Origin of the sequence: Actinoplanes sp. NPDC051513 (genome assembly GCF_044454685.1) — a bacterium.
Classification (GTDB): Bacteria; Actinomycetota; Actinomycetes; order Mycobacteriales; family Micromonosporaceae; genus Actinoplanes.
In genome coordinates this window covers 644,516-699,835 of record NZ_JBITDW010000001.1, presented here as the reverse complement: position 1 = coordinate 699,835, position 55,320 = coordinate 644,516, and the positions used below count along the sequence as shown (strand labels likewise).

Genomic DNA, 55,320 nt, shown 5'->3' with positions numbered 1-55,320 from the left:
CAACCGGGCGGTCGTGGAGATCAGCGACACCGGGCCGGGTCTTTCCGCCGAGCAGAAGGCGCACGTGTTCGAGCGGTTCTACCGCGTCGACGAGGCGCGGACCAGGCGGACCGACCGGACGGCGACGGGCACCGGTCTGGGGCTCGCCATCGTCGCGGCGATCGTCCGATCGCACCAAGGGACCGTCGAGGTGATCAGCGAACGGGGCAGGGGAGCCACCTTCCGCGTCACGTTGCCCACCCTAAATCCCGACAAAAGCTTCACAGAAAACATCCAGGCGTAACACAGTCTGATACGAGCAGGGCGGGGCAAGGTGGGTGGCATGAACGAGAACGAGACCGACCCGCGACCCGCGGACGCCTCCTTTGAGAGCAGCAGCGCCTCCTCGGAGAGCGGCAGCCCGGAGCGGGGCGCGTCTGAGCAGCCGACCGTCGCCGTGCAGCCGCACGCCGGCCAGCCGGGCGAAGCCACGCAACAGCAGTGGAGCGCCCCGGTGTCGGGTGCGCCTCAATCCGGCACGCCGTGGCAGCAGCCGCCGGCGCCCCAGCCCCCGCAGGCGCCGCAGTCCCCGTGGCAGCAGCCGGGCTACCAGCAGCCGTACGGCCAGCAGCACGCCTACCCGCAGCAGGCCGGCTACCAGCAGTACGCCCAGCAGTCCGCCTACGCCAACGCGTGGAACAACGGCACGCAGACCCAGACCCAGACCCCGGCGCAGCCGGCGGTCGAGGGCCAGCCGATCTGGCAGCCCACCGAGGGGCAGCCGGCCTGGGCCGCGCCCGTCGGCGGCGACCAGCGCCCGCCGTCCAACGGTCGGGGCCGCAAGATCTTCGTGGCCGGCGCCGCCGCCGTGCTGATCGCGCTCGCCGCGGGTGGTGTGGGCGCCGCGACGGCCCTGGCCTTCGACAACGACGGCTCGAACCCGACCGCGCAGACCAGCAACTCCTCGGTCACCCGCGTGGTCGACCGCTCGTCGCTCTCCCAGATCGCCTCGTCGGTGCAAGACAGCGTCGTGTCGATCACCACCGATTCGGGCGAGGGCTCCGGCGTGATCCTCACCGCCGACGGCTACATCGTCACCAACAACCACGTGGTGGCGACCGCCCAGGGCGACACCGTGACGGTGATCTTCGCCGACGGCAAGAAGGTGCAGGCCACGATCGTCGGCACCGACCCGCGCACCGACCTGGCCGTGGTCAAGGCGGGCGGCGTCTCGGGCCTGCACGCCGCCAAGTTCGGCAGCAGCGCCAACATGCAGGTCGGCGACACCGTGCTGGCGATCGGCAGCCCGCTCGGCCTCGAGGGCTCGGTCACCGCCGGCATCATCAGCGCCAAGGACCGCACCATCCAGTCCTCCAGCGACGACGACCAGCAGCAGAGCCCGTTCGGTGGCAACCAGCAACAGCAGCAGCAATCGGCCAGCACCACGATGTCCGGCCTGCTACAGACCGACGCGCCGATCAACCCGGGCAACTCCGGTGGCGCCCTGGTCAACGTCAACGGCGAGGTCATCGGCATCAACTCGGCGATCGCCACCCAGGGGCAGAGCTCCGGCAACATCGGCCTCGGCTTCGCGATCCCCAGTGACAAGGCGAGCAAGGTCGCCAACGACCTGATGGCCGGCAAGAAGGTCAGCCACCCGGCGCTCGGCGTCAGCGTGGCCGACGCCGAGAACGGCGGCGCCCTGGTCTCCAACGTCACGGCCAACAGCGCGGCCGCCAAGGCCGGCCTTCAGCAGGGCGACGTCGTCACCGCGGTCGACGGCAAGGCGATCGACGACTCCAACGACCTGGTCGCCGCGGTGCAGGCCGGCACGGTTGGTCAGAAGATGACCATCGACTTCACCCGGGACGGTGCGAAGAAGCAGGTCACGGTCACCCTGTCCGAGGCCGAGTAAGACCATCTCCCTCCCCGCTGCGGCGGGCGATGTGACAAGGGGGTTGTCACATCGCCCGCCGCACGCATGTGTATGCCGTTAATCAGGGACTTTTGAGGCTCAACCACCGCGTTTCGCCGCCGGGGACTCGCCTTTGAGCTGGCCGACCGCCTACTCTCCATTCCGCCATCGGCGGCGACCAGAGAGGCCCCCTCAGGTGACCTACGTCGAGACCCGGATGAACGTCTGGGAAGCCCTGGCCGGCCGGGCCCCGGGCGAGCCCGGCGGGCCCGTGGACCCCGGTCTGTGGGGCGCCGTCGTCGATCGGCTCAATCCGGCCCGGGCCCGGCCCGTGCTGCGCGCCGGCATCGAGGCGGTACAACTGACCTCCGCCCGCGGCGACGCGTACATCATGCTGCGCTCGCCCGACGACGGCGCCCGCGCCGGATATCTGCGGCTCACCCCCGAGGAATGGCAGCTCGCCCTGCTGATGGACGGGCAGAGCACGGTCGCCCGGCTGGTCGCCGAGTTCGCGCGCATCGCCGGCCGGCTCGCCCCCGACGAGGTCCGCCGCGTGGTGGCCGACCTGGCCGGCAACCGCATGCTCGACGAACTGCCCACCGACGCGTTCCGCCCGGTGCAGGAAGCCCGGCGCAAGGCGCTGCCCGAGCGGGTCGGCAACTCGATGCTCGCCGCCGCGCGCGGCCGCCGGATGCTCGTCTTCGACGTCGACAGCCTGATGACCGGGCTCTACCGGGCCGGCGGCCGGTTCTTCTTCGGCACCGGCGCGTTCGTGGCCACCGCCGTGCTCGCCGTTCTCGGCGTCGGCCTGTTCGCCGCCACCTGGGCGCGGGGCAGCCGGTCGATCTTCCTGACCGGCGACTCGTACCTGCTCGGCGCGGTCGTGCTGGTCGTGCTGAACGCGATCGTGCTGATCGCCCACGAGCTCGCCCGCGGGCTCGCCACCAAGGCCGCCGGGCGCGAGGTGCCCGCCGCCGGCCTGCTCGTCTACTTCGGCATCCCGTCGTTCTTCGTCGACACCACCGATGTCTGGATGGCCGGCCGCCGTGCCCGCATGCTGGTGGCCGCCGCCGGACCGGGGAGCGCGCTGTTGCTGGCCGGGCTCGTCCAGCTCGGCGGCCTCGCCATCCCGGCGCTCTCCGGACTCGCGTTCAAGCTCGCCTTCCTCTGGTACCTGAACGCGTTCTTCCAGCTCAGCCCGTTCCTCCCGCTCGACGGGCACTACCTGCTGATGGACTGGCTGGAGATTCCGCAGCTGCGCGCCCGCGCCCTCGCCTGGGTCGGCGGCCGGCTGCGCGGGCGCCCGCCGCGCTGGTCGGCGCTCGACCGCGAGGGCCGGCTCATCGCCATGTACGGCAGCCTCTCCATGGCCTGGCTCGCGCTCGCCGCCGTGCTCACCTACCGGGTCTTCGACGACCGCATCTCGGGCCTGGCCACCGGCCTCTGGCACGCCGGGCTGCTCGGCGTCCTGCTGCTGATCCTGATCGTCCTCGGGCTCGGCGCGCCCGCCGTCTTCTTCATGCTGGCCCGCCTCACCCGCTGGTGGCGCCGCTCGCGCCGGCAGCGCGCCGAGAACGACCGGGAGGCCGACAGCCCGCGCCGGCTCGCCGCGCTGCGCGCCTCCGACCTGGGCGGCCTGCCCGAGCCGGCGCTGGCCGGCCTGGCCGCCCGTGCCCGGTGGGTGCACCCGCCGACCGGCCGCCAGGTGGTGCAGGCCGGCGGCTCGCAGTCGGCCGTCTACGTAGTCGTCGAGGGCGCGCTGCAGGGCCGCAAGCCCGGCGACCCGCCCGGCACGGTCCGCCATCACGTCGGCCCCGGCGGCGTGGTCGGGCTGGTCAACGCCATCACCGGCCGTTCCACCCAGCTCGACTGGCACACGGCCGGCACCGCGCTGCTCTACATCCCGAGCGCCACGGTGGCGAGCGTGGTCGGGCCGCTGCCCGGGCCGCCGCCGCAGGACCGGGCCGAGGCCGAGGCGCTGTTCGCGGACACCCCGGCGCTGGCCGGGCTCGCCGTCGACCAGCGGCTCGCGCTGATCGCCTCGGCCCACCCGGTCGACCTCGAGCCGGGCGCGCCGGTGGTCCTGCCGGGACCGACCCACGCGGTCGTCGTCGAGTCGGGCGTGATCGCCATGCCCGACGGCGTGGAGCTGCGGCGGGGCACGCTGGTCGGCCCGGTCGGCGACGGCGAGCCGGGCATGGTGGCGCAGAGCCTCACCCCCGTACGCCTCTGGGTCCTGCCCGACGCCTCCGACCTCCCGCCGCTGGTCGGCGCCGCCCACCGCCCCGGATCGCCGATGCCGGTCGGCGCCCTGCGCCCCGGATCGCCGGCGCCCGACGCCTACCCGCCGCTCAAGGTGCCGCCGGGCCCGCCCGAGGGCATCGACGACCAGTCGGTCGACCGCCGGTTCGAGGGCCGGCTGTGGTGGCTCACGGTGATCCTGCTGGTGGTGGCGCTGGTGCTGGTCGGGCTGAGCTTCCGGCCCGGGCCGGCGTGGGCCGAGATGCCGCGCGACCAGGTGCTGCTCACCGTCGACCGGGGACGGGCGAACGCGACCGTGGACGGATCGGTGGACGCGTTCGGGCCCGGCTCGTCGCGCTACGTCGGCCAGGGTGTGCAGGTCGAGGTGCCGACCGGGTCGACGGCGCGGCTGACGTTCCCGGGCGGCGGGGTGGCCGTGCTCTGCGCGGGCTCGCGACTCCAGCTCGGCGGCCTGGCGGTCGAGGGCGGGCGGCACCAGTCGCCGACGGGCGCGCTGACGCTGCAGGCCGGGCGGGTGCTCGCCGACACCGCCGGCACCAGCGGGGCCTTCAACCCGCTGCGGCTCACGATCGCCCGTGCGCAGGGCGACGTGGTCAACTCCGGGGCCGCCTGGTATTCGGTCGAGGCCGACGCGGTGACCGTGTCGACCGGCAAGGTCTCGGCGGGCGGGACCGCCGGCCAGGCGACCGGGGACGACCTGACCTGTGGTGACGGGGTGGCGGTGACGCCGCCGTCCGAGGGGGCCACGCCGTCGGAGGAGCCGACGCCCTCCGAGGAGGCGACGACGTCGGAGGAGCCGAGCGCCGAGCCGTCGGTGAGCGCCACCACCGAGCCGGCCGAGACGACCGAGCCGACCGAGGAGGCGACCACGACGGAGCCGACGCAGGAGGCCACCACCACGCGGCCGCCCACGACCCGGCCGACGACGACCAGGCCGACGACGGCGCCCACCACGACCAACCCGACGACGGCGCCCACGACCGCCCCGACGACCGCCCCGACAACCGCTCCGACCTCGGAGCCGGCAACGCCCGCCCAATCGTCTGTGGGGGCGAGCGTTACACCGTAGGTAACGTCGGGGGCGTGCTCTGCTGGTTCTGTGTCGAGTCCGCCCGGGCCACCTGCCGCTTCTGCGGGCGGGGGGTCTGCCCCGATCACGCCCGGTTCGGGCCCTACATCCTCCAGGTGAGCCACTCCGACTCCCGGCAGCGGGTCGAGGCGCTCGTCGTCGAGGACGCCGTGCAATGTGGCACATGCCGGCCACGTCCATCCCCCGTGGCGATGCCGGAACTGGACTGACGGCCCTATCGTCTAGGGATGACCCAACAGGACGGCGATGACCTCGGTGTCTGGTCGGAATTCGGCACCGCGGCGGGCATGACGATGCGCGGGCTGGCCGGTGGCGGCGACGCGCCCGGCGAGCCGCACGTGGGCCTGGGCGATCGGCCCGATCTGGACGGTTTGCCGCCCGTGTCGGCCAAGTCCGGCTTGGGCGACGCGCCGGCGAACCTCGGCGAGGCGGTCCGCGACGTCAGCGAGCGCGTGCAGGCGGCGGCCCCGCCCAAGGGCTATCACAACCGGGTGGACGCCGACGGCGACAGCCACCTCGACAAGGCGAGCTACCGCGGCGACGGCCACGGCGGCGCCGAGATCGTGGTCGACCTCGACCGCGACGGCCACGCCGACTTCATCGGCCACGACACCGACCTCGACAACCGGGTCGACTTCGCCGACTACGACAAAGATCACGACGGCCTCTTCGAGAAGCGCATGTACGACGACAACAACGACGGCATCCTCGACCGCGCCGAGTGGACGCACGACAGCTGATCAGAGTTCATCTATTTACATTTACAGTTAACAGTCCTAATAATCAGCCATGCCCCGATCGATGACCTTCGCCATGGTCGTATCCCTCGCTGCCGCCGGCACTACCGTCTACCTCGCCTCCTCGGCCAGCGCCGCGACCGCCTGCGCCCCCGCGTGGAGCGCCACCGCCGTCTACGTCGGTGGCAACTCCGCTTCGCAGAACGGCCACAACTACACCGCCAAGTGGTGGACCCAGAACGAATCCCCCGCAACCCACTCCGGCCAGTGGGACGTCTGGGCCGACAGCGGCGTCTGCGGCGGCACCACGCCGCCGACGACCCCACCCACGACGTCGCCCACCACGACACCGCCCACCACGCCACCCACCACACCCCCGACGACGCCACCCACGTCGCAACCTCCGGTGATCGGCCTCCCCAAGCACGCCCTGATCGGCTACCTGCACGCGAGCTTCGCCAACGGCTCCGGCTACGTGCGCATGGCCGACGTGCCGAACGACTGGGACATCATCAACCTGGCCTTCGGCGAGCCCACCTCGGCCACCTCGGGCACCATCCGCTTCACCCTGTGCCCCGCGACCGAGTGCCCCGGCGTCGAGACCGAAGCCGCCTTCATCGCCGCCATCAAGGCCAAGCGGACGGCCGGCAAGAAGGTCCTGCTCTCCATCGGCGGCGCGAACGGCCAGGTCCAGCTCACCACCACCGCCGCGCGGGACGCCTTCGTCAGCTCGGTGAGCGCCATCATCGACAAGTACGGCCTGGACGGGGTCGACATCGACTTCGAGGGGCACTCGCTGTCGCTGAACACCGGCGACACCGACTTCAAGAACCCCACCACGCCGGTGATCGTCAACCTGATCAGCGCCCTCAAGACGCTGAAGGCCCGCTACGGCGCCGGCTTCGTGCTGACCATGGCCCCCGAGACGTTCTTCGTCCAGCTCGGCTACCAGTACTACGGCTCCGGCCCGTGGGGCGGCCAGGACCCGCGCGCCGGCTCCTACCTGCCGGTCATCTACGCCGTCCGCGACTTCCTGACCATCCTGCACGTCCAGGACTACAACTCCGGCTCCATCATGGGCCTGGACAACCAGTACCACTCCATGGGCGGCGCCGACTTCCACATCTCCATGACTGACATGTTGATGGCCGGCTTCCCGGTGGCGGGCAACACCGCGAATGCCTTCCCCGCCCTGCGCGAGGACCAGGTGGCGTTCGGCGCTCCCAGCTCGGTCAGCGCCGGCAACGGCTACGTGGCCCCCGCCGCCGTCCAGCAGGCGGTGGGCTGCCTGGTCAGCGGCTCGAACTGCGGCGGCTACTCCCTGCGAAGCGGCACCAACCCCAACTTCCGGGGCCTGATGACCTGGAGCATCAACTGGGACAAGTTCTACGGCTGGGAGTTCCAGAACCAGAACGGCAAGTACATCAAGGCCCTTCCCTGACCAGAGGCTGACGCCACGGGCCGGTGCCCCGTCGACCTGGTGAACCCGGGCCGGCGGGGCGCCGATTCTCGCTGAGCAGGTCAATTGACGCATGCTAGGCCGCTCCCTCCCTACCTAGGGTCAGGTGACCCACACTCAGGGAGGTTGACGTGGCCAAGAACGTCTTGGTGAGCGGCGCGTCCAGCGGGTTCGGTCTGATGACCGCGCATGCGCTGGCCGACGCCGGTCACACCGTGTTCGCCGGCCTGCGGGACATCGGTGGCCACAACGCGGCCGCGGCGGCGGCCGCCACCGACTACGCCAAGCAGAACAATGTGGATCTGCGCGTGGTCGAGATCGACGTGACCGACGAGGAGTCGGTGCGGCGGGCCGCCGGGGACGTGCTCGGCCAGGCGACGGCGCTGGACGTGCTGGTGCACAACGTCGGGCACATGGTGGTCGGTCCGGCCGAGGCGTTCACGCCGGAACAGCTCGCCGGCCTGTACGACACGAACGTGCTCGGTGCGCATCGGCTCAACCGGGCGTTCCTGCCCGCGATGCGCGAGCGCCGGGACGGTCTCCTCGTGTGGATCGGCAGCACGAGCACACGCGGCGGGACACCGCCCTACCTCGGTCCCTACTTCGCCGCGAAGGCGGGCATGGACGGCCTCGCCGCGACGATGGCCTACGAGGTGGCGCGATTCGGGATCGAGACCACGATCGTCGTCCCGGGGTCGTTCACCCACGGCACCAACCACTACGCGCACGCCGGCAGCCCGGCGGACACCGCGGTCGCGGCCGAGTACGACCGGCTGTACCCGCTGCTGATGGAGCAGATCGGGCAGCGGATGGCGGCGCTGGAGCCCGCCGACGCCGACCCCTCGCGAATCGCCCGGATGGTCGTCGACGTCGTCGCGACCGAGCGCGGCAAGCGGCCGTTCCGGGTCCACTACGACCCGGCCGACGACGGCGCCGCGGTGGTCAACGCGGTCGCCGACCGGATCCGCGCCGAGTTCATCGGCCGCCTCGGCCTCGCCGAGCTGCTGCACCCCACGATCCACCGAGAAGGGACACGGACATGACCGGGAAACTCGCCGGCAAGACCGCCATCGTCGGCGGCGGCACCGACAACATCGGCAAGCTGTTCGGCCAGGCGCTCGCCGAGGACGGCGCGAACGTCATGCTGCACTACCACAGCGCAAGACGGGCTCAGGAGGCCGAGAACGCGGTCAAGGACCTGGAGGCGCTCGGCGTCAAGGCGGCGTCCTTCCAGGGCGATCTGACCGACACCGCAAACATTCCGCGCCTCGTCGACGCCACGATCGAGCAGTTCGGCAGCTGGGACATCCTGGTCAACACGACCGGGCTGATCGTGCGCAAGGCGCTGGCGGACACCACCGAGGACGAGTACGACCGGTCGTTCGCGATCAACGCGAAGGTCCCGTACTTCCTCATGAAGGAGGCCGCCACGAAGATGGCCGACAACGGCCGGGTGATCAACATGGTCACCACGCAGGTCGCGGTCACCGCGGCGACCTATTCCGCGTACGCCGGCAGCAAGGCCCCGGTCGAGCACTTCACCAAGGCGTTCGCCAAGGAGGTCGGCCCCCGCGGCGTCACCGTCAACTGCATCGCGCCCGGACCGCAGAAGACCAGGTTCTTCTACGACGCCGAGACTCCCGAGACGGTCGCCTGGCTCAGCAGCATGACCATCAGCGGCGACGTGGGCGACCCGGTCGACATCGTGCCGGTGATGCGGTTCCTGGTCTCCCCGGAGACCCGCTGGGTCACCGCGCAGACCGTGTACTGCAACGGCGGCATGATCTCGCCGATCAACTGACCCCGACGTGACCTACCCGTCGCTGGCCGACCCGCCGTTTCGCAGTGACCTTCTCGCACCGGAGGGTGGGGTCTTACGCGGAGGCGATGGCGTTGTGCACGGCGACGCGGTGGGTGTCGGGGTTGGACCACGACCAGTTGGGGTGCGCCCGGTTCGTCAGCAGGACGATCACCTGGCGGCGGGACGGCACCACCAGCAGGGATGTGCCCGTGAAGCCGGTGTGGCCGAAGCTCGTCGCCGAGGCGAGCTTCCCCATGAACCACGACTGGTTCATCTCGACCCCCAACCCGTGATCGGCCGACCTGCCCGGCCGCTCGGCGTCGATGGCCGGTTTCCCCTTGTTGACGTTGGTCAGCATCTTCTTGGTCGTCGCCGACGACAGGATGCGCTTGCCGTTGTAGGTTCCGCCGTTGAGCAGCATCTGCCCGATCACCGCCACGTCCTGGGCCGTGCCGAAGACCCCGGCGTGTCCCGCCACCCCGCCGAGGATGTTGCAGACGTCGTCGTGCACGGTGCCGCGCAGCAGACCCCGCGACGTCCGCGCATCGGTGGCCACCAGCCGCGCCTTGTTCGAGACCCACTTCAGCGGCTGGAACCCGGTGTCCTTCAGCCCCAGCGGCGTGGTGATGTTGTCGCGCAGGGCCTTGTCCAGCGACTTCCCGGTGAACTTCTCGACCAGCCGCCCCAGCACCATGAGGCCCACGCTCGAGTACCGGAAGGTATTGCCCGGCACACCGCCGCCCACCAGCGGCGTTGCCATCACGGACTGCCACCGGGCCGTGTTGTTCGCCATGCCGGTCACCTTGGCGCCCACCGGCAGCGCGCTGGTGTGCGCCAGCAACATGGCGATGGTGACCTTTTCCTTGCCGGCTCCGGTGAAGTCCGGCAAATACCGCTGAACGGGCGCATCGAGCGCGACCTTGCCCTGGTCGACGAGCTGCAGCGTGAGGATCGCCGTGTAGACCTTCGTTAGCGAGGCCAGATCGAAGATCGAGTCTGTCCGCATGGCGACGCGTTGGGGCGCGGCCAGGTCGACCGGCCCCGCGCCGTAGCGGAGCGCGTGCCCGACGGCCGTCGTGAGCTGGGTCTTGCCGTCCTGTGCCAGGAGAGCGACCGCTCCGGCGTACCCGGGATGCTTTGGATTGTCTTTTGTGGGTTTGAGGTATTTGGTCAAGGTCGCTGTCACCTTGTCCGAGGCCTTCGACGTGGCCGAGGTGACAGGCGCGTTCGACGGCTGCGCGGCGCCCGCGAGGCCGGAGTTCGCGGGCAACGGCGAGGTGGTGGCGACGGGCTCGGCCCACGTCGCGGGCGAGGCTGACGACCGGCCGCAACCCGTGAGGACGGCGGCGGTGGCGGCGAGCCCGGTACCCAGCACGGCGCGGCGCGGAAGAGTCACGGCGCCGATGATGACATGCCGGGGTGCTTCTGTCGTCCCGTGCCAGGATGACTGCATGGTCAACAGTCCGGTGGCGTTCGTGCTGGGAGGCGGCGGCGTCCTCGGCGCCGTCGAGGTGGGCATGCTCCGAGCCCTGTTCCGAGCTGGTTTCCGCCCGGACGTGGTCGTCGGCACCTCCATCGGCGCCGTGAACGGCGCCCTGGTCGCCGCCGACCCCAGCGAGGCCGTCACCGACCGCCTGGTGCGCCTCTGGACCTCGCCGGAGGCCGCCGCCGTCTACGGCGACTCGATCGGCCGCCAGATGCGCCGGTTCGCCGCGCGGACCCATCTGCACTCCCCGCGCCCGCTGCGCCGCCTGCTCGAGAGTGAGCTCGGTGAGCACACCACCTTCGCCGACCTGAAGATCCCGTTCCGCTGCTGCGCGGCCAGCATCGAGCGCGCCGCCGAGCATTGGTTCGACAGCGGCCCGCTGGTCGACGCGGTGGTGGCGTCGTCGGCGGTGCCGGGCCTGCTGCCGCCGATGGAGATCGGGGGAGAGCATTATGTGGACGGTGGCATCGTCAATTCGATCCCGATCGGTGAGGCCGTGCGAGTCGGTGCGAAACTGATCTTCGTGCTCCAGGTGGGGCGGATCGAGCGCCCGCTCAGCGTGCCCCGCCGGCCGTGGGAGGTGGCCCAGGTGGCGTTCGAGATCGCCCGCCGGCACCGGTTCGCGCGCGAGCTTGCCTCGTTGCCCGACGATGTACGTGTGCACGTCCTTCCCAGTGGCGGCGGCGAGGGTCGCGACGACAGCCCGTGGGCGTACCGGGACATGGCTGCCGTCGGGCGGCGGATCAGCCGCGCCTACACCGCCTCCCGCCGATATCTGCACGCGAACGTGAATCCGCTTCCGGGCGGGCGCTGATGCCGCTGCCGCCGGTCTGGGTCCGCCGCCTGCTGATCGCGCCGGCGGTGGTGCTGCTCGCGTTCGGCCTGCTCTCCACCCTGCCGGTCTGGCTGCTGCTGGCTCTCGCGGCGTCGCCGCTGGTCCCCGGGCATCTGCGGGTGCCCCGCCTGGTCTTCCTGGCGATCGTGTACGTGGTCTGGGACGCCGCCGCCCTGGTGGCGCTGGCCGCCCTCTGGGTCGTGTCCGGCTTCGGCTGGAAGATCCGCAGCCCCGCGTTCCAGCGGGCGCACTACGTGCTGACCGGCAGGTTCCTGGGCATCCTGTTCTGGCTGGCCCGCTGGTCGCTGCACCTGACCGTGGACGTGGTCGGCACCGACCCCGACACGGGCATGCCCGGCCGGCCCGAGATCGTGGTGAGCCGGCACGCCGGGCCGGGCGACTCGTTCATCCTGATCCACGGGCTGGTCAACTGGTTCGACCGCGAGCCGCGGATCGTGCTGAAGGCCACCCTGCAGTGGGATCCGGCGATCGACGTGCTGCTCAACCGCCTGCCGACCCGGTTCATCTCGCCGGGCCGGTCGGTGGCCAAGAACCTGGAGCAGGAGGTCGGCGAGCTCGCCGACGGCCTCGACGACAACGACGCCTTCGTGATCTTTCCCGAGGGCGGCAACTTCACGCCGCGCCGCCGGATCAAGGCGATCGCCTGGCTGCGCGCCCGCGGCCTGTCGGACATGGCCGAGCGCGCCGAGAACCTGCGCCACCTGCTGCCGCCGAAGCCGGGCGGGCTCTCCGCGGCGATCGACGCCGCGCCCGACGCCGGGGTGATCTTCGTGGCGCACACCGGGCTCGACCGGATGATGACGGTCGCCGACGTGTGGCGCGAACTGCCGATGGACAAGCAGCTGATCATGCGGTTCTGGAGCGTGCCGCCCGAGGAGGTGCCGGCCGGCGAACAGGAGCGGGTGGTCTGGCTCTACGACTGGTGGGCCCGGATCGACTCGTGGATCGAGCAGCACCGGCCGGCGGTCCGCCCGCTGGGCACGGACTGGACCGCCCGCCGGCGAAATCAGGAACCCAGCGAGCTGTAGAAGCTGTCCGGCGCCTCGGTGATCTCGTTCGCGGCCGGAGCGGTCACGGTGACCGGCTGGCCGTAGTTCGCGTACGTCACCTGCAGCGGATCGGTGTTGGGCAGCTCGACGGTGAGCGTGGAGAGCCGTCCCTGCTCGTCGAGCGTGGCTGTGAACGGCACGTTCTGCACCGGCGCGTCCGATGCCGCGACGGTGACCTGGCCCAGACCGGCGACCCCGGCCGCCTTCGACAGGTCCAGCGAGCCGGTGTAGCTGTTGTCGGTGGTCGCCTTCACGTCGGTGGTGGCCTTGAGCAGGTTCGCCGTGTTGATCGGGTCGATCTGGCCGGGCCGCAGGCCGATGTTCGCGTTGGCCGGCAGCCGGGAGCCGTCGACGTGGGTCCAGGTGCCGGCCTTGGTGATCCCGGGCACCTGGGCGTACAGGTCCTGCCCGATCAGCAGGGTCTTGATGTTGATCTCGGCGTTCGGGCCGCTCGCCGTCAACTGCGCCGAGCCCTTCCCACCCGGTGCGTCGATCATCGCGGTCATCTTGAATCCGGAACCGGACGACGCCGTGAGTGTGAAGCTGGTGCTGTCGAGCTGGCCGACCGCCGCGGAGAGCTTCGAGACCGCCGCGGGGTCGGCGGAACTGGCCGCGGATGACGTGGTGGTGGGGGTCGAGGAGGTCGGGGTGGCGGTGACGTTGTCGCCGCAGCCGGCCACCGCGAGGGCGGCCGTCGCTATCGTCGCGAGACCCAAACCGGCGAGCCGTGGTGTCCGCATATCAGTCCTTCCTGGGCTTTCAAGATGACAGACATCAATTCCCGACGGCCCCGGTAGGCAAACGGCTTCGGGCGACGCGGCATTATGTCGGGAGGCAAACACCTGGAGGACTCGTGAGATTCGAGGTCAGCAAGGTCCTCGATGCCATCGAGGCGCGGCTGTCCACCGACCCGGCCCTGGCCCGGGCGGTGGTCGACCTGTCCGAGATCGTGCGATACGCCGACCTCGACGGTGGCCGGCCGGCCAGCTCGGTGCGCCTCGGCCTGGTCGTCGATGCCCTCAGCCGATACCTGGCCGAGGAGAACGTGCCCGTCTACGTGATCTCGCCGCGCGGCCTGCTCTCCGACACCGACCTGACCTCCAACGAGCGGATGGTGATCCGCCGCTGGGCCGACGACGGCAAGGTCGAGGTGGTGCCGGTGCTCGACGACCGGGTCTTCGAGGTGGCCGAGCTGCTGGGCGTGCCGGTGCTCACCCGTACCCGGGGCGATCAGTTCCGTGGCCGGCGGCAGTGGATCGACGAACCGGGCCGGCTGCTCGCCGCGGTCGCCGGCGAGGGCGGCACGCCGGTGCTGGTGTCCCGGGTGGGCCGCGGCGACCCGGCCCGGCAGCCCGAGCGCTCGCCGATGGGCGAGAGGCTGCTGGCCCGGGTGTGGAGCTGCTCCGAGTCCAACTGCACGAGCTTCGGCACCGGCGGCGACCCGGACAGCCCGTTCGCCGACATGCGCACGTTCACCAGCCCGGTGGCGCAGCCGCCACCGGCGGTCCGCTCCGGGGTGCCAACCTGCCCGCGGCATGGCTCGAAGCTCAAGGACGCGGGTCCCCGCCCGGCGGTCGAGGTTCTTTCCGTACGCATCGACGGGGTGGTCCGCCAGCGCTTCGTGGTCTCGACCGAGGCGCCGGTGGTGGTCGGCCGCGCCCCCGAGGGCGGCAAGGGCGTCATGCTCGGCCAGTGGCTCACCGAGGACGCCCGGAAGTGGATCAGTCGCGGCCACGCGCAGTTCACGCTGCGCACCGACGGCACGCTGCTGGCCCAGGACGTGAGCACCAACGGCACCGGCATCAGGCCCGGCGGCTCGCAAGACGATGACGAGCGCGTCACGCTGAGCCGCAACGAGTCCCGCCCGCTCGCCGCCTCCGACGTGGTCGAGCTCTACGCCGGGGTGAACGTGGGCCGCTCGAAGCTGTGGGCCACCGGCGGCGTCGTCCAACCCCAGTCGGTGATGGGCGAGGCGCCGACGATGGCCCTGCGCAAGTTCGAGCGTTAGAGAATCGCGGCGAGCTGGGCCACGGCGTGGTCCAGCTCCTCGGCCGTCACCACCAGCGGCGGCGCGAGGCGGATGGTCGAGCCGTGGGTGTCCTTGGCCAGCACGCCCTTTTCCGCCAGGCGCTCGCAGGCCTCGCGGCCGGTCATCAGCGCGGGGTCGATGTCGACGCCGGCCCACAGCCCGCGCCCGCGTACCGCCACCACGCCCTTGCCGATCAGCGCGTTCAGCCCGGCGTGCAGCCGCTCGCCGAGCTCGGCGGAGCGCCGCTGGAACTCGCCGGTCTCGAGCAGCCGCACCACCTCGACGCCGACCGCGCAGGCCAGCGGGTTGCCGCCGAAGGTGGAGCCGTGCTCGCCCGGCTTGAGCACGCCGAGCACCTCTTTGTCGGCGGCGACCGCCGACACCGGCACGATGCCGCCGCCGAGCGCCTTGCCCAGCACGTACATGTCGGGAATGACCTCTTCGTGCTCGATCGCGAAGGTCTTCCCGGTGCGGCCGAGCCCGGACTGGATCTCGTCGGCCACGAAAAGCACGTTGTGGTCGTCGCAGAGCGCCCGCACGCCGGCGAAGTAGCCCTCCGGCGGCACCAGCACGCCCGCCTCGCCCTGGATCGGCTCCATCATCACGGCCACCGTGTTCGGCGTGATCGCGTCGGCCAGCGCGGCCAGGTTGCCGTAGGGAACGATCACAAATCCCGGCGTGTACGGCCCGAAGTCGTCGCGCGCGTCCGGATCGGTGGAGAAGCTCACGATCGTCGTCGTACGCCCGTGGAAGTTGTCGGCGGCCACGATGATCTCGGCCTGGCCGTCGGGCACGCCCTTGACCCGGTAGCCCCACTTGCGGGCCACCTTGATCGCCGTCTCGACCGCCTCGGCGCCGGTGTTCATCGGCAGCACCAGGTCTTTGCCGCACAGCGCGGCCAGGCCGTGGCAGAAGTCGGCGAACTGGTCGTGCACGAACGCCCGGCTGGTCAGCGTGACCCGGTCGAGCTGGGCGTGCGCGGCCGCGATCAGCCCCGGGTGCCGGTGGCCGAAGTTCAGCGCCGAGTACCCGGCCAGGAAGTCCAGGTAGCGGCGGCCGTCGACGTCGGTGACCCAGGCGCCCTCGGCCTCGGCGATGACGACCGGCAGCGGGTGGTAGTTGTGCGCCGTCCAGCGCTCGGCGTCGGCCAGAGCCTCCGGCGTACGCATGTCAACACTGGTCACTAGCGCACCTCCAACGTGCAGCACTTCGGTCCGCCGCCGGCCTTGCGCAGCTCGGAGACGTCGACCGTGACGGTCTGGTAGCCGGCCGCCCGCAGCTCGGAGGCCAGGTGGGTGGCCTGCACCGGCAGGACCACGGTACGGCCGTCGCTGACCGCGTTGAGGCCCAATACCGCGGCATCCTCCGCATTCGCGATGATCGCGTGCGGGTACAGCTGCTTCAGGACGGCCTGGGAGCCGGGGGAGAAGGCCGGCGGGTAGTACGCGACGTTGGTGTCGTCGAGCACGCACAGCGCCGTGTCGAGGTGGTAGTAGGCCGGGTCGACCAGCTGCAGGGTGATCACCGGCCGCTGGAGGACCTCCTGCGTCTCGGCGTGCGACGCGTGCGACGTGCGGAAGCCGGTGCCGGCGAGCAGGATGTCGCCGGCGAGCAGGATGTCGCCCTCGCCCTCGTTCGTGTGCTTGGGCTCGGTCACCGCGAAGCCGCGCTCGCGGAACCAGGAGGCGTACGCCGGGGCCTCGTCGGCCCGCTCGGCGTCGCGGAACTGCACGGCGAGCACCCGGCCGTCGACCACGGTGGCGCCGTTGGCGGCGAAGACCATGTCGGGCAGGCCGGGCAGGGGGTCGATCAACTCGACGGTGTGGCCGAGGCCGAGATATGTCTGCCGGAGCGCTTCCCACTGCGCGACGGCGAGCGCGTTGTCGTAGGGCGCCGTGGGATCCATCCACGGGTTGATCCGGTACGTCACCGCGAAGTGGGTGGGGCGGCACATGAGGTATCGGCGCATGACTGAAACGCTAGGTCGCGCCCGCGTAGCTACCCAGGGCTCAACCGTGCGTGCCGCGTTCGATTCTTGCGTGCTCAGACGATGTGCCGGCGAATCATTGCGCGGGAGGGGCGGCCCATGATCAGGCCGCCCCACCACCCGGGATCAGAAGTGGTTCACGGTGTGCGTGTCGAGCCAGTCGCGCAGCGACGGCACCGAGTTGGTGTCCGTGCCCAGCCAGGTGAGCGAGCCGGTCAGCGCCAGCACGCCGAGCACGATCGCGGCCAGCGCGAGGACCATGCCGATCATCGCGTCGGTCTTGCCGGCGACGTGCCGCTTGCCGGTGGCGTGGATGCCGCTGAGCGACAGGATCAGCGCCAGCCCGGCCACGCCGATGCCCCAGCCGAGCAGCGGCCCGGAGAGGACCAGCAGAACCGCTGCCACGCCGAGGATCAGGCCGAGCGTGGCGAGCAGGCTCGCTCGCGGCTTCGGCCCGGCCACCGGCGGGGTCGTCTGCGTGTCCGTCTCGTCCTTGGGGAAGACCGGCCGCGAGACGGTCGACGGCGGGGGAGGTGGCGGCATCGTGCGGTCGGCGCGCGCCGGCGCCGTCGGCAGCTCCGCCGTCTTGGGCTCGTCGCGCTCATCGCGGCGGGTCCGCACGGGCGTGGTACGGGTGTCGGTGGCCGCGGCCGTCCCGGACGGAGTCGGGCGTTCGGCATCCGGGGTCTCGGTCTCGGTCTGGCGGGAGAACGTCGGGATTCTCACGTCAGCACCTCCTTGACGGTTTCAGGGGATATCCCGTCCTGTACCCCGATCACCCGCCGGGCACACCAAAGGGCGCGGACCCGCAGGTCACGCGCCCCTCGAGGGTGTATATCAGGCCGGCAGCGACACCACGTCGCTGGCCTTGGCGATCACGTGGTCGACGAGGCCGTAATCTTTGGCCTCGCGCGCGGTGAACCAGCGGTCGCGGTCGGCGTCGCGCTCGATCTCTTCCGCGGTGTGCCCGGTGTGGAAGGCGATCCGCTCGTTCATCACATGCTTGATGTGCAGCATGCTCTCGGCCTGGATGGCGATGTCGGCCGCGGTGCCGCCGATGCCGCCGGAGAGCTGGTGCATCATGATCCGCGCGTGGGGCAGCGCGTACCGCTTGCCGGGCGCGCCCGCGCAGAGCAGGAACTGACCCATCGAGGCGGCCATGCCCATCGCGATCGTGGCCACGTCGTTCTTGATGTACTGCATCGTGTCGTACACCGCCATGCCGGCGCTGATCGAGCCGCCGGGCGAGTTGATGTACAGCGCGATGTCTTTCTCGCTGTCGTTCGAGGCGAGCAGCAGCATCTGGGCGCAGATGCGGTTGGTGACCTCGTCGTTCACCTCGCTGCCCAGGAAGATGATGCGCTCCCGCAGGAGCCGCTCGAAGACCTGGTCGTCGAAGGATGCGCCCCCGCGCATCGTCAGCTCGTCACTCATGCACACCAGCTTTCCGCAGCACAACCACCAAATCCCAGTGATTCCCCTGTGGGCATAACCGCGATTCACTTGTGCGACTGAGTACCGTTGCTCCCCGTGCCAGAGGGACACACCATTCATCGACTCGCCGTGCGGCATCGGGAGCTCTTCGCGGGGCGCCGGCTCGCGGTCGGCAGCCCGCAGGGACGCTTCGCGGCGGGGCCAAGCTGGTCGGCGGGCGCATGCTGCGTGACACCGAGGCGTACGGGAAGCATCTGCTCCACCATTACGACGGCGACCTGAGCGTCCACGTCCACCTGGGACTCTACGGAAAGTTCAGCGACGGGGAGCCGCCCGTGCCCGAGCCGGTCGGCCAGGTCCGGATGCGGGTGACCAGCGATACGCACTGGCTCGACCTGCGCGGGCCGGCCGCGTGCGAGGTGTTCGACCCGGTGCAGGCGCAGGCGCTGCGCGACCGGCTGGGCGCCGACCCGCTGCGCGACGACGCCGCCCCGTTCGACGCCGGTAAGAAGGTGCGGGCGAGCACGAAGCCGATCTTCGCGCTGCTGCTGGATCAGTCGATCGTGGCCGGGTGCGGGCTGATCTACGCGAACGAGGTGCTGTTCCGGGCGGGGCTCGCGCCCACCACGCCGGGGCGGATGGTCGGCGTCGAGCAGTGGGACGAGATCTGGACCGACCTGCGGGCGCTGATGAAGGAGGGCGTGGCCCGCGGGCGCATCGACACGGTGCACACGCAGCACACGCCCGAGGCCATGCGGCGGGCGCCGCGGGTCGACCGGCACGGCGGCGAGGTGTACGTCTACCGTCGCCCCGGTCAGCCGTGCCTGGTGTGCGGCACGGCGGTGGCCCGGGGACCGCTCGCCGGCCGCAACCTGTACTGGTGCCCGATCTGTCAGCCGAGCGCCTGAATCCGGCGCCCCCGACACGTCAGCCGAGCGCCTGAAACCGGCGCCCGGTCCGTCAGTCGGCCGCCTTCGCCTTCCCCTTCGCCTCCGCGGCGGCGGCGCCCGCGCCGGCACCCGCCCCAGCGGCCGCGCCGGCCGGCGCCGCCGGTGACGCGGGGGCCGATGGGTCCGGGGTCGCCGGCGTCTCCGTCGGCGTCGGCGAGGCGGTCGCCGGCGTGGTGGGAGTCGTGGCCGGGGCCGGGTCGCCCGGGATGCCCAGCGCGAAGCTCTCCTTCAGCCACGGCAGCAGCTTCTGGTACGCCGCGATCGTGTCCGGCTGGTTGAAGTCGTGCGACAACACGATCGAGCCCGGCCGGACATGCTTCTTGATCTCGGCGACCACGCGGTCGATGTGCGCGGCGTCGGTCTCGCCGGGCTTGTGGTCCCAGTCGGCCGGGTCGACCTGCCAGTAGAGCGAGGTCATCCCGGCGTTGGCGGCCACGCCGACGAGCCGGTCGGTGAAGTTGCCGCCGGGCGCCCGGAAGAACGGGATCTTCGCGTCCGGCACGGCGGCGCGGATCGCCGCGTTGGTCTTCGCGAGGTCCGCCTGGATCTGCTCGGGCTTGTCCTTACCGATCGTGAGGCTGTGGCTCCACGTGTGGTTGCAGAGCGTATGCCCCGCGGCCACGATCTGTCGCACGATCTCGGGGTGCTTCTCGGCCTGCTTGCCGACCAGGCAGAAGGTCGCCTTCACGTCGTACTGGTCCAGCAACGCCAGGATCCGGGGGGTCTGCGCGGGGTCGGGGCCGTCGTCGAAGGTCAGCGCCACCAGGGCCGAGCCGGTGGTGCGCAGCGACTTGCCGGGCCCGGTGTTCCGGGCGTCCGGGCGGGCGGCGCCGGTCGTGGCCGCCTCCGGGTTGTGGCCGTCGCCGGTCGGCGCGGAGGCCGCCGGGATCGCCTTCGCCGCGTCGGCGTCGCCGCCCTGCTTGTCGTTGCCGCCGTTCGAGTCGTTGCCCTTGGCCTTCTGCGCCGCGTGGTTGCCGGTGCCGCGGGCGGCGGCCGCGTTGACCGCGTCGATGCTGTCCCGGCCGCGGGCGCCGGGCACCGCGATCAGCAGCAGGCCCACCGCGACCAGGGAGGCGAGCAGGAGCTGCTGCCGCGTCTTGCCCATCAGCAGCCAGGACTCGATCGGCAGGGTGCCGGGCGCGCGGTGGCTGCCGGTGACCGGCGGCCGGGCGGGCGCGGCACGATGGGCCGCGGAGCGGCGGCCGGCCGATCCGCCCGTCGCCGATCCGCCCGTCGCCGATCCGCCCGTCGCCGATCCGTGCCGCGCCGAGCGAGCGGGGGCGTGGGCGGCGGAGCGCTGATGGCGGGCCGAGCGTGGGCCCGGAACCCAGGTGTCGTCCTCGAGCAGGGTGCTCACCCGGAAGGGCGCGGACGAGGATGCGGCCGGCGACTCGAGCCGGCGATGCCGGCCGCCGGTCCCCGCGGGGCGCAAGTTCTCCGGCCCGTCCGCCGGACCCGGCGCCGCTGACGGCGGAGTCGCCGGGCTCGGGTAACGGAGGGATTGCGGCGACATGCTGCATCTCTACCGTGCGGCATGATCTGACGCGATACCGATTCGGTGATTCCATCCCTACGGTGTGTAGTAACACCTGCTGGCGTTCCGTGACCACCGCTTCACAAATTCGGCCGGATCCTACAAACCATCTCAATCACATAGCATTGTGGACAGCGTCGGTGGCCTTCCGCGCCGCGATCAGCACCGGGTCCCACACCGGGGCGAACGGCGGGGCGTAGCTGAGGTCGAGCGCCGTCATCTCCTCGACCGTCATCCGGTTCCACACCGCCACCGCCAGCGCGTCGATCCGCTTCGCGGCCTCGGTACGGCCGACGATCTGCGCCCCGAGCAGCGTGCCCGTGCGGCGCTCGGCGATCAGTTTGATCGTCATCAGCTCGGCGCCCGGGTAGTAGCCGGCCCGGCTCGTCGACTCGACGGTGGCGGTCACGAAGGCGAACCCGGCCTTGCGCGCCTCCTTCTCGGTGAGGCCGGTCCGGGCCACCTCGAGCTCGCAGACCTTCGTCACCGCGGTGCCGATCACCCCCGGGAAGGTCGCGTAGCCGCCGCCGATGTTGATGCCCGCCACCCGGCCCTGCTTGTTCGCGTGGGTGCCGAGCGGGACGTGCACGGGATCGCCGGTCAGCAGATGCCGCGTCTCGACGCAGTCGCCGGCGGCCCACACCCCCTCGATCCCCTCGGCGCGCATCCGCCGATCGGTGCGCACGCCTCCGGTGACGCCGACCGGGATCCCCGCTTCTTCGGCGAGCGCGCTGTTCGGCCGTACGCCCAAACCCAGCACCACGATGCCGGCCTCAAGCGCGCCGCTCGGGGTGACCACTTCCCGGACCTTGCCGCCGCTCGTCCCGATGCCCGATACGTGCGCGCCGGTGACGACCTCGATGCCCTCTTCGCCGATCGCCTTGCGCACGAGCGCGCCCACGTCGGGGTCGACCGTCTTGCCCATCGGCTCGGGCGACTTCTCGAGCAGCGTCACCTCCAGCCCGCGCTTGACCATCGCCTCGGCCATCTCGACCCCGATGTAGCCGCCGCCGATCACCACCGCGCGGCGAGGCTTCTCGCGGTCGAGCCAGTCGTGGATCGCCGAGCCGTCGTCGAGGGTCTGCACGCCGAAGATGCCGGCGGCCGGGATCCGGGCCCATTCCGGCGTGACCGGGGACGCTCCCGCCGCGTACACGAGATGGTCGAAGCCCTCGCGCACCTCGCCGCCGCCGGACAGATCGTGCGCGACCACCTCGCGCCGGTCCAGGTCGATGCCGATCACCTCGTGCCGCAGGCGCACGTCGATGCCGGCCTTACGATGCTCCTCCGGCGTGCGCGCGACGAGCGCGTCGCGCTCACCGACAGATCCACCGATCCAGTAGGGGATACCGCAGGCCGAGTACGACGTGAAATGCCCCCGCTCGAACGCCACGATCTGCAGGCGATCGGACGCGAGCCGTTTGCGGGCTTGCGAGGCCGCCGACATGCCGGCCGCGTCCCCGCCGATGACCACCAGCTTCACGAACCCACCCTAGCCGCGCGGAAGGTCGCCCCGGGTGGCCTTGGCGAGCCAGTCGACGACATCGGCCACCGAGCCCCGCCGGGAGAGGATGGCGCGCTGGCGTGCGGCGCCGGTGCCGTGCGAGCGCAGACGTCCCATCAGGACGGTGGCCATCTCGAGGTCGCCGTGGCGTTCCAGCTCCGGGCGTACGTGATCGAAGAGCTGCCGCATCAGCCGCCAGGCCGGCCGGGGCTCGCGGGTGGCCAGGTCGACGGCCACGCCCTCCAGGCCGTCGTGCGCCGCTCGCCAGTGGGCGGCCATCAGTAGCGGGTGCGGGACCTTCGGCGCCGGGATGCCGTCCCGCACGTCGCGCAGCAGGGTCGCGACCAGCGCACGGGCCAGGGCGGCCAGCAGCATCGCGTCGTCGAGCGTCGGGGTGACGTCGCCCATCCGGATCTCGACGGTCGGGTACTTCGCCGAAAGGCGGGCGTACCAGTAGAGCATGCCCTCGTCGAGCATCGCCCCGGTCTGCTCGAGGTCGGCGACCAGCGTCTCGTAGGCGTCGACCGATTCGAGGTAGGGCGTCGGCCCGACGGTGGGCCAGCGCTCCCACATCATCGAGCGCCAGCTCGAGTATCCGGTGTCGTGGCCGCCGAACAGCGGCGAGTTGGCCGTGGCGGCGTGCAGGACCGGCAGCCAGGGCCGTAGATGGTTCAGCACGGCGACGCCGGTCTCGGCATCGGGGATGCTGACGTGTACGTGGGTGCCGCACATCCCCTGGCCGGGGGAGAGATCGCCGTAGTGCTCGCGCATGCGGTGATAGCGCGGGGTGTCGACGATCCGCGTCACCGGCCCGGCGCCCGGCCCCGTGCCGACGGCGAGCAGGCGTGTCCCGGCCCGCTCGGCGGCGTCCGCCACCTGCCGGCGCAGCTCGCGCATCGCCTCGTACAGCCCGGCGAGCTCGAGTTGCGGCGGGCTGGCCACCTCGATCTGGCTGCTCAGGTATTCGTGCTGCACCGAGCCCCGCAGCACGTCGGGCACCCGGTCGACGACCTCCTCGACCGCCTCCACGCCGCGCGGCTCGACCGCGTCGACCAGGATGTACTCCTCCTCGATGCCGAGCGTGAGGAAATCGTGTGACTCGGCCTCCTCGGCCATCTCTTCGGAGATCGTGGTCCCGCCGGAAGCAGCGTCCATACGTCCGGATTACCCGTTCGCCCGGCGCTGAAAACGGATCGTTGCGGCAGCGAGCTAGCGTTGTGGTCATGCTGCTTGAGGGTTTCTGGGCGTTCGCCGCCCTCCTCGACCCGACCCGCGCTGGTGCGCCGGGGCAGCTCGTGCTCGGCTTGGCCCTCGTCGCCGCGGCCGTCCTCCTGATCGCCGCGGCCACTGCTCTGCCGTTGCCCGCCCTGCTCGCCGCGCCCGCGGTGCGCGCGTTCGCCCGCCGGGCCCGCGTCGCCACCCGCTCCCGCCTGGCCGACCCCGATGCGGCCGGCCGCCCGCGCTCCCGAGCGCCCTCGCTCGCCCCCGCGGCAGCGTAAAAGCCTCTCTCCGAAGCAAAACCGGCATGCGTGAGCATGTCCGGTCGCTGCCGCCTCGCGTCCTTTTCCCATGGATCGCTAGGGGTGTCGCTTCATGTCCATTTTCGAAATTCCCAGTGCCATCGTCAGCGCCGCTCATTCCGCCATCGAATCGCTGGCCGACCTTTTCGACCCGTTCGCCGGAGCGGCCGCCACGGCGGTGGCCATCATCGTCTTCACGCTGCTCATCCGGCTGTTGATCAGTCCGCTCACCTATCAGCAGATCCGGGCCCAGCGCCGCCAGGCCGCCCTCGCCCCGGAGGTCGCGAAGCTGCGCGACAAGCACGGCAAGGATCAGATGGCCCTGGCCACCGCAACGCTGGAGCTGCAGCGCGCCAACGGGATCAGCCCGTTCGCGGCGTTTCTTCCGGGGCTGGCGCAGGCGCCGTTCTTCATGGTGATGTACCACGTTGCGCTGCGAACGCCCGAAGGTGCGCTGATGGGCGTCCCGCTGACCGCGCATCTCGCGGCCGGCCTGCCGGTGTTCGCCGTCCTTCTCCTGCTGGCCGGCGCCCTGGCCTGGTGGTCGTCGCGCCGGATGAGCCAGACGACGCAACCGGCCGCCCCGGGGACGCCGTCCCTCGGCTTCCTGCGCTACATGCCCTATCTGTCGGTTCTGGCGGTGGCGTGGATGCCGCTGGCGGGCGGCATCTATCTCGTCACCTCGACCGCCTGGACGGCGCTGGAGCAGGCTTTGTTGCGCCGCCCGGTAACAACGGGCAATCGTTGACCGCCAATATTGACACGCTTCCGTAACGGGCCTGAAATGAGGCCTGAGAGCGCTCTCACGCCTCCTCACCCCCCTACGGAAAGGCGTTCCTCCGATGGCATCTGGCACGAGAAGACGGCTCCGGGCCCTCCTCGCGGTATCGACCGCGGCCATTGCGGTCGCGGCCACCGCGGTCTTCACGATGGACGCGAACGCGGCCGTCCCGTCGGCGCCGGCCGGCATGACGACCGTGTTCAGCGACGACTTCACCGGCGCGGCCGGCACCGGCCTCAACCGCAGCAACTGGCTCTACGACATCGGCACCAGCTATCCGGGCGGGGCGGCCAACTGGGGCACCGGCGAGGTCGAGACGATGACCGACTCGACGGCAAATGTGTATCAGGACGGCAGCGGCAATCTTGTGATCAAGCCGATCCGCAGTTCGTCCGGGCAGTGGACGAGTGGTCGGGTCGAGACCCAGCGCACCGACTTCGCGGCGCCGGCCGGTGGCAAGGTGCGCATCGAGGCACGACTGCAGCAGCCCAACGTGAGCGGCGCGGCCGCGGCCGGCTACTGGCCGGCGTTCTGGGCGCTCGGCGCGGCGGCCCGCCCGGTCGGCGCGACGAACTGGCCGAGCATCGGCGAGTGGGACATCATGGAGGACATCAACGGCCGGTCCTCGGTCTTCGGGGCGCTGCACTGCGGCAGCAATCCGGGCGGCCCGTGCAACGAGACGACCGGCCTCGGCAGCGGCGAGCGGGCCTGCTCCGGCTGCCAGACCGGCTTCCACACGTACGCGATCGAGTACGACCGCAGCACCTCGCCCGAGCAGCTGCGGTGGTACCTGGACGGCAACAACTACTTCACGCTGAACTCGAACGTCGTCGACGCGACCACCTGGAACAACGCGACCCACCACGGGATGTTCGTGATCCTCAACGTGGCGATGGGCGGCGGCTTCCCGGCCGCGTTCGGCGGCGGCCCCACCGCGGCGACCCAGTCCGGCGTGCCGATGGTCGTCGACTACGTGGCGGTCTACCAGTCGTCGGGTGGCACCACCACTCCGCCCACCACGTCGCCGACGACGACCCCGCCGACCGGCACGACCCGCGACGCCTACTCGCGGATCGAGGCCGAGTCGGCCAACACGCAGTCCGGCACCCAGACCGAGACGTGCTCCGAGGGCGGCCAGGACGTCGGCTACATCGCCAACGGTGACTGGCTGCAGTTCAACAACGTCAACTTTGGTACGGGCGGCGTCAAGGACTTCGTGGCGCGGGTGGCCTCGGGCGCCGGATCCGGCGTGAGCGGCCTGATCGAGGTGCGGGTCGACAGTCGCAGCAACGCGCCGATCGGCAGTTTCGCGCTGGCGAACACGGGCGGCTGGCAGACCTGGACATCGATCCCGGGCAACGTCTCGAACGTGTCCGGCACGCACACGGTCTACCTCACCTTCACCAGCGGCCAGCCGGCCGACTTCGTGAACGTCAACTGGATCCAGTTCCGCCGGTAATAAGTTTTATCGATGCCCCGAAGGCCTGACCTGCGTCTTCGGGGCATCGCCATTCGCGAAAGATTTAAGGATGTTTAAGTTCCGTCCCTCTGGACTTTTATTGTTAACAGTCCTAAAGATTGATGCATCTCAACGTGATGCATGGAGGGACGGCGATGCGGCGCACCAGATCCGTGATCCTCGCAACCGTGACGGCGCTCGTCGCCGGCGGCGCGGCGGTGTACTTCGGCGGCAACGCGAGCGCGGCGGCGGCGTGCGCCCCGGCGTGGTCGTCGACCGCGGTCTACGTCGGCGGCAACCAGGCCTCGCAGAGCGGCCACAACTACACCGCGAAGTGGTGGACGCAGAACGAGTCGCCGGCCACACACTCCGGCCAGTGGGACGTATGGGCCGACAACGGCGCGTGCGGCGGCGGGACGACCCCGACCACGACGCCGCCGACCACCACCACCCCTCCGACGACAACCCCTCCGACCACGGTTCCTCCGTCCAACGGGACGCTGCCCAAGCATTTCCTCACCGGCTACTGGCAGAACTTCTACAACGGCGCGGCGGCCCTCAAGCTGGCGTCGGTCCCCGACAACTATGACCTGATCGCGGTCGCCTTCGCCGATGCGACCTCCACGCCGGGCGCGGTGAGCTTCACCCTCGACTCCGGCCTCGCGGCCCAGGTCGGCGGCTACACCGACGCCCAGTTCAGGGCCGACATCGCCACTCTGCACTCGCGCGGCAAGAAGGTCATCATCTCGGTCGGCGGCGAGAAGGGCACGGTCAGCGTCGCGAACGCCACCGCGGCCACCAACTTCGCCAACACCGTCTACTCGCTGATGACGACGTACGGCTTCGACGGCGTCGACATCGACCTCGAGAACGGACTCAACGCGACCTACATGGCGCAGGCGCTGCGCAGCCTGCGCACCAAGGCCGGCGCCAACCTGATCATCACGATGGCGCCGCAGACCATCGACATGCAGAGCACCGGGTCGTCGTACTTCGCGCTGGCGCTGTCCATCAAGGACATCCTCACGGTGGTGCACACCCAGTACTACAACTCCGGCTCGATGCTCGGCTGCGACCAGAACCAGGCGTACTCGCAGGGCACGGTGAACTTCCTGACCGCGCTCGCCTGCATCCAGACCCAGAACGGCCTGCGCCCCGATCAGGTCGCGCTCGGCCTGCCGGCCAGCGGCAGCGCGGCCGGCGGCGGCTACCAGTCACCGGCGAACGTCAACGCCGCCCTCGACTGCCTGGCCCGCGGGACCAACTGCGGCTCCTTCAAGCCGCCGGCGACGTACCCGGGCATCCGCGGCGCGATGACCTGGTCGATCAACTGGGACGTCACCAACGGCAACTCCTTCGGCAACACCGTCAAGCCGCACCTCGCCACCCTCCCCTGACCCCCATCCCCGCAAGCAAGGAGTCCCCGTGAAACTCCGCAGAAAGCTGTTGGTCGTCGCCGCTGTCGCCGCGGCCGGCCTCGGCACCGCCATCATCCCCATGACCAGCTCGAACGCGGCCGTCGCCTGTGTGGCCGCCTGGTCGTCGAGCGCCGTCTACGTCGGCGGCAACCAGGCCTCGCAGAACGGCCACAACTACACCGCCAAGTGGTGGACCCAGAACGAGTCCCCGGCCACGCACTCGGGCCAGTGGGACGTGTGGGCCGACAACGGCGCCTGTGGCGGCACCAACCCGACCACCCCGCCCACCACCGGCCCGACCACGAACCCGCCGAGCACCGGCACGAAGATGGCCGCGGCACCGTACGTCTACCCGGGCTGGGGCAACCCGCCCGCCCCGTCGACGGTCACCAGCGCCACCGGCATCAAGTCGTTCACGATGGCGTTCGTGCTCGCCAGCAACGGCTGCAACCCGGCCTGGGACGGCGAGGGCGGCCTGACCGGTGGCGTGCACGCCAGCTACATCTCGCAGATCAAGGCGGCCGGCGCGGACGTCGTCCCGTCGATCGGCGGCTGGAGCGGCAACAAGCTCGGCCCGAACTGCACGACCACGGCCGCGCTGGCCGGCGCGTACCAGAAGGTGATCGACGCCTTCGGCCTGAAGGCGATCGACATCGACATCGAGAACACGGACGAGTTCGAGAACACCGCCGTGCAGGACCGGGTCCTGGGCGCCCTGAAGATCATCAAGCAGAACAACCCGTCGGTGAAGACGATCGTCACCTTCGGCACCTCGACCACGGGCCCGACCTACTACGGCACGCGGCTGGTGCAGCAGGCCAAGGCGCTCGGCGCGAACATCGACATCTTCACCCAGATGCCGTTCGACTTCGGCGGCGGCTCGGACATGTACACCGCGACGGTCAACGCGTCCGAGGGTCTGAAGAACCTGCTCAAGACGACGTTCGGGTACACCGACGCGCAGGCGTACTCGCACATGGGCATCTCCGGCATGAACGGCCTCTCCGACCAGCAGGAGCTGACCTCGACCGACACCTGGACGCGGATCCGCGACTACGCCAAGGGCAAGGGCTTCGCCCGGTTCGCCTTCTGGGCGGTCAACCGTGACCGCGGCTGCGCCGGCGGCGGCGTCGTCTCCAACTGCTCCGGCATCGCGCAGGCCGACTGGGCCTTCACGAAGATCTCCGCGGGCTTCTAGGGCCAGGCTGCTAGTCCTTCTTCCCCAACGGGAGGCGCGCGGTCGCCCTACGGCGGCCGCGCGTCTTCTTTATGACCCACCAACCGACCGCGCCGACGAAGAACGCGCCGACCGCGTAATCGAACCAGTGACTGTATTTCTCCACGTCGCGCCAGCGCTCGCCGAGCAGGTAGCCGCCCATGACGAACAACGCGTTCCAGACGCCGCTGCCGATCGTCGTGAAAACCACGAATTGGCCGAGCGGCATGCGATTGGCGCCGGCCGGAATGGAGACCAGCGATCGTACGACCGGAGCACAGCGCCCGAAGAGCACCGCGCTCTTCTCGTGCTTCTCGAACCACCGGTCGGCCTTGTTCAGATCGCCGGCATCGACCAGCGGGATCCGGTCGAGCCATCGCCGCAGCCGCTCCTCGCCGAGCGCGTATCCCAGCCAGTAGAGGGCGAGCGCACCCACGACCGAGCCGGCGGTCGCCGCGACCAGCACCAGGACGAGGTTCACCCGGCCCCCGGCGGCGAGGTAGCCGGCCAGCGAGAGCACGATCTCGCTCGGGATCGGGGGCACCAGGTTCTCCAGCGCGACGAGCAGGCCCACGCCCACCTCGCCCAGCGCATCGATGACGGACGCCACCCACCCGGCCAGTCCCTGCAGCTCGCCCATCGTCAACTCTTACCCGGAAGAGTCGCGGTTTCACGTGCCGCCGAAGGTGGCAATTACCTGAGACATGAGTGACCGGTGGTACAAGAAAGCCGTTGTCTACTGTCTCGACATCGACACCTTCGCCGACGCCAACGGCGACGGGATCGGCGACATCCGCGGCCTCATCGGCCGGCTGGACTACCTGGCCCGGCTCGGGGTGACGTGCCTGTGGCTCAACCCGATCCACCCCTCGCCCGACCGGGACGACGGCTACGACGTGGCCGATTTCTACAACGTCGATCCTCGCTTCGGCACGCTCGGCGACTTCGCGGAGCTGCTGCACCAGGCGAACAGCCTGGGCATCAAGGTGGTCATCGACCTCGTGGTCAACCACACCTCGGACCAGCACCCGTGGTTCCAGTCCGCAAGATCGTCGCCGGACTCGCCGTACCGGAACTGGTATGTCTGGAGCGAAAGCGCTCCGGCGGACCGTCACCAGGGCATGGTCTTCCCCGGCGAACAGGGCGAGACGTGGAGCTACGACCGCACCGCGAAGGCCTGGTACTACCACCGGTTCTACAAGTTCCAGCCGGACCTCAACATCAAGAATCCGCAGGTGCGCGACGAGATCAAGAGGATCTGCGCGTTCTGGATCCAGCTGGGCGTCGCCGGGTTCCGGATGGACGCGGTGCCGTTCATCATCGAGGAGACCGAGCCCGGCAACCCGGACTCACCGAAGGACCTGGACTTCCTGACCGACCTGCGGCAGTACCTGCAATGGCGTCGCGGCGACGTGGTGCTGCTGGCCGAGGCGAACGTCGAGCCCGATCAGCTCGTGAAGTTCTTCGGCGACGCCGGCGGCTCGAACAGCCGGATCCACATGCTGTTCGACTTCATGCTCAACACGAAGCTCATGCTCGCCCTGGCCCGGCAAGACCCCGAGCCGATCATCGAGGCGCTGCGGGAGACCCCGAAGCTGCCGGCCGGCGGACAGTGGGCCACGTTCCTGCGCAACCACGACGAGGTCGACCTCTCCCGGCTCACCGCCGACCAGCGGGCGCAGGCCTTCGAGGTGTTCGGCCCTTCGCCGGAAATGCAGTTGTACGGTCGCGGCATCCGTCGCCGGCTCGCACCCATGCTCGGCAACGACCGCCGGTGGATCGAGCTCGCGTACTCGCTGCAGTTCAGCCTGCGTGGCACCCCGGTGCTGCGCTACGGCGAGGAGATCGGCATGGGTGACGACCTCGCGCTCGAGGGGCGCGACGCGATCCGTACCCCGATGCAGTGGTCCCACCTCGACCACGGCGGGTTCACCTCGGGCACCCCGGTGCGGCCGGTGATCGCCGAGGGCGAGTTCGGCTACCACCGGGTCAACGTGACCGAGCAGCGGCACGACCCGAAATCGCTGCTCTCCTGGTTCGAGCGCATGATCCGTACGCTCCGGGAGGCCCCCGAGATCGGGGCCGGAACCTGCACGCACATCGATGTGCCGGTGCCCGAGGGCGTCCTCGTCCATCGCGCCGACGATGTCACCGGTACTATGCTGTTTTTGCACAACCTGTGCACAAAGGATGCGGTCGTCGATCTCAGCTCCGTCTATTCCGAAGCCGAGTCCCCGAACGACGTGCTCGCCGACCGGGAATACCCCGACCTGGGCAAATTCGCCGAGGTCCCGGTCGCCGGCCATGGTTATCGGTGGATCCGGCTGCGGCGTTGCTCGTGAGCCGGGATACAGTCGGCCGTCGGTGTTGAGATCGTCCGGAGGCCGCAATGTCGCAGTCCGTTCCCACCCGCGTCGCCATCGTCACCGGTGCCGCCCGCGGCATCGGGGAAGCCACCGCCCGCAAGCTCGCCGCCGACGGCATGGCCGTCGCCGTGGTCGACCTCGACGAGGGTGCGTGCGCGAGCACCGTCACCGCGATCCACGACGCCGGCGGCACCGCGCTCGCCGTCGGCGCCGACGTCTCCGACCCGGTCCAGGTCGCGGCCGCCACCGAGAAGATCGTCGCCGAGCTGGGGGCGCCCACCGTGCTGGTCAACAACGCCGGCGTGCTTCGTGACAACCTGCTGTTCAAGATGACCGAGGACGACTGGGACACCGTGATGGCGGTCCACCTGCGCGGCTCGTTCCTGTTCAGCCGGGCGGTGCAGAAGCACATGGTCGACGCGGGCTGGGGCCGCATCGTCAGCCTCTCCAGCACCTCGGCGCTCGGCAACCGCGGCCAGGCCAACTACGCGGCGGCCAAGGCGGGCCTGCAGGGCTTCACCAAGACCCTCGCGATCGAGCTCGGCCGCTTCGGCATCACCGCCAACGCGGTCGCCCCCGGCTTCATCGTCACCGACATGACCGCCGCGACCGCCGCCCGAGTCGGTATGGATTTCGCCGATTTCGAGAAGGCTGCCGTGAGTCAGATTCCCGTCGGGCGCGCGGGACGTCCCGAAGACGTCGCGAACACCGTATCCTTCCTCGTCAGCGAGGGCGCCGGCTTCGTGTCCGGCCAGGTCATCTATGTGGCGGGCGGTCCTCGCGACTAGTTTGGGCTGGTTGTCGAGAGGCGCTACAAAGAAATGATGAACAGACGCATGAGCTCCCGCAGCGTCTCGCTGACCAGCAGCTTCCTCCTCCTGGCGGCGGGCGGCGCGGCGGCCTGCGACAGCGGCAACCAATATCACGACGAGGGCTTCTACTGCGCCGACGCGAACGGCGTGGTCGTCGACGAGGACTTCTGCGACGACAACCGGCACTACGGGTCGGGCATCGTTCCTTACTACATCTGGCACTCGTCGGGGTATGGGCGGGGCTACGCGGTCGGCTCCAGGCTCCCGGCCGGGGGCAGCAAGTTCGCGTACAACGACAAATCCGCGCGCTCGACGTACGGCCTGCCCGCCACCGGCAAGATCGGCAACGGCACGGTCAAGACCAGCGTGGTGGGCAAGGGCGGCAGCGGCAGCAAGTCCGGTTCGTCCGGCAAGTCCGGGAAGTCGGGGGGAAGCTGAGCACGTGCGCCGAGTTCCGTACGGTCCGGTCCGAGACGGGTGGAAGCTCACCAACTTCAGTCTCGGACTGACCTACAACGACACCGAGCTGCCCGACGGGACGATGATCTCGTACTGGCAGGAGGGTCCGTACTACGACTTCACGGCGGCCGAGATCGAGGAGCTCGAGGCGGCCACCGCGGTTTTGCATGCCATGTGCCTCGAGGCCGGCGACTGGATGGTCCAGCAATGCCCCCGGCGCACCGTCGAGGGCCGCAAACAGGGCTATTTCGCGTCGGTCTGCAACCCGTCGACCTGCTTCCTCGCCAAGATCGGCATCCCCGAGTTCGCGCACGAGCAGATCATCCGTACCTGGTTCGACGGCGACGCCGAGACCTGGACGCACTACGAAAAAGACCCCGACATGCGGCTGCCGATGCAGACGCCCGACTACTCGCCGAGCGTCTACGGCCGCTTCGACCTCTGGTACAACGGCGCCGGCACCACACCCAAGCTGCTCGAGTTCAACGCGCAGACGCCGACGGCGCTGGTCGAGAGCGCGGTCATCCAATGGCACTGGGTCGACCAGACCGGCGTCACGCAGCACCCGTGGCGCCAGTGGAACTCGATCCACGACCGCCTCGTCGGCTGGGAGGCGGCCGACGGCGAGCCCGCCAACCCCGGCGCCTGGCGTCGCAACATCAACAAGCTGCGCGAGGCCCGCACGTGGCTCCCGGAAAAGCCGAAGATCTTCTTCGCGTACGAGACGAGCGAGACCTCCGGCGAGGACCGGATGAACGTCGCCTACCTGATGTCCACCGCCGAGGAGGCGGGCTATCCGGTCGAGCTCATCGCGATGAGCCAGATCGGCTGGGACGTCGCCGGCGACCGGGTGGTGTTCGTACCTTCGCCGGGCGAGGAGCACAAGGCCCAGCCGATCGACGTCATCTTCATGCTGTATCCCTGGGAGTGGTTCTGGCACGAGGAGGGCGGCAAGGCCTTCTTCCGCAACATGGCCGACCCTTCGAAGCACGGCACGGTCTGGATCGAGCCGCCGTACAAGGCCGGTTTGCTGGGTAACAAAGCGCTTCTTCCGGTGCTGTGGAAGCTCTTCGGCGACGACCCCGAGCGCTCCAAGTTCCTGCTGCCGTCGTACTTCGCCGGCTCGTCCGGCGCCGCTTCGCTTTCGTCCTACGCCAAGAAGCCGGTGTGGGGCCGGGAGGGCGGTTCGGTCACGCTGGTGCGTGACGGCAAGACCATCACCGACAACCCCACCGAGTACGGCGCCGACGGGCTCTTCGTGGTGCAGGAGCTGTGCGAGCTCCCGTCCTTCGACGGCCTCGAAGGAACGGTCCACCCGGTCCTGGGCGCGTGGCTGATCGACGGCGAGCCGGCCGGCATGGGCATCCGCGAGGGTCTGGGAGTCGACGGCCTCGTCACCAAGAACCGCTGCTACTTCGTCCCCCACACCGTCGAGTCGGACGCCTGAACCGGCCGGCTGCGTCCCTCTCAGCGGGCTGCGCCCGTCTCAGCGGGCTGCGCCGTCTCAGCGGGCTGCGCCGTCTCAGCGGGCTGCGCCGTCTCAGCGGGCTGCGCTGTGGGCTGGGCTTTTCTGGCGGCGCGTCCGCAGGGCCAGCACGAGACCGACGATCGAGATGAGGGCGGCGATCGTCTCGGCCACCGCCGAGCCGACCTTCCCCGGCGCGTTCCAGGTGTTCTCGTAGAGGTTGGGGATCGGGCCGATCTGGCCCACGTTCACGTACGTGTACAGGGTCACCGCCACGGCCGCGCTCCCGGCGACCAGTAGCGAGATGATCCAGGTGAGCACGCGCGGCCAGATGAGCACCGCGAGCGCGACCACGATGGCTACGACGCCCTGGATCCGGAAGAGCGTGCCCTCGCTCATCACGGAGGACTTGAACTGGTCGTACTGCCCGGCGTCGTGCAGGTGGACGTAGGCGTCCACGCCGAGCAGCACCGCCGTCACCACGGCGAGCCCACGCTGCACCATGGTGGTATCGCGCCAGGCCACTCGGGAACCCGCGTGCATCACATGATCGGTCATCGGTCCGGTTCCTTTCGGAGCAGTTCTCACCTCGACTCTCATCCGAAAGATCCGGGCCGACATTGCTGCCAGCCGGAGAAATCGGGTACCTGCCAGCAGGTATCCGACCCACGGCTCACGCCTCTAGCCACCTCTTTGGGTGGGGGTCTGGTTTGAGCGGGCTGGCTGCCGCGGCCTCGGGGTGGTGTGGGTGCGGCCTGTTGCGGTGAAGCGTCGGCTGGGCGGGGCGCGCCATGGCCCGGGAGCCGTGCGTGGTCACTGCGACCTCGACCCGGATCGTCTAGTCGGTGCGGGGGCGGTGGCGCCAGACCCACCACAGGCCGATGAACGGCAGGATCAGCGGGACGTAGCCGTAGCCGCTGCCGTAGTGGGACCAGACCGTGTCGTCGGGGAAGGCGACCGCGTCGGTGATGCTCAGGGTGCCGACCACCAGGACGCCGACCAGTTCGATGGTGCAGCTGACCAGGGTCACGCGCCGGCCGCGCTCGCCGCCGATCGCGAGGCCCACCGTGGCGGCGATGTAGACCAGGCCGGCGAAGGCCGACAACAGGTAGGCCAGCGGGGCCTCGGAGAAGTGCGTGAAGACCTGCACCAGGCCGCGGGCGCTGGCCGAGAGGGCGCCCAGGGCGTAGATGAACAGCAGCACGCGGCCGAAGCCGGTGTTCAGCGCGGAGTCGGCGGGGCGGGTGCGCGCGGCCGGGGTGGGTGAGTCAGGCACCGGTGACCGACGCAATCTGCTGCAGCCGCAGCACCAGGACCGGCAGTACCAAGCAGGCGACGCCGAGGATCAGGTTGCCCCAGCGGGTCGGCTCCATCTTCGCGAGGTAGAGGGCGACCGGGGCGAACGCGATCGTGGTGATCAGGTAGCCCGCGAAGGTGGCCGTCTCGGACGGGCGGGAGCCGTCGAACAGACCGATGACCGCGACCACGACCAGGACGGCGACCAGCACGCCCAGCACGGCGGTGGCGATCAGCTCGGCGCGGCCGGGGGCCTTGTTGAGTGCGGCGCGCAGCAGGAACCACGCCGCCAGCACGAGGGCGACGACGATCGTCGCGACCGACAGGGGACCGTTCACCCGGCACAGCGTACTGATCGCTTTGCGCCTGATAGCTTGCGGACCATGCGCTTCGGATTGTTCGGCACGGGACCGTGGGCTCATCTGGCGCACGCGCCGGCGCTGACCGACCACCAGGACGTCGAGTTCGTGGGGGTCTGGGGGCGCAATCCGGACAAGGCGGCCGCTCTCGCGTCCGAGCACGGCGCGAAGGCGTACGCGAAGATCGAAGACCTCATCGGGGATGTCGACGCCGTCGCGATCGCCCTCCCGCCGGACGTGCAGGCGCCGATCGCCCTGCAGGCCGCGCGGGCCGGCCGGCACCTGCTGCTCGACAAGCCGGTGGCGTTCGAGCCCGCGGTGGCCGTGGAGATCGCCGCCGCGGTCGAGGAGCGCGGGCTGGCCTCGGTGGTCTTCTTCACCCGCCGGCTGGTGCCGGTGACCGGCGAGTTCCTCGCCGAGACCGTCGAGCTCGGCGGCTGGCGGGAAGCGCGCGTCGAGCACCTCGGCTCGATTTTCACGACCGGCAGCCCGTTCGGGGAGTCGCCGTGGCGCAAGGAGAAGGGCGGCCTCTGGGACGTCGGCCCGCATGCGCTCGCCCTCGTGCTGCCCGTGCTCGGCCCGGTGACCGAGGTGACCGCGATGGCCGGGCCGCACGACATGACCCACGCGCTGCTGCGCCACGCGAACGGCGCGATCACCACACTCACCCTCAGCGTGGACGGCGCGCCCGGCTCCGTACGGCAAGAGGCGATCTTCTTCGGCGAGTCGGAGCCGCGCCGGGCGCCGGACGCGCAGTGGCGGGCCGACCAGGCGTTCGGCCGGGCCATCGACCAGCTGATCGCGACGGCCGGCGGCGGGCCGAAGTCCGACGTCGACGTGCGGTTCGGCGCGGAGGTGACCGCCGTCCTGGCGGCCTGCCAGGAGGCGATCACCACCGGCCGGGTCGTCGCTATCGGCAGCGATAGATAACCGGCGCGAAGGGCTTGCTCGTGTCGGCCCGGCCGCTGATCGCGGTGCCGCCGATCACGTGCGCGTCGTCGCTGACCGCGTTGATCGAGATCGAGTCGAGGCCGGCCCGGCTGAGCTCGTCGAAATGCGGCAGCTTGAGCACCGCACGGCCCACGTAGACGGCCGGGTCGTCCTGGGAGACCGACATCATCCCGGTCCGGCCGCCCGGGTCGAGCTGAGCCGGCGACGTGTCTCTCGCCACCAGCTGCCACGTGTCGCTCGCCGGGTGGTACCGGTAGAGGCCGCCCGGGCTGTCGTTGATCGTCGTGCCGTAGACCCATCCGAAGGCAAACCCGTTCGGCATGAACTGCTTGCTGAGCGCGGTCGGGAACGGCTCGCCGCCCGGGCCGGTGGACGGCCTGCTGCCCGAGTCGGCGGGCGGAACGATCCGTCGGCCGGTGCCGTCGGTGAACCACAGGTATCCGCCGTAGCCGATCTCGCCCACGATCGTGCCGTCCTGGCTGATCCCCCAGACCCGGTGGATGTCCTTCCCGGGCGGCGCCGGCAGCACCTCGGGCTCCGCGTCGATCGACCGCCAGCGGACCGCAACGCTCCGGCCGCCGACCTTGATCGTGCCGGCGATGACTCCGTCGTCGTTGATGCCGACCGCCTCGGCCCCGTTCCCGCCCTTGAGCGGGATGAGCTTGCCGTTCTCGTACGCGTACGCGGGGTCCCGGCTGGAATTGGCCGCGCCGACCGCGACGCCCGAGGCGTTGACGTCCACCAGCGCGAACTCGCGGGCCGTCTTCGAGGGCGCCGGCACCTCGTCGACCAGCTTGCCGTCGTGCCAGACGAGCACCGAGTTGGCTTTGTCGGGCCCCGGGTCGGCGGTGCCGACGTGCCAGTGCCCGGTGTGGTCGCCGGCCATCATCTCGCCGCTGTGGTGGCCGCCGAGGTCGAGCCGCGACACGGTGCAGGAGGTCGGCATGGGCGGGTCGGGCGGCAGCGCCACCAGCGGTTTCCGGTGGTCCTGGGCGGCCGGCGCCAGCAGTATGCCGCCGGTGAGCAGGGCCGCGCCGGCCGCGGCGAGGAAGCCACCGCCGAACCACCAGCGGCGCCGGCGCATCCGTCCGCCCTGGAGCATGGCGCGGCCCACGTCGATCGCGGGCGGGCCGGACGGCTCGATCCTGAGCGGCGCGAGCAGGAGCGCGCCGTACTCGTCGTTCATCGTCGCCTCCGAGCCGTCGGTCCCGTAGTGGTCGTCGTTCATCGCGCACCCCCGTTGCGGACCGGCTCACCGAGGATCCTGCGGAGCGCGTTTAGGCCGTGCGAGGTCTGGCTCTTGACCGTGCCCTCCGAGCAGCCGAGGATCTCGGCCACCTCGGACACCGCGAGGTCGCAGAGGAAGCGCAGCACCAGGACGGCCTGCTGGCGCGGTGGCACCTTGGCGAGGGCGGCGCGCAGGACGGCGCGGTCCTCGGCGGCGCCCGCGACCGGCGCCGCGCGGTCCGGTGGCGAGCCGAGCAGGACCCGCCACCAGCCACGCCGCTTCTCGTCCAGGAAGGCGCGCACCATCATGGTGTGCACGTACGCGTCGACGTTCTCCACCGCCGAGATCCGCGGCCATCGCGCGTACAGCTTGGTGATCGTCTCTTGTACGAGGTCGTCGGCCTGATGCTCGTCGCCGCTCAGCAGGAACGCGATCCGCCGCAGCGCCGGTATCCGGCCGTTGACGTACGCGAGGTACGCCTCATCGGTTCCGCTTTCCATCCCCCGCCTCCGTCAATGGTCTTCCCAGTAGACGGCGACCGGGCGGAATGGGTTGTAGCCGAATCTCTAGGGAACGATCCGCTCGATCGTCGCGGCGCCGTCGCGCTCGATCTCCTTGCGGGCGCGCTCGATGTTCTCGGGCGTCGGGTCGCGGCCCTCGGCGACGGCCACGTCCTCGGGGTCCCACTGCTGGTCGGCGCCGGTACGCCAGGTCGGTTCCTCGCCGGGCGCAAGGAAGTCGGGGTTGTCCCGGTCAGCGCCGCCCCCGGTGATGAAGGCGTCCACGGCCACGTCGTCCTCGATCGCGTCCGCCACCTCCTCGGTCTCCTCGAGCGGCGGGCGAATCTCGTCAGTCATCTCATCCTCCACGGTTGGCCTCCTACATCTCATACCCCGTCGCGCCCACCGTGACCATGGGATGGAATCGGACGATCATGTCGTCGTCCGGTCAAACTGAGCGCTAACTGGACAGGGCCTGCGCGTTACGGATCGACGCTTAGTAGCGAGGCGAATACATTTTCGCTTGCACGTGTGAGGACAGTCGCTTGCCGAAGCGGTCTGTCCCGGCCGTGCGGGTGAGGGGGAGACGCGTGACGAGCCTGTCCGACGCGGAACGGGACGCATGTGATGTGATGCAGGCGCTGGCCGGCCTGGCCGCGCTGTTGCGCAGGCCGGCGGGCGATCTGCCCGGTCTGGACCCGTGCGATCCGGCGGCCGAGGAGGTGCGCCGCCTGCTGCAGGGCATCGCCGAGGACGCCGGCCTGGCATCCACCCGTGTGGTGGCCTATCTGCGCGAGCAGCGCGGGGCCGGCGACGGCGAGCTGGTCGCGGTGCCGCGCCGGCTCGGGCCGTGGCGCGAGTGGGCCCCGCCGAGGGGTCACCTGTTCGGGGCGGCTCCCGACGTGCGGCGGGCGAACGGCGTTCCCCAGCCGCGGCGCAGCGACCCCGGCGAGTGAGGGCCGGTCAGCCACACCGCCGTAGGGTGTCCGACGGCGGCTCGTCGAACCGGGCGCGGTAGGCCGACGCGAAGCGGCCGAGGTGCGCAAAGCCCCAGCGATGCGCCACCGCGGCCACTGTCACGTGCAACGGGTCGGCTCGGCGCAGTGTCTCGTGCGCCCGCAGCAGCCGCTCCTGTTGCAGGTACGCCATCGGTGTGCACCCCAGATGCCGCCGGAAGCCCTCCTGGAGCGACCGCACGCTCATCCCGGCGATCGTGGCCAGGTCGCCCACGGTGAACGGCTTCTCGGGCTCGTCGTGGATGGCGTCGACCGCCCGCCGGATGGCCCGCGGCGGGCCCGCGGTGGCCGGGCCGGTCAGCTCTTCGTGGTACCGGTGCGGGATGCTCAGCAGCAGGCCGCTCAGCACGCTGCTGCGCAACTGCTCGGCGATCAGCGGCTGATAGATCAGGCTTTCGGGGTACTCGAGCTCGTCACGCAGAAGGCGTACGAGCCGGCTCCAGCTGTGCCCGGGCCCGCCGGAGAGGTCGATGGCGGGCGGCAGGTCGATGGGTCCCTGGACCGGGCGGCCCAGCAGGCCGGCCAGCTCCTGCTCGAGCGCGTCCCGTTCGATCTTCACGGCGAGTTCGGCCGAGTTGGCGTCGTGCATCGTGTAGACCGGGTTTCCCGGTCCGAAGACGACGCCGGTGGACGGGCCGGCCACGACCTCGTGCCCGGCGTGCCGGGCCTGCATACGCCCGGTGGTGGGCATGCTCACGTGGTAGGCGTCCAGCTCGGCCACCACCAGGCTGACCGGGCCAGCGAAGCTGATTTGTCCGACCGTCAATGGTCCGAGTTGGATCACTTCGACTCCGAGGCCGAAGCTGTCCGCGCCCTCCGGCGTGCCGACTGCCACAGGATAGTAGAAACGATTTAGCACCGACCGAGCCTGATCGATATCTACGCTGCTGAAGTGGACGATGTCGGGCACTTCGGAGTACGTAGGGCCGGCCGTCAAGTAGAAGTCACCCATGCCGAAGCGAACTCCATCGCATACCGTGAGTATTCGGCCCCGATGCGTGGAACGTCAACGTTGCCGCCACGCGCTGACCGTTCCAGCACATTCAGGCCATATGAACTACTCTGGCGTTCCGCGCCTACGTGGCGTAACTTGCAGGCCAGCGGATTGTTGTAGGAACGCGGTGGGAGAAGCGGCGTGCAGGCGAGGCGCCCAGCGTCCGGCTCAGGCCATTTCGGCCGGTGCGCGCCTCCACGCGGTAGGGTTCGGCGTCGGCCCGCTCGACGCCAGGAAGAGGGCAGCCGTGTATCTGCCGATCACTACCCGCCAGTTGGCCGATGGCACCGTCGAGATCGCGCCCAGCGGAGAGATCGACCTGGACAACGCCCACGTGATGCGGGACGCCGTGAACGACGTCCTGACCAGCAGCACGCCGGGAAAGATCTGCCTCGACCTGCAACGGGTGATGCTGATCGACAGCATCGGGATCGGCATACTCGTCGCCTGCTTCCACACCGCGGCCGCGAGCGGCGTCAAGCTGGTGGTCAGCCACCCCAGCCCGACGGTCTACCGCCAGCTGTGGGTCTCGGGCCTGGTCGGCCTCCTCGGCTGCGCCGAGCCACCCCAGCCGCGTACGTCGGTGGGCCTGCGCCCGTCCTGAGCCGCGCCCCGCATCCTGGCTGAGTGCAGCCTGGTTGAATGCGGCCTGGTTGAGTGCGGCCTGGTTGAATGCGGCACGTGACCGTGCTGCGTTCCATCGCGCTGTTCGTGCTGGCCGCGATCGCCGAGATCGGCGGGGCCTGGCTGGTCTGGCAGGGTGTCCGGGAGCATCGTGGGCTGCTGTTCGCGGGGGCCGGGGTGCTCGCGCTCGGCGCGTACGGCTTCGTCGCGACCCTTCAGCCCGACCCGCATTTCGGCCGGATCCTCGCGGCCTACGGCGGGGTCTTCGTGGCGGGTTCACTCGTCTGGGGGATGCTCGTCGACCGATTCCGACCGGACCGGTACGACGTGATCGGGGCGGCGCTGTGCCTGGTGGGGGTGGCCGTCATCATGTACGCGCCGCGAGGCGCGTGACCAGGTCTCCCCGCGCCGACGGGAAACGGCGGGGGCGGCCGGGACGCCCGCAGGGCCGTGAGGGCCGGCGCGCGGCCGGCCCTCGTACCCCTCAATGCATTGCTGCTTCTTGGGCCCGGCGCTCTTCGCCGGAGAGCGTCGACAGCGGCTTCTCCTTGATGAACAGAACCGCAATGATCGCCAGGAAGGCGATGGGGGCGCCGACCAGGAAGAGGTCGGACGTGGCTTCGCCGTAGATGTCCTTGATCACCGACAGGACCTGCGGCGGCAGCGTGGACAGGTCGGGCACCTTGCCGTCGCCGGCCGAGGCCGCCGCGGCGCCGAACTTCTCGGCGAACAGCGAGGTCACGCGGTTGGACAGCACCGCGCCGAGCGCGCTCACGCCGATCGCGCCGCCCATGCTGCGGAAGAACGTCAGCGCCGAGGTTGCCGCGCCGAGCTCGGCGGCCGGCACGTCGTTCTGCGCGGCGAGCACCAGGTTCTGCATCAGCATGCCGACGCCGACGCCGAGCACCAGCATGTACGCCGACAGCGTCAGCACGCTGGTGTGTGCGTCGATCATGCTCAGCAGCAGCATGCCAACCGTCATCACGACGGCGCCCGCGACCAGGTACATCTTCCATCTGCCGAATTTCGTGATGAGCTGGCCGGCAATCGTCGAGGAGAGCAGCAGACCGAAAATCATCGGCAGGCTCATGAGGCCCGCGATCGTCGGAGACTTACCGAGAGCGACCTGGAAGTACTGCGACAGGAACACCGTGCCGCCGAACAGCGCCACGCCGACCAGCACGCTGGCCACGATGGTGAGGGTCACCGTGCGGCTGCGGAAGATGCGCAGCGGGATGATCGGCTCGGTGGCCTTGGACTCGGCCCACACCGCCAGTGCCAGCAGCGCCAGGCCGCCGATCACGAATGCCGCGGTCTGCCACGACGCCCAGGCGAAGTGCTGCCCGGCCAGCGTCGACCAGATCAGCAGCGCGCAGACGCCCGCGGTGATCAGCCCGGCGCCCAGCCAGTCGATCTTCACCTGGCGACGGATGGTCGGCAGGTGCAGCGTCCTCTGCAGCAGGGCGATCGCGGCCACCGAGAACGGCACGCCGATGAAGAAGCACCAGCGCCAGCCGAGCCAGTCGGTGTCGACCAGCACGCCGCCGATCAGCGGGCCGGCGATCGTCGCCACGCCGAAGACCGCGCCGAACATGCCGGAGTAGCGGCCCAGCTCGCGCGGCGGGATCATCGCGGCCATCACGATCATGGCGAGGGCGCTCATGCCACCCGCGCCGACGCCCTGTGCCACCCGGCTGACGATGAGGATCTCGACGTTCGGGGCGAAGCCGGCGATCAGCGAGCCGGCCACGAACAGCAGCAGCGAGAGCTGGATGAGCAGCTTCTTGCTGTAGAGGTCGGCGAGCTTGCCCCAGAGCGGGACGGTCGCGGTCATCGCGAGCAGCTCGGTGGTGACGATCCAGGTGTAGACGGACTGGCTGCCGCCGAGGTCGGCGATGATCCGGGGCAGGGCGTTCGAGACGATGGTCGAGGCGAGGATCGACACGAACATGCCGAGCATCAGGCCGGAGAGGGCCTGGATGACCTCGCGGGGGGTCATCCTCGCGGGTGATTCGGTCGCGGTCGCTTCGCCGAGGGTGGCTGTCAACTCTTCAGTCCGTTCCTTAGTAACGCAAAGGACTCATTCACATATTTGGACAAATGCTCGTTCGTTCCGGAGGTCGCCCAGCGCATCATCGCGGTCCGGAACGCCGCGCCGGTAAGGGCCGCGGTCAGCACCGGGAAGGTGTGATCTTTCGGGACGCCCACCCGTTCGGCGACGGCCGCCACGAACCGCTCCTCCTCGACGGCGCCGCGGGTGAACAGCACCGGCAGGAGCGCCGGGTTGTTCTTGATCACCCGCATTCGCAGCAGCCACAGCTCGCGCTCGGCCTGGATCTGCTCGATCGCCGGGTCGAAGACCTGCAGCACAGCGTCCACGATCGGCACCTCGGGGGGCTGCGCCAGGAGCCGCCGGCAGACCACCGGGCCCTCCATCACGGGATCGCCGAGGATGGCGTCGTCCTTGGTGGCGAAGTAGTTGAAGAACGTCCGCGACGAGACGTCGGCGGCCGCGCTGATCTCCTCGACGGTCACCCGGTCGAGGCCGCGCTCGTCCACCAGACGCAGCGCGGCGCTCATCAGCGCGGAACGGGTCTGTTGCTTCTTGCGGTCCCGGCGTCCGGGCTCCGGCTGGGTCTCGCCCACGGCCGCGAGGTTACGTGCAATCTTGCAGGCACTGCAAACTTTCATTGAGTGCAGTGACCTGCGTTACTGCGGCCCTGGCTAGGTTGGAGGTCGTGCGGCGCCTCGCGACACCCCTGCTCCTGGTTTACGTCCTGGGTGTCCTGGCCCTGACGCTTCCGCCCGATTTCTCGCCCGACCCCACCGACTACCTGGGCGAGACCGCCTGGACGCCGCTGCGGCTCGAGCCGTTCGAGGTGGACGCGCCGAGCTTCCTGCTCAACGTCGTCATGTTCGTGCCGTTCGGGGTGCTGCTGCCGGTCTGCCTGCCGCGGACCGGCACGTTCTGGCGGATGCTCGCGTGCTCGGTCGCGGCCAGCCTTAGCATCGAGATCGCCCAGCTGATCATCAACCTCACGCTCGACGGCCGGCGCACCGTCGACATCAACGACCTGGTCGCCAACGCCGTCGGCGGCCTGCTCGGGCTCGGGCTTCTGCGCCTCGCCCGCCCCGGTCAGCCGTCCCGCTGAGTGATCTTGATTTCCAGCCCATCGGGGGTACGGAGACGGAGCTGCTCGCCGAAGTCACGGTCGAACGCCACCTCGGCGATCGGGTAGCCGGCCCGATGCAGCCGTCGTTCCAGCTCGTCGAGCGGCATGGCGGCGCCGAAATGCAGCTCGACGCCGGGCGCCTCGGCGGCGATCAGGACGATCTGGACGACGCCGAGCTGGAGAAGGACCCAGCCGGAGTCGTGGCCGCCGTGGACCACCTCGGCGCCGAACTGCTCGTAGAACGGGATCGAGGCGGCGAGGTCGCGGACGCGGACGATCGGCCGCAACTCGAGGAGCATGCCCTGCACAACGAGTGATCTTTTGATCAGTCGTTGAGCTGAGCCCGCTGGATCTCGGTGAACGTGGCGGTGAGGAACGGGGGGACCGGGCGGGGGCCGAGCAGCTCGGCGGCCAGCAGGGCGGCGTGGCGGGCCAGCACGCCGGGCTTGGGCGGGGGCGTGTCGTCGTCTTCGGCGGTGACGCCGAGCGCGCCCGCCAGCAGCAGCAACACCACATGCGGGTCGACCTCGGGCTGCCACTGCGCGGCGGAGCGGACGCTGCGCTCGAGGACCGCGCGCACGGCCTCGCCGTCGATGCCGTCGGGATGCGTCTCTTCGAGCAACAGCCGCACCAGAGTGCCCAGCACCAGCCCGGTCTGCGCCTGATCGAGCCCGGCGAGGTCGTCGGCCGCGGCGGTCAGCGCCTCGTCGTCGCGGCGCTGGGCCGCGTCGACGGCGGCGGTCGTGGCGGCCGCGATCGGGCGGGCCGGGGGTGGGAGGTGCCGCCAGTTCTGGTCCATGCCGGTGACCCTAGCGAGGCCCTCCGACGTTTCCGGCCGCCGTGATCGGGGCCGGAAAATGTCGGCGGGTGCTGGCAGGCTGTCGGCATGAGCTCACCTCTCCGCGATGCCATCGCCGCCCGGGTCGGGCACGGCGAGTTCCCCGGTGTGGTCGTGCTGGTCGCCCGCGGCGACGACGTCACGGTCCACACCGTGGGCGTCACCCGGTTCGGCGGCGACGTCCCGATGCGGCGCGACACCCCGTTCCGTATCGCGTCGATGACCAAGCCGGTGATGGCGGCCGCCGCCCTCCGGCTCGCCGAAGACGACCACATCGACCTCGAAGAGCCGGTCGCCAAGCTGCTGCCCGAGCTCGCCGGCCAGCGGGTGCTGCGCCGCCCCGGCGGCCCGCTCGGCGACACGGTCGAGCCGGCCCGCCCGGTCACCGTCGAAGACCTGCTCACCTTCACGCTCGGCTTCGGCTTCGTTCTCGACGGCGACACGATCAACCCGCCCTATCCGATCGTCGAGGCCTGGCGCGAGCTGGGGCTGGCGCTCGCCGAGCCCGACCCGCGCACCCCGCACGGCCCCGACGAGTGGGTCCGGCGCTTCGGCTCGCTCCCGCTGATCCACCAGCCCGGCGAGAGCTGGATGTACAACGCCGGCACGTTCATCCTCGGCGCGTTGCTGGCCCGCGCCGACGATCGCCCGCTCGCCGAGGTTCTCCACGACCGCGTGTTCGCCCCGCTCGGCATGACGCAGACCGGCTTCTGGCTGCCTTTCGACCGCGCGGCCGAGCTGCCCGCCTACTACATGACCGACCCCGGGACGGGGGTGCTGGGCGAGCGCACCGACACCGGCCCCGAGGTCTGGAGCCGGCCGCCCGCGTTCCCGTCCGGGTCGGGCGGGCTCGTGTCGACGGCCGACGACTTCCTGGCCTTCGCCCGCATGCTGCTCGAGGGCGGGGTGCACGGCGGCACCCGGCTGCTGTCGGCGCAGTCGGTGGCGTCGATGACCCGCAACCACCTGACGCCCGCCCAGATCGAGAGCGGCGGCTTCCTGCTCGGTGGCAGCGGGTGGGGCTACGGCATGGCGGTGACCGTGGCCGACGACGAGGTGTCGAAGGCCGGACGCTACGGGTGGGCCGGCGGTTACGGGACGAGCTGGTTCAACGACCCCAACGAAGGGCTCATCTCGATCGTCCTGAGCCAGGTGACCGACCTGCTGTGGAACGGGGCGCTGACGGAGTTCAACCGCCTGGCGTATCGTGATCCAGACCCTGGGGAGGGCGCGCGATGAGCAGTCTCGACGCGGTGACGGCGTGGATGGACAACTATCGCAAGGCGTGGGAGTCGAATGATCCGCATGACATCGCCGACCTTTTCGCCGAGGACGCCGCGTATTTCACCGAGCCGTTCGCGAAACCGTGGGTGGGGCGCGACGCCATTGTCACGGGCTGGCTGGCGCACCGCGACAAGCCGGGCACCACGTCGTTCGAATGGCATCCGTTGATCGTCACCGAAGACCTCGCGGTCATCGAGGCCACGACGCGATATCCGAAGAAGACGTTCAGCAACCTGTGGGTCCTCCGGCTCGACAATCTCGGCCAGGCCCGGCAGTTCACCGAGTGGTGGATGCAGCACCCGGCATGAGCCTCCGTCAGCGCTCGGCGGCGGCTACCGGCAGGGTCAGGGTCGTGGCACGGCAGTCGATCGTGTGGGCCGAGGGGCGCAGCACGTGACCATCGACCGGTGCGCCGGGCATGCCGAGGTTGCGGGCGAAACGCGGGAACGCGCCGCCCGAGATCTGCAGGCGCAGGCGGTGGCCGGCCCGCAGGCGGTGGAAGCACGGGTCGAGCGTGAGGGTGAGGTGCTGGGTCTCGCCGGCCGGCGTCTCCGGGCCGAGGCGGAGCATCGCGTCGCTGAAGTTGCGGGAGCGGCCGTGGTCGTCCACGTCGCAGAGGCGGACGAAGACGTCGGCGTGGGGTGGGTCCACGGCGATCGCCAGGGCCAGGGCCGGGCGGCCGGCCACGTCGACCGCGGTGGGCAGCGGGTCGGTCGTGAACGTGACCACGTCGGGGCGGGCTTCGAGGGGGCGGTTGTCCTTGACGCCCATCGTGCCGGTCAGGGTGCGGCCGCCGAGCGCCGGCGTGGGGTGGGCCGGGTCGTAGCGGAAGCCGACGGTTTCGCCGGGGGAGGCGTCGGTGGCGGTGGTCAGGGTTCGGTCGGCGTGGGGCTGGAACACCACCGGCGTCGTGGTGGGAGGCCACGACGCGAGGTTGTGCCAGCGGGACTCGCCCGTGCGATGAAGCCGGACGGGTGACTTGCGCGCCGCGGGCTCGCCGGCCATGTGCTCGTCCAGCCAGGCCAGGGTCTCGCGGACCGCGATGCCGACGCCGCGGGTGCCGACGTCCAGGTGGGTCCACGGGCCGACGGTCAAGCCGACCTCGACACCCCGGCGCTGCAGGGTCTCGTACTGCTGCAGCGTCTGATCGAGGAACAGATCCTGCCAGCCGCTGATCAGCAGGATCGGCGCGGTGACGCGTTCCAGCGCCTCGCCGGCCCGGTACGGCTCCCACCACGGGTCCTCCTCCGCGGGATGGGACAACCACTCCCGGTACCAGGGCGCCCGGCCGCGCAGCACCGGATCGGCGGCGGTGGGCAGCGGGAGACCCTCCAGGGCGGGCCTCAGCCGGCGCGGGGCGGTCGCCGCGTTCAGCAGTCGGCGCAGGTAGCCGCCGTCCTCCTGATGGGCGACCTGGTCGCTCCACCCCAGGAAGTCGCCGAGCGTGAACGAACCCGTCCCGTACACCGCCGTCCGGAAATCGTGCGGGCCGACGATCACGACGGCGGCACGCAGCTCCGGCGGTGGCGAGATCAGCGAGCTCCACTGTGTCCACCCGACGTAGGACGCGCCGAGGGTGGCCAGGCGGCCGTCGAACCAGGGTTGCTCACGCAGCCACGCGACGGTGTCGGGGCCGTCGAGCGTCTCCTGTGCCATCGGGCGGAACGTCCCGCCGGAGCCGAATGTCCCCCGGACGCTCTGGATCACCACGTGGTAGCCGCGCGCAGCGAAGACCCGGCCGTTGAGCAACGACATCGGCAGGCCGCGGCCGTACGGCGTGCGGACGAGGATCGTGCCCCGGGGCGTACGCGACAAGGGTTTGAAGTGATCGCCCAGCAGCAAGACGCCGTCGCGCATCGGGGTGCGCACCGGCGAGACCGTGTAGTCGTTGCGTGCCGCCGGCAGGCCCAGCGACCGACTGAGGAAAGCCTCGCCAAGCATCCGCGCCCCTTGTCCTTGATCAATTCTGGAAACCGCTCGAAACGGTAAGTGGATCACGGCAAGAATTGAAATGTGAATGGCATTCGAGTGGTTCGCGATGTGCGATTTTGCGGCCGGACGGGCACACTGCCACGGTGGAGGTTCGGCAGACGCTCGGCGGCCGCTACAAATTGCTGGACGAACTCGGCAGTGGTGGCATGGCGGTGGTGTGGCGCGCCCGGGACGAGGTGCTCGGGCGGCCGGTCGCTGTCAAACTCCTCGCCGGACGGTACTCCGGCGATCCCCAGTCGCGCGCCCGCATCCGCGACGAGGCGCGCGCGGCCGCGACGCTGTCCCACCCGAACATCGCGCAGGTCTACGACTACGGCGAGGCCACCGGCACGGGCACGCCCTACGTGGTGATGGAGCTGGTCAACGGCCCGACCCTCCAGCAGCGCGTCGCGGGCGGCAAGCTGCCGCCGCGCACGGTCTTCCGCATCTGCGGCGAGGTGGCCGCCGCGCTGGCCGCCGCACACGCGCGCGGCCTGGTGCATCGCGACATCAAGATGGCCAACATCATGGTCACGCCGGCGGGCGCCAAGGTCGTGGATTTCGGCATCGCGGCCGCCGCGGGCCCGGCGTCGCCGGAAGAGATGCTGGTGGGAACGCCCGCCTACCTGGCGCCCGAGCGCCTGACCGGCGACCTGATCGTGCCGGCCTCCGACGTGTACGCCCTGGGCGTTCTGCTCTACCGGCTGCTCGCCGACGAGTCGCCGTGGTCGGTGGAGAGCACGACCCAGATGTTGCGTGCCCACATCTACCAGGATCCGTCGCCGCTGCCGCCGGTGCCGGGCGTGTCGCCGGCGGTGCGCGAACTGATCGACCGCTGCCTCGGCAAGGATCCCGATTCCCGCCCGAGCGCGAGCGAGGTGTCGTCGACGCTGGCCGACGCGGCCGAGGCCGCGATCTTTTCCGATTCCGTACGAGGGGGAGCGGGCGCCCCGCGAATCCCCTCACCCGCCGACGACCGGGCCGACGACCTCGACGCCGAGACGTCGGTGCGGTCGCGCCCCGCGAGCGGAGCGGCCGGTGGACGTGCGGACCGGGCCGAGCCGGACGCCGGCAGGCGCGGGCCGGCCGGCGGGGCGCCGGGTGTGGGCGGCGGGGCGCTGGGTGTGGGCGGCGGGGCGCTGGGTGCGGGCGGCGGGGCGCCGGGTGTGGGCGGTGGCGCGCCGGGTGCGGGCGGCGGCGCGCTGGGTGCGGGCGGTGGGGCGCCGGGTGTGGGCGGCGGCGAGCTGGGTGCGGGCGGTGGCGCGCTGGGTGCGGGCCGAGGGGCATCGGGTGTTGGCGGTGAGGTGTCGGGTGAAGGCGGCGGCGGGACGGCGACCGCGGGACGGCGGGGCGTCAACGCCGGACCGGATCTTTCCGGGGCCGCGGGGAGCGCGCGCGAGGCCGATCGCGGCGCCAACGCCGGCCCGGGGGCGGCCGATCCCGGTGGCGCGGCGGCCGGGCCCGGAATCGGTGGACGCCGGAATGCCGGGCAGACGGCCGGGGCGGCGCGAAGCTCGGGGAACCTGCGGGTGGGGTCGCTCGACGGGACGGCGCCCGGCGCCCGGTGGGACTCCCCGGACCGGTGGGGACGCGGGGGCGGTGCTCTCGGCGTACGCAATGGGGAGGATGACCACGACGAAGCCGGCGGACTGTCGCGGCTTCTCGGGGAGCGGCGGCGGGTGCTGATGATCGGCGCCATCCTGGCGATCGTGATCACGGCGCTGATCGGGATGGCGCTGGGGGGACCGTCGCGAAGGGGCGGTTCGGCGCCGACCGCCGCCGACACCGCATCTGTCGCACCCAGCGTGAGCAGTGGATTGGGGGCGCCCGCGGTGAGTAACGGCAGCGGCGTCACCCAAGCGACCGCCACCGACGTGCCCGTGCGTCCGCCGGTGGCCTCCGAGCCGAGCGTCTCGGTGAGCACGGGAAGCGCCGCGGCCGGATCTACGCCCGGCGCCGGCGGCAACCCGAGCGCGGAACCGAGCCCGTCCGCGATCAACTCGGCCGCGCCACAGGGCAAGCGGCTCGACTCGCCCGGGGGCTTCGCGTTCGCAACCTGCGGCGCGGGCAAGGCCACGCTGACCTACTGGGAGGCGAAACCGGGCTTCACGGTGGAGAAGGTCGAGCCGGGCCCGGCGCTCACCGCCTCGGTCGCCTTCCAGGGCACGCCGGCCCGGTACCGCATGACCATCACCTGCGTTGCCGGCACGCCCACGCCGGTGGTCCTGCCGCTGTGAGCTGCGAGGCCCAGTGAGCTGCGAGACCCGGTGAGCTGCGAGGCCCGGTGAGCTACGAGGCTCCGTGAGCTACGAGGCTGCGGAGAGCAATGCGTCGGCGACCGCGGTGCGGGTGTTCAGGAGCGAGCGCCCCTGACGATGGGTCACCACCAGCCCGGCCGCCCGCAGCGTCGTCAAATGCTGCGAGACGCCGCCGGGAGTCAGGCCGGTGCGCCGCGACAGCTCGGTTGTGGACAGCGGCGTCGCCAGCTCGGCCAGCAGGCGTGCCCGGCCCCGGCCCAGCAGGGCCGTCAGAGCGTCCGGCTCGCGGGACGAGCGCTCCCACAGCGTGGCCACGCCCCGCGCGGGATACGCGAGCTGCGGGATCTCGCCGGCCGTGACCGTCAGCACCGAGGGCCAGACGAAGACCGACGGGATCAGGATGAGGCCGGCACCGTCGGGGACGTCCGCCGCCGCGCAATGCGGCTGGTCGATGGTCAGCTCGCCGTCGCGCCAGGTCACGCTCGGATGCAGGTCGTCGAGGATGGCGGCGCTGCCGGTCTCGGCCAGGCGGCGGGCCCGGCGCTGGACCTCGGCGTCCAGCAGGGCGCGCATGCGGGACCAATCGGGCGCGATTGCCACCGACCAGTACTCGGCGATCTCGTCGGACAGGCGGGACAGAACCGACTCGGGATCGTCGCGTAGCGGGCCTCTCATGCCGGCCAGATCGAGGTGGGCACGGACCACCGACGGCGGCGTGGACCGCAGGCCGGCCAGCTCACGCCCGAGGTCGCCGGCCAGCCCACTCGGCGGCGGGGTCAGGAAGTCGGGCGTGTAGCCGCCGGTCGGGGCCACCAGGTTCCAGAGCAGGCCGCCCTCGTCGACGCCCCCGCGAGCCCGCGCGGCCCAGCGCCGGTGCACCTCGGGCACGCCCGGGTCGCGGAGGATGCGGATGCTCGCCAGCACCTCCCACAGGCAGCTCACGGCGAAGCGGATGCGCGTCGCGGCCGCCGCCGACAGGCCGATGGTGGCCAATTCCGCCTCCGTGGATTTAGCCGGAGCTGAAACCTTACGCTTTCGGGCGCCTATCGCGAAGACTGATGCGGTGACCCAACAAGCCGCACTTCTCCGTTCCCTGCACGTCCCGGGCTCGCCGCTGGTGCTCCCCAACGCCTGGGACGCGGCCAGCGCCCGCGTCGCCGAGGCGGCGGGCGCCCCGGTCGTCGCCACCACCAGCGCCGGCGTCGCCTGGAGCCTCGGCGCCCCCGACGGCGACGCCCTCGACCGCGACGCGGCGGTCGCCGCCGTGCGGCGCGTGGTGGCCGCCGTCTCGGTGCCGGTGACCGCCGACATCGAGTCGGGCTTCGGCGACGACCCGGCGGGGGTGGCCGAGACGATCCGGGGTGTGGTCGCGGCCGGCGCCGCGGGCGTCAACCTCGAGGACTCCGTGCGTCCCGTCGGCGAGATGGTGGCCCGGCTGGTCGCGGCCCGCGAGGCGGCGCCGCGCGAAGACCTGTTCATCAACGCACGGATCGACAACTACCTGCGCGGCAAGGCCGACCTCGCCGACACGGTGGCGCGCGCCGAGGCGTATCTCGAGGCCGGGGCGGACGGCATCTTCGTGCCGGGCGCGGTCGACCCGGAGCTCATCGGCGAGCTGGTCGCCAAGATCTCAGCCCCGCTGAACATCCTCGTCTGGCCGGGCGCCCCAACAGTGGCCGAGCTGGCCGCGCTCGGCGTGGCCCGGGTGAGCCTGGGCTCAGGCGTCGCCCAGGCCGCCTACGCGCTGATGCGCAAAGCGGTGCAAGAGGCGCTGACCTCAGGCACCTACACGTCAATCACAGACGCCATCGAATACGGCGACCTGAACAAGCTGTTCCAGGCCTGAGAGACAAGCTGTTCCGGCCCTACTCCGCGTACCTGGTAGGCGGGAACGGGTTGTCGGCGCTCAATGGCGTCGTCTCGCCCTCCGCCTCCTGGCGGGCGGTGATGCTCTCGATGTCCTGCTCGTCCTCGTCGAAGGCCGGGTCGAACGGAACCGGGTCGTCGGTGGCGGCAGGAACGTCGTTGGGGTCGTAGTCGGAAGCCCCGGCGTCGGCCCGCTCGGCCTCGGTGCGGCGGGCCAGCTCGTCGTCGTCCAGGTGGGCGGGCGAGCCGCCGTGGAACCGGCGGTCGCGGCTGCCCTCGGCCGCTTCGGTGGTGAGATCGTCTCTAGCCATGTCGCTGTCCTTTCGCTCGGGCGCTGCGATACCCCGCCCGTCCCGGTCTACCACGATGACGTCGGTCACGCCTCGGCCGGGAAGTGTGAGGAGAGGAACGTCAGCAGGGCCGCGTTGACCTCCGCGGGGCGTTCCAGGCCGGGCAGATGTCCGGCGTCCTCGACGATCACGAGCTCGCTGCCGGGGACGAGATCCCGGATCAGCTCGGCGTCCACTATGGGCGTGTAGGCGTCCTCGGCGCCGACCAGGATCAGCGTCGGCACCCGTACGCGTGCAAGGTCTTCTTGATAGTCGGGGCGCTCGGCTCGTCCGCGTAGCGCCGCCGCGGCGCCCCGCGGCGAGGTGGCGAGCATCATCCGGCGGACGTGGGCGGCGACCTCGGGGAGCTCCTTGACGTGGGCCGGTGTGATCATCTTGTCGAGGACCTCGTCGGCGTAGCCCGCCATGCCCTCGGCCAGGAGCCGGTCGGCGAGGTCGTTGCGGTATTTCCGGCCGTCTTCGGTCTCGCCGACCGGCGACGTGTCGGAGAGGATCAGGCCGGCGACGCGGTCGGGGTACCGGCGGTAGAACTCCATGGCGATCTGCCCGCCCATCGAGACGCCGCCGACGACGGCCCGATCCGCCCCCAGCAGTGCCACGAGATCACCGGCGAAGTCTGACAAATAGGTTATTTCACTGGTATCTGCCGACGAGATGCCGTAGCCGCGCAGGTCGGGAGCGATGACTTCGTGGCCGGCCTCGCGCAGGACCGCCGCCTGCGGGTCCCACAGGGTGTGATCGAACGGGTGGCCGTGGATGAGCAGGATCTTCATGCTCTCGACGTTTCCCGCCGGATCCGCGTCAGGCAAAGGCCAGTCGCGACCTTGCGGCCCGGGCGGCGCGGCCACCCACTGCCGCGCCGCCCGGGGGATCCCATTGTTGATACAAGCCGGGAGCGGAGTCAACGCCAAGTTCCGATGAGTTTCCGATAGTTTCGGACACGCAGCGTCAGATCTTGTCCAGCCAGATCACGATGCCGGTGAGGTTGTGCAACACCGCCGCCACGCCCGCCCGGATCGCCGCGGCGCACCGTTGTTCGGTGAACGAAGCCGGGTCGTAGGCCGACGAAGCGCCGAGTCCTTCGCCGCGGAACGACGCGCCCGACCAGTCCGACGCCGTCACGTTCTGGGTGGGCTCGGCGACCTCGGCGCCCACCACGAGGAACTGCTGCGACAGATGACTCGCCGTGACCACGGCGAGCGCGTCGACCAGGTCGTTGCCGGCGCTGACGATCAGGTCGGGCTTCATGCCGATCGCCTTGGTGATGCCGGCCACGTGGTCACCGTCGGCGGCGATCGTCCGCAGGCTGACGTCCTCCTCCACGGCCCAGTCCTGGACCGCCTTGATCAAAGCGTTCGTCGGCGCGTCGTGGCCCGCCGTCAGCAGCACGACGCGGTAACCCTTCGACGGGTGGACGTCGTTCCACGAGCCGGGCTTCGGCGTGACCGTGCCCTCCGGGGTCGGCGTGGCCGAGGGATCGACGAACCCCGCGCCGAGCACGCCGACGGCGGTGGGCATGGGGTGCGGCTGGGTCCAGTCGTCGGATGGTGAGCCGCAGCCGGCGCTCACCGCGGCGACGGCGGCGAGGGTGGCGACGGCCCGAATCAGGGCGCGCAAGGCGATCGTCCTCCGGGTCACGGGGTGGTGCGCACACCTTCCTATCCCAGTTCAGGCCGGATATCGGCCCTCCAATACTGATCTTGGCCGCCAGTTTTCAGGGGTTCGCCCGCGAGCCGGCTCCCGTTAACCCATGGCGTGCAGCGTGCACTGGCTTACGTAAGGAGCCACATGTCACGCGCTGTCCGCACGGCCGTCCTTCTCGCGTCCTTTCTGGGGATGATCTTCTTGGGCGCGGCGCCGGCCTCCGCACACGGCTTCAGCTCGGTCGTCTACGTGGACGTCACCAACGGTGACGACGGGCACGTGCGAACGAAGCTGAGCCTCGAGTACGACCTGTTCGTCGTCTCCACCGCCGACGCGTCGAAGGACGACCCGCTCTTCCGGGCCGGGACCGCCGCCTTCGACGACCGCGACGATCGAGCAATGGCCGCGGCCGTCACCGCCAAGGCCGATGAGGCGATCAGATACGTCACGGATCGCTTCACGGTCTCGTCGGACGGCCAAGCCTGCACGGCGACACGGGCCGGCGACTTCACGATGGGCGTGCAGGAGGGCGTTCCCTACACGACGGTCCTGCTCGACTGGACCTGCCCCCGCGCCGACGAGCACGAGGTCCGCACCGGCCTGTTCCCCGATTCCGAGGGCTACGTCAAAGGCACGAAAACCATTGTCACGTACGAGATGGACGGCCATTCCGGAAGTGCCGCGCTCGACGCGAACATGCCGTCCTTCTCGACCGCCCAGACCTGGTACCAGCGCTTCGGGGAGTTCTTCAGGCTCGGCGCCGAGCACCTGCTGACCGGAATCGACCACATCCTGTTCCTGCTCGCGCTCATCGCCGGCTCCCGGCGCCCGCGCGAGATCGTGCTCGCCGCCACCAGCTTCACGCTCGCCCACTCCGTGACGTTCATGCTGGCCGCGCTGGGCGTGGTCGACGTGCCGGCCCGGGTCGTCGAGCCGATCATCGCGCTCTCCATCGCGGTGGTCGCCGGCTGGTACCTGTTCCGGCTCTGGCGGCGCGGCGACCACGCCACCGACCTGGAAACGGCCGGGCACAGCCATTTCAGCCTCGACCGTGCCGGGTGGACCCGGCTCGGCGTGGTGTTCTGCTTCGGACTCGTGCACGGCCTCGGCTTCGCCGGCGCGCTCGGTATCACCGAGGCGTTCTCGTGGACGCTGCTCTGGTCGCTGCTCGTCTTCAACGTCGGCATCGAAGTCGTTCAGTTGGCCATCATCGCGGTCGTCTTCCCGCTTCTGATCCTGCTTAGACGGCGGTCTCCGAAAGCCGGCCTCTGGGCCACCGGCGCGATTTCCGCGGGCGTGTCCGTTATGGGTCTCGTCTGGTTCGTCCAGCGCGTCTTCGGCCTGTGAGTTTCCTGTAGGGGACACGCATAAGCACATGATCATTTACCGGCGGTTCATCG

55 protein-coding genes and 1 pseudogene are annotated in these 55,320 nt (G+C 70.6%); 30 read left to right on the top strand and 26 right to left on the bottom strand.

Annotated features, from left to right (window positions below):
• From ACIA5D_RS03305 to ACIA5D_RS03275, 7 genes are all read left to right on the top strand, one after another.
• A partial coding sequence (locus ACIA5D_RS03305) for an ATP-binding protein (RefSeq protein ID WP_396028181.1) occupies positions 1–283 on the top strand: 283 nt, incomplete at its 5' end.
• A gap of 39 nt (positions 284–322) precedes the next feature.
• The gene (locus ACIA5D_RS03300) at positions 323–1,894 is read left to right on the top strand and encodes a S1C family serine protease (protein WP_396028180.1); all 1,572 of its coding nucleotides are present in this window, start codon (positions 323–325) and stop codon (positions 1,892–1,894) included.
• 196 nt (positions 1,895–2,090) lie between these two features.
• Positions 2,091–5,225, top strand: a complete 3,135-nt coding sequence (locus ACIA5D_RS03295) for a cyclic nucleotide-binding protein (RefSeq protein WP_396028179.1) — start codon at positions 2,091–2,093, stop codon at positions 5,223–5,225.
• A gap of 248 nt (positions 5,226–5,473) precedes the next feature.
• A complete protein-coding gene (locus ACIA5D_RS03290) occupies positions 5,474–5,986 on the top strand; it encodes a hypothetical protein (RefSeq protein WP_396028178.1) in 513 nt (170 codons plus the stop codon).
• A 61-nt stretch (positions 5,987–6,047) separates the two neighbouring features.
• Positions 6,048–7,424 (top strand): chitinase, encoded by a 1,377-nt coding sequence (locus ACIA5D_RS03285; RefSeq protein WP_396028587.1) that lies wholly within the window; start codon positions 6,048–6,050, stop codon positions 7,422–7,424.
• 149 nt (positions 7,425–7,573) lie between these two features.
• A complete protein-coding gene (locus tag ACIA5D_RS03280; protein ID WP_396028177.1) occupies positions 7,574–8,485 on the top strand; it encodes an SDR family oxidoreductase in 912 nt (303 codons plus the stop codon).
• Positions 8,482–9,243, top strand: coding sequence for an SDR family oxidoreductase (locus ACIA5D_RS03275; RefSeq protein ID WP_396028176.1), 762 nt, complete (start codon positions 8,482–8,484; stop codon positions 9,241–9,243). Before ACIA5D_RS03280 ends, ACIA5D_RS03275 begins: the two co-directional genes overlap by 4 nt.
• A gap of 73 nt (positions 9,244–9,316) precedes the next feature.
• Here the strand turns inward: ACIA5D_RS03275 and ACIA5D_RS03270 are convergent, their stop codons facing one another.
• The gene (locus ACIA5D_RS03270) at positions 9,317–10,639 is read right to left on the bottom strand and encodes a serine hydrolase domain-containing protein (protein WP_396028175.1); all 1,323 of its coding nucleotides are present in this window, start codon (positions 10,637–10,639) and stop codon (positions 9,317–9,319) included.
• A 55-nt stretch (positions 10,640–10,694) separates the two neighbouring features.
• Between ACIA5D_RS03270 and ACIA5D_RS03265 the strand changes: the two genes are divergently transcribed.
• A complete protein-coding gene (locus tag ACIA5D_RS03265) occupies positions 10,695–11,543 on the top strand; it encodes a patatin-like phospholipase family protein (RefSeq protein ID WP_396028174.1) in 849 nt (282 codons plus the stop codon).
• Positions 11,543–12,613: a 1-acyl-sn-glycerol-3-phosphate acyltransferase gene (locus ACIA5D_RS03260; protein ID WP_396028173.1), complete on the top strand. Its 1,071-nt coding sequence runs from the start codon at positions 11,543–11,545 to the stop codon at positions 12,611–12,613. Before ACIA5D_RS03265 ends, ACIA5D_RS03260 begins: the two co-directional genes overlap by 1 nt.
• Here ACIA5D_RS03260 and ACIA5D_RS03255 read toward each other — a convergent pair.
• Complete coding sequence (locus ACIA5D_RS03255) at positions 12,592–13,374, bottom strand: hypothetical protein (RefSeq protein WP_396028172.1); 783 nt, start codon at positions 13,372–13,374, stop codon at positions 12,592–12,594. The genes ACIA5D_RS03260 and ACIA5D_RS03255 overlap by 22 nt on opposite strands.
• Before the next feature lie 113 nt (positions 13,375–13,487).
• On the opposite strand from ACIA5D_RS03255, the gene ACIA5D_RS03250 reads away from it, so the two are divergent.
• Positions 13,488–14,642 carry an FHA domain-containing protein gene (locus tag ACIA5D_RS03250; protein WP_396028171.1) on the top strand — a complete coding sequence of 385 codons (1,155 nt, stop codon included), beginning with the start codon at positions 13,488–13,490 and terminating at the stop codon, positions 14,640–14,642.
• Here ACIA5D_RS03250 and rocD read toward each other — a convergent pair.
• From rocD to ACIA5D_RS03230, 4 genes and pseudogenes are all read right to left on the bottom strand, one after another.
• Entirely contained in the window at positions 14,639–15,832 is a 1,194-nt protein-coding gene (gene rocD / locus ACIA5D_RS03245) for an ornithine--oxo-acid transaminase (RefSeq protein WP_396028586.1), read from the bottom strand. The genes ACIA5D_RS03250 and rocD overlap by 4 nt on opposite strands.
• A gap of 14 nt (positions 15,833–15,846) precedes the next feature.
• A pseudogene (gene ddaH, locus ACIA5D_RS03240) lies at positions 15,847–16,641 on the bottom strand (dimethylargininase); the annotation flags it as partial.
• Positions 16,642–16,776: 135 nt separating this feature from the next.
• Entirely contained in the window at positions 16,777–17,376 is a 600-nt protein-coding gene (locus tag ACIA5D_RS03235) for a hypothetical protein (protein WP_396028170.1), read from the bottom strand.
• 111 nt (positions 17,377–17,487) lie between these two features.
• Positions 17,488–18,084: an ATP-dependent Clp protease proteolytic subunit gene (locus ACIA5D_RS03230; RefSeq protein WP_396028169.1), complete on the bottom strand. Its 597-nt coding sequence runs from the start codon at positions 18,082–18,084 to the stop codon at positions 17,488–17,490.
• Between the two features lie 221 nt (positions 18,085–18,305).
• On the opposite strand from ACIA5D_RS03230, the gene ACIA5D_RS03225 reads away from it, so the two are divergent.
• On the top strand, positions 18,306–18,992 hold the full coding sequence (locus tag ACIA5D_RS03225) for an Fpg/Nei family DNA glycosylase (protein ID WP_396028168.1): 687 nt from the start codon (positions 18,306–18,308) through the stop codon (positions 18,990–18,992).
• Between the two features lie 52 nt (positions 18,993–19,044).
• Here the strand turns inward: ACIA5D_RS03225 and ACIA5D_RS03220 are convergent, their stop codons facing one another.
• From ACIA5D_RS03220 to ACIA5D_RS03210, 3 genes are all read right to left on the bottom strand, one after another.
• Entirely contained in the window at positions 19,045–20,547 is a 1,503-nt protein-coding gene (locus ACIA5D_RS03220; protein WP_396028167.1) for a polysaccharide deacetylase family protein, read from the bottom strand.
• Between the two features lie 136 nt (positions 20,548–20,683).
• A complete protein-coding gene (locus ACIA5D_RS03215) occupies positions 20,684–22,015 on the bottom strand; it encodes an FAD-dependent oxidoreductase (protein ID WP_396028585.1) in 1,332 nt (443 codons plus the stop codon).
• A 45-nt stretch (positions 22,016–22,060) separates the two neighbouring features.
• A complete protein-coding gene (locus tag ACIA5D_RS03210; RefSeq protein ID WP_396028584.1) occupies positions 22,061–23,188 on the bottom strand; it encodes a glutamate--cysteine ligase in 1,128 nt (375 codons plus the stop codon).
• 107 nt (positions 23,189–23,295) lie between these two features.
• Between ACIA5D_RS03210 and ACIA5D_RS03205 the strand changes: the two genes are divergently transcribed.
• From ACIA5D_RS03205 to ACIA5D_RS03185, 5 genes are all read left to right on the top strand, one after another.
• A complete protein-coding gene (locus ACIA5D_RS03205; protein ID WP_396028166.1) occupies positions 23,296–23,571 on the top strand; it encodes a DUF6412 domain-containing protein in 276 nt (91 codons plus the stop codon).
• Positions 23,572–23,665: 94 nt separating this feature from the next.
• A complete protein-coding gene (locus ACIA5D_RS03200) occupies positions 23,666–24,340 on the top strand; it encodes a YidC/Oxa1 family membrane protein insertase (protein WP_396028165.1) in 675 nt (224 codons plus the stop codon).
• Positions 24,341–24,434: 94 nt separating this feature from the next.
• Positions 24,435–25,832, top strand: a complete 1,398-nt coding sequence (locus ACIA5D_RS03195; protein WP_396028164.1) for a carbohydrate-binding protein — start codon at positions 24,435–24,437, stop codon at positions 25,830–25,832.
• 155 nt (positions 25,833–25,987) lie between these two features.
• Positions 25,988–27,229 (top strand): chitinase, encoded by a 1,242-nt coding sequence (locus ACIA5D_RS03190; RefSeq protein ID WP_396028163.1) that lies wholly within the window; start codon positions 25,988–25,990, stop codon positions 27,227–27,229.
• A 28-nt stretch (positions 27,230–27,257) separates the two neighbouring features.
• A complete protein-coding gene (locus ACIA5D_RS03185) occupies positions 27,258–28,448 on the top strand; it encodes a carbohydrate-binding protein (RefSeq protein ID WP_396028162.1) in 1,191 nt (396 codons plus the stop codon).
• A gap of 10 nt (positions 28,449–28,458) precedes the next feature.
• Here the strand turns inward: ACIA5D_RS03185 and ACIA5D_RS03180 are convergent, their stop codons facing one another.
• A complete protein-coding gene (locus ACIA5D_RS03180) occupies positions 28,459–29,106 on the bottom strand; it encodes a DedA family protein (RefSeq protein ID WP_396028161.1) in 648 nt (215 codons plus the stop codon).
• A 64-nt stretch (positions 29,107–29,170) separates the two neighbouring features.
• On the opposite strand from ACIA5D_RS03180, the gene ACIA5D_RS03175 reads away from it, so the two are divergent.
• The 4 genes from ACIA5D_RS03175 to ACIA5D_RS03160 are packed head-to-tail and all read left to right on the top strand — an operon-like array spanning position 29,171 to position 33,550.
• Positions 29,171–30,808: an alpha-amylase family protein gene (locus ACIA5D_RS03175; RefSeq protein ID WP_396028160.1), complete on the top strand. Its 1,638-nt coding sequence runs from the start codon at positions 29,171–29,173 to the stop codon at positions 30,806–30,808.
• 47 nt (positions 30,809–30,855) lie between these two features.
• Complete coding sequence (gene fabG, locus ACIA5D_RS03170; RefSeq protein ID WP_396028159.1) at positions 30,856–31,620, top strand: 3-oxoacyl-ACP reductase FabG; 765 nt, start codon at positions 30,856–30,858, stop codon at positions 31,618–31,620.
• A 36-nt stretch (positions 31,621–31,656) separates the two neighbouring features.
• Positions 31,657–32,082, top strand: coding sequence for a hypothetical protein (locus ACIA5D_RS03165; RefSeq protein WP_396028158.1), 426 nt, complete (start codon positions 31,657–31,659; stop codon positions 32,080–32,082).
• A gap of 4 nt (positions 32,083–32,086) precedes the next feature.
• A complete protein-coding gene (locus ACIA5D_RS03160) occupies positions 32,087–33,550 on the top strand; it encodes a glutathionylspermidine synthase family protein (RefSeq protein WP_396028157.1) in 1,464 nt (487 codons plus the stop codon).
• A gap of 93 nt (positions 33,551–33,643) precedes the next feature.
• On the opposite strand, the gene ACIA5D_RS03155 is transcribed toward ACIA5D_RS03160, so the two are convergent.
• The 3 genes from ACIA5D_RS03155 to ACIA5D_RS03145 all read right to left on the bottom strand — a co-directional run bounded on the left by ACIA5D_RS03155 (position 33,644) and on the right by ACIA5D_RS03145 (position 35,202).
• Entirely contained in the window at positions 33,644–34,126 is a 483-nt protein-coding gene (locus ACIA5D_RS03155) for a hypothetical protein (protein ID WP_396028156.1), read from the bottom strand.
• A gap of 280 nt (positions 34,127–34,406) precedes the next feature.
• A complete protein-coding gene (locus tag ACIA5D_RS03150) occupies positions 34,407–34,844 on the bottom strand; it encodes a hypothetical protein (RefSeq protein ID WP_396028155.1) in 438 nt (145 codons plus the stop codon).
• Complete coding sequence (locus tag ACIA5D_RS03145; protein ID WP_396028154.1) at positions 34,837–35,202, bottom strand: hypothetical protein; 366 nt, start codon at positions 35,200–35,202, stop codon at positions 34,837–34,839. The genes ACIA5D_RS03150 and ACIA5D_RS03145 overlap by 8 nt, the downstream gene beginning before the upstream one ends.
• 45 nt (positions 35,203–35,247) lie before the next feature.
• Between ACIA5D_RS03145 and ACIA5D_RS03140 the strand changes: the two genes are divergently transcribed.
• Complete coding sequence (locus ACIA5D_RS03140; protein WP_396028153.1) at positions 35,248–36,153, top strand: Gfo/Idh/MocA family protein; 906 nt, start codon at positions 35,248–35,250, stop codon at positions 36,151–36,153.
• On the opposite strand, the gene ACIA5D_RS03135 is transcribed toward ACIA5D_RS03140, so the two are convergent.
• From ACIA5D_RS03135 to ACIA5D_RS03125, 3 genes are all read right to left on the bottom strand, one after another.
• On the bottom strand, positions 36,134–37,402 hold the full coding sequence (locus ACIA5D_RS03135; RefSeq protein WP_396028152.1) for a hypothetical protein: 1,269 nt from the start codon (positions 37,400–37,402) through the stop codon (positions 36,134–36,136). The genes ACIA5D_RS03140 and ACIA5D_RS03135 overlap by 20 nt on opposite strands.
• Positions 37,399–37,902, bottom strand: coding sequence for a SigE family RNA polymerase sigma factor (locus ACIA5D_RS03130; RefSeq protein ID WP_396028150.1), 504 nt, complete (start codon positions 37,900–37,902; stop codon positions 37,399–37,401). The genes ACIA5D_RS03135 and ACIA5D_RS03130 overlap by 4 nt, the downstream gene beginning before the upstream one ends.
• A 66-nt stretch (positions 37,903–37,968) precedes the next feature.
• Positions 37,969–38,259, bottom strand: a complete 291-nt coding sequence (locus ACIA5D_RS03125) for a hypothetical protein (protein ID WP_396028149.1) — start codon at positions 38,257–38,259, stop codon at positions 37,969–37,971.
• 233 nt (positions 38,260–38,492) lie between these two features.
• Here ACIA5D_RS03125 and ACIA5D_RS03120 point away from each other — a divergent pair, with 233 nt between their 5' ends.
• Positions 38,493–38,858 carry a hypothetical protein gene (locus ACIA5D_RS03120; RefSeq protein ID WP_396028148.1) on the top strand — a complete coding sequence of 122 codons (366 nt, stop codon included), beginning with the start codon at positions 38,493–38,495 and terminating at the stop codon, positions 38,856–38,858.
• 7 nt (positions 38,859–38,865) lie between these two features.
• On the opposite strand, the gene ACIA5D_RS03115 is transcribed toward ACIA5D_RS03120, so the two are convergent.
• Positions 38,866–39,870 carry an AraC family transcriptional regulator gene (locus ACIA5D_RS03115; protein ID WP_396028147.1) on the bottom strand — a complete coding sequence of 335 codons (1,005 nt, stop codon included), beginning with the start codon at positions 39,868–39,870 and terminating at the stop codon, positions 38,866–38,868.
• Between the two features lie 289 nt (positions 39,871–40,159).
• Between ACIA5D_RS03115 and ACIA5D_RS03110 the strand changes: the two genes are divergently transcribed.
• Together ACIA5D_RS03110 and ACIA5D_RS03105 are read left to right on the top strand one after the other, a co-directional pair.
• Entirely contained in the window at positions 40,160–40,516 is a 357-nt protein-coding gene (locus tag ACIA5D_RS03110; protein WP_396028146.1) for an STAS domain-containing protein, read from the top strand.
• A gap of 77 nt (positions 40,517–40,593) precedes the next feature.
• Positions 40,594–40,929 (top strand): YnfA family protein, encoded by a 336-nt coding sequence (locus tag ACIA5D_RS03105; RefSeq protein WP_396028145.1) that lies wholly within the window; start codon positions 40,594–40,596, stop codon positions 40,927–40,929.
• 91 nt (positions 40,930–41,020) lie between these two features.
• On the opposite strand, the gene ACIA5D_RS03100 is transcribed toward ACIA5D_RS03105, so the two are convergent.
• Both ACIA5D_RS03100 and ACIA5D_RS03095 read right to left on the bottom strand, forming a co-directional pair.
• Positions 41,021–42,535, bottom strand: a complete 1,515-nt coding sequence (locus tag ACIA5D_RS03100) for an MDR family MFS transporter (RefSeq protein ID WP_396028144.1) — start codon at positions 42,533–42,535, stop codon at positions 41,021–41,023.
• Positions 42,536–42,579: 44 nt separating this feature from the next.
• Positions 42,580–43,182 (bottom strand): TetR/AcrR family transcriptional regulator, encoded by a 603-nt coding sequence (locus tag ACIA5D_RS03095; protein WP_396028143.1) that lies wholly within the window; start codon positions 43,180–43,182, stop codon positions 42,580–42,582.
• A 92-nt stretch (positions 43,183–43,274) separates the two neighbouring features.
• Between ACIA5D_RS03095 and ACIA5D_RS03090 the strand changes: the two genes are divergently transcribed.
• Positions 43,275–43,688 (top strand): VanZ family protein, encoded by a 414-nt coding sequence (locus tag ACIA5D_RS03090; protein WP_396028142.1) that lies wholly within the window; start codon positions 43,275–43,277, stop codon positions 43,686–43,688.
• Here the strand turns inward: ACIA5D_RS03090 and ACIA5D_RS03085 are convergent.
• Both ACIA5D_RS03085 and ACIA5D_RS03080 read right to left on the bottom strand, forming a co-directional pair.
• Complete coding sequence (locus ACIA5D_RS03085; RefSeq protein WP_396028141.1) at positions 43,673–44,008, bottom strand: hypothetical protein; 336 nt, start codon at positions 44,006–44,008, stop codon at positions 43,673–43,675. The two genes, ACIA5D_RS03090 and ACIA5D_RS03085, sit on opposite strands and share 16 nt — an antisense overlap.
• Before the next feature lie 26 nt (positions 44,009–44,034).
• Complete coding sequence (locus ACIA5D_RS03080) at positions 44,035–44,508, bottom strand: hypothetical protein (protein WP_396028140.1); 474 nt, start codon at positions 44,506–44,508, stop codon at positions 44,035–44,037.
• Positions 44,509–44,595: 87 nt separating this feature from the next.
• On the opposite strand from ACIA5D_RS03080, the gene ACIA5D_RS03075 reads away from it, so the two are divergent.
• Positions 44,596–45,786, top strand: a complete 1,191-nt coding sequence (locus ACIA5D_RS03075) for a serine hydrolase domain-containing protein (protein WP_396028139.1) — start codon at positions 44,596–44,598, stop codon at positions 45,784–45,786.
• A complete protein-coding gene (locus ACIA5D_RS03070; protein WP_396028138.1) occupies positions 45,783–46,139 on the top strand; it encodes a YybH family protein in 357 nt (118 codons plus the stop codon). Before ACIA5D_RS03075 ends, ACIA5D_RS03070 begins: the two co-directional genes overlap by 4 nt.
• A 7-nt stretch (positions 46,140–46,146) precedes the next feature.
• Here ACIA5D_RS03070 and ACIA5D_RS03065 read toward each other — a convergent pair whose 3' ends face one another.
• Positions 46,147–47,772 carry a CocE/NonD family hydrolase gene (locus ACIA5D_RS03065; RefSeq protein WP_396028137.1) on the bottom strand — a complete coding sequence of 542 codons (1,626 nt, stop codon included), beginning with the start codon at positions 47,770–47,772 and terminating at the stop codon, positions 46,147–46,149.
• Between the two features lie 134 nt (positions 47,773–47,906).
• Between ACIA5D_RS03065 and ACIA5D_RS03060 the strand changes: the two genes are divergently transcribed.
• The gene (locus tag ACIA5D_RS03060) at positions 47,907–50,039 is read left to right on the top strand and encodes a serine/threonine-protein kinase (protein ID WP_396028136.1); all 2,133 of its coding nucleotides are present in this window, start codon (positions 47,907–47,909) and stop codon (positions 50,037–50,039) included.
• Positions 50,040–50,108: 69 nt separating this feature from the next.
• On the opposite strand, the gene ACIA5D_RS03055 is transcribed toward ACIA5D_RS03060, so the two are convergent.
• Positions 50,109–51,053 carry a DUF5937 family protein gene (locus ACIA5D_RS03055; RefSeq protein WP_396028135.1) on the bottom strand — a complete coding sequence of 315 codons (945 nt, stop codon included), beginning with the start codon at positions 51,051–51,053 and terminating at the stop codon, positions 50,109–50,111.
• Between the two features lie 70 nt (positions 51,054–51,123).
• Between ACIA5D_RS03055 and ACIA5D_RS03050 the strand changes: the two genes are divergently transcribed.
• Entirely contained in the window at positions 51,124–51,906 is a 783-nt protein-coding gene (locus tag ACIA5D_RS03050; RefSeq protein WP_396028134.1) for an isocitrate lyase/phosphoenolpyruvate mutase family protein, read from the top strand.
• Positions 51,907–51,925: 19 nt separating this feature from the next.
• On the opposite strand, the gene ACIA5D_RS03045 is transcribed toward ACIA5D_RS03050, so the two are convergent.
• From ACIA5D_RS03045 to ACIA5D_RS03035, 3 genes are all read right to left on the bottom strand, one after another.
• Entirely contained in the window at positions 51,926–52,237 is a 312-nt protein-coding gene (locus ACIA5D_RS03045) for a hypothetical protein (protein ID WP_396028133.1), read from the bottom strand.
• Between the two features lie 65 nt (positions 52,238–52,302).
• A complete protein-coding gene (locus ACIA5D_RS03040) occupies positions 52,303–53,049 on the bottom strand; it encodes an alpha/beta fold hydrolase (RefSeq protein ID WP_396028132.1) in 747 nt (248 codons plus the stop codon).
• 175 nt (positions 53,050–53,224) lie between these two features.
• Positions 53,225–53,914 carry a hypothetical protein gene (locus ACIA5D_RS03035; protein WP_396028131.1) on the bottom strand — a complete coding sequence of 230 codons (690 nt, stop codon included), beginning with the start codon at positions 53,912–53,914 and terminating at the stop codon, positions 53,225–53,227.
• 150 nt (positions 53,915–54,064) lie between these two features.
• Here ACIA5D_RS03035 and ACIA5D_RS03030 point away from each other — a divergent pair, with 150 nt between their 5' ends.
• Entirely contained in the window at positions 54,065–55,267 is a 1,203-nt protein-coding gene (locus ACIA5D_RS03030) for a HupE/UreJ family protein (RefSeq protein ID WP_396028130.1), read from the top strand.
• Positions 55,268–55,320: the final 53 nt, after the last annotated feature.

What these genes read in the sequence shown, in the direction of transcription:
- ACIA5D_RS03155 (WP_396028156.1), bottom strand. Translation starts at nt 34,126, where the DNA reads ATGACCGATCATGTGATGCACGCGGGTTCCCGAGTGGCCTGGCGCGAT.
- ACIA5D_RS03260 (WP_396028173.1), top strand. Translation starts at nt 11,543, where the DNA reads ATGCCGCTGCCGCCGGTCTGGGTCCGCCGCCTGCTGATCGCGCCGGCG.
- ACIA5D_RS03125 (WP_396028149.1), bottom strand. Translation starts at nt 38,259, where the DNA reads ATGACTGACGAGATTCGCCCGCCGCTCGAGGAGACCGAGGAGGTGGCG.
- ACIA5D_RS03045 (WP_396028133.1), bottom strand. Translation starts at nt 52,237, where the DNA reads ATGGCTAGAGACGATCTCACCACCGAAGCGGCCGAGGGCAGCCGCGAC.
- ACIA5D_RS03300 (WP_396028180.1), top strand. Translation starts at nt 323, where the DNA reads ATGAACGAGAACGAGACCGACCCGCGACCCGCGGACGCCTCCTTTGAG.
- ACIA5D_RS03030 (WP_396028130.1), top strand. Translation starts at nt 54,065, where the DNA reads ATGTCACGCGCTGTCCGCACGGCCGTCCTTCTCGCGTCCTTTCTGGGG.
- ACIA5D_RS03265 (WP_396028174.1), top strand. Translation starts at nt 10,695, where the DNA reads ATGGTCAACAGTCCGGTGGCGTTCGTGCTGGGAGGCGGCGGCGTCCTC.
- ACIA5D_RS03040 (WP_396028132.1), bottom strand. Translation starts at nt 53,049, where the DNA reads ATGAAGATCCTGCTCATCCACGGCCACCCGTTCGATCACACCCTGTGG.
- ACIA5D_RS03220 (WP_396028167.1), bottom strand. Translation starts at nt 20,547, where the DNA reads ATGTCGCCGCAATCCCTCCGTTACCCGAGCCCGGCGACTCCGCCGTCA.
- ACIA5D_RS03115 (WP_396028147.1), bottom strand. Translation starts at nt 39,870, where the DNA reads ATGGGTGACTTCTACTTGACGGCCGGCCCTACGTACTCCGAAGTGCCC.
- ACIA5D_RS03205 (WP_396028166.1), top strand. Translation starts at nt 23,296, where the DNA reads ATGCTGCTTGAGGGTTTCTGGGCGTTCGCCGCCCTCCTCGACCCGACC.
- ACIA5D_RS03230 (WP_396028169.1), bottom strand. Translation starts at nt 18,084, where the DNA reads ATGAGTGACGAGCTGACGATGCGCGGGGGCGCATCCTTCGACGACCAG.
- ACIA5D_RS03225 (WP_396028168.1), top strand. Translation starts at nt 18,306, where the DNA reads ATGCTGCGTGACACCGAGGCGTACGGGAAGCATCTGCTCCACCATTAC.
- ACIA5D_RS03200 (WP_396028165.1), top strand. Translation starts at nt 23,666, where the DNA reads ATGTCCATTTTCGAAATTCCCAGTGCCATCGTCAGCGCCGCTCATTCC.
- ACIA5D_RS03135 (WP_396028152.1), bottom strand. Translation starts at nt 37,402, where the DNA reads ATGAACGACGACCACTACGGGACCGACGGCTCGGAGGCGACGATGAAC.
- ACIA5D_RS03100 (WP_396028144.1), bottom strand. Translation starts at nt 42,535, where the DNA reads ATGACCCCCCGCGAGGTCATCCAGGCCCTCTCCGGCCTGATGCTCGGC.
- ACIA5D_RS03215 (WP_396028585.1), bottom strand. Translation starts at nt 22,015, where the DNA reads ATGTCGGCGGCCTCGCAAGCCCGCAAACGGCTCGCGTCCGATCGCCTG.
- ACIA5D_RS03180 (WP_396028161.1), bottom strand. Translation starts at nt 29,106, where the DNA reads ATGGGCGAGCTGCAGGGACTGGCCGGGTGGGTGGCGTCCGTCATCGAT.
- ACIA5D_RS03080 (WP_396028140.1), bottom strand. Translation starts at nt 44,508, where the DNA reads ATGGACCAGAACTGGCGGCACCTCCCACCCCCGGCCCGCCCGATCGCG.
- ACIA5D_RS03130 (WP_396028150.1), bottom strand. Translation starts at nt 37,902, where the DNA reads ATGGAAAGCGGAACCGATGAGGCGTACCTCGCGTACGTCAACGGCCGG.
- ACIA5D_RS03290 (WP_396028178.1), top strand. Translation starts at nt 5,474, where the DNA reads ATGACCCAACAGGACGGCGATGACCTCGGTGTCTGGTCGGAATTCGGC.
- fabG (WP_396028159.1), top strand. Translation starts at nt 30,856, where the DNA reads ATGTCGCAGTCCGTTCCCACCCGCGTCGCCATCGTCACCGGTGCCGCC.
- ACIA5D_RS03075 (WP_396028139.1), top strand. Translation starts at nt 44,596, where the DNA reads ATGAGCTCACCTCTCCGCGATGCCATCGCCGCCCGGGTCGGGCACGGC.
- ACIA5D_RS03065 (WP_396028137.1), bottom strand. Translation starts at nt 47,772, where the DNA reads ATGCTTGGCGAGGCTTTCCTCAGTCGGTCGCTGGGCCTGCCGGCGGCA.
- ACIA5D_RS03255 (WP_396028172.1), bottom strand. Translation starts at nt 13,374, where the DNA reads ATGCGGACACCACGGCTCGCCGGTTTGGGTCTCGCGACGATAGCGACG.
- ACIA5D_RS03285 (WP_396028587.1), top strand. Translation starts at nt 6,048, where the DNA reads ATGACCTTCGCCATGGTCGTATCCCTCGCTGCCGCCGGCACTACCGTC.
- ACIA5D_RS03140 (WP_396028153.1), top strand. Translation starts at nt 35,248, where the DNA reads ATGCGCTTCGGATTGTTCGGCACGGGACCGTGGGCTCATCTGGCGCAC.
- ACIA5D_RS03190 (WP_396028163.1), top strand. Translation starts at nt 25,988, where the DNA reads ATGCGGCGCACCAGATCCGTGATCCTCGCAACCGTGACGGCGCTCGTC.
- ACIA5D_RS03165 (WP_396028158.1), top strand. Translation starts at nt 31,657, where the DNA reads ATGAACAGACGCATGAGCTCCCGCAGCGTCTCGCTGACCAGCAGCTTC.
- ACIA5D_RS03175 (WP_396028160.1), top strand. Translation starts at nt 29,171, where the DNA reads ATGAGTGACCGGTGGTACAAGAAAGCCGTTGTCTACTGTCTCGACATC.
- ACIA5D_RS03085 (WP_396028141.1), bottom strand. Translation starts at nt 44,008, where the DNA reads ATGCTCCTCGAGTTGCGGCCGATCGTCCGCGTCCGCGACCTCGCCGCC.
- ACIA5D_RS03275 (WP_396028176.1), top strand. Translation starts at nt 8,482, where the DNA reads ATGACCGGGAAACTCGCCGGCAAGACCGCCATCGTCGGCGGCGGCACC.
- ACIA5D_RS03210 (WP_396028584.1), bottom strand. Translation starts at nt 23,188, where the DNA reads ATGGCCGAGGAGGCCGAGTCACACGATTTCCTCACGCTCGGCATCGAG.
- rocD (WP_396028586.1), bottom strand. Translation starts at nt 15,832, where the DNA reads ATGCGTACGCCGGAGGCTCTGGCCGACGCCGAGCGCTGGACGGCGCAC.
- ACIA5D_RS03195 (WP_396028164.1), top strand. Translation starts at nt 24,435, where the DNA reads ATGGCATCTGGCACGAGAAGACGGCTCCGGGCCCTCCTCGCGGTATCG.
- ACIA5D_RS03070 (WP_396028138.1), top strand. Translation starts at nt 45,783, where the DNA reads ATGAGCAGTCTCGACGCGGTGACGGCGTGGATGGACAACTATCGCAAG.